This window comes from Streptomyces sp. NPDC059816 (assembly GCF_042732055.1).
Classification (GTDB): Bacteria; Actinomycetota; Actinomycetes; order Streptomycetales; family Streptomycetaceae; genus Streptomyces.
This window is the reverse complement of sequence record NZ_JBHWIQ010000005.1, coordinates 237336-295006: the sequence shown is the minus strand read 5'-3', so window position 1 is coordinate 295006 and position 57671 is coordinate 237336. Positions and strand designations below refer to the sequence as shown.

Genomic DNA, 57671 nt, shown 5'->3' with positions numbered 1-57671 from the left:
ACGAGGCGGAGCGTTTTCAGCGCACCCTCCTGGAGGAACGGGCGCGAATCGCCCGCGAGTTGCACGATGTGGTCGCCCACCACATGTCCGTGATCACCGTGCAGGCCGACTCCGCCGCCTACCGGTTGCCGGATCTTTCTCCGGAAACGGTGCGGGAATTCGAGTCGATCGCGGCGGGAGCACGCGAGTCCCTGGGCGAAATGCGACGGCTCCTGTCCGTCCTGCGTAGCGAGGACGCGGCGGGCGAACGAGTTCCCCAACCCGGCCTCGACCGGCTGCGGCAGCTGGCCGACGCGACCGTGCGCGCCGGCGTTCCGGTCGTGTTGTCGCTGCCTGAGATCACCCTCGTCAAGTTCCTGACCCGACTCTCCCCGGTCGTCGAGCTGTCCGCGTACCGCATCGTGCAGGAAGCGCTGGCCAACGTCGTGCGGCACGCGCCCGGGGCACGCACCGAAGTGCTCATTTCCACTGACGGTGACCATCTGACCGTCGTCGTCGTGAACCGACCCGCACCCCGGCGAGCCGTACCGCTGGAGCTCGGCTCGACAGGGCACGGGCTCAGGGGCATGGCGGAACGCGTCAGGTTGGTGGGCGGCACACTCGACGTCGGCCCCCTGCCCGACGGGGGCTTCCGCGTGGCCGCTCGTCTGCCCGTCGCCGAGCCCCGCGGCACCACCGCCTCACCGCCAGAGCCTTCGTCGACCTCCGCAGCCAACCCCGAGGAGCCCTGCCGCACATGGCCATCCGCGTGATCATCGTCGACGACCAGGCCATGGTCAGAGCGGGATTCGCCGCACTCCTGGCAGCGCAGAGCGACATCGACGTCGTGGGCGAGGCCCCGAACGGCAAGGACGGCGTGACCCTCAGCCGCACCACCCACCCGGACCTCGTCCTCATGGACGTCCGCATGCCCGAGATGGACGGCCTGACGGCCACCCGCACCCTTCTGGACCCGCCTCCCGGCGTGGTGCACCGGCCCAAAGTGCTCATGCTCACGACCTTCGACGCGGACGACTACATCTTCGAGGCCCTACGCGCCGGGGCTTCGGGCTTCCTCCTCAAGGACGCACCGCCGGCCGACCTCATCTCCGCCGTGCGGATCGTGGCAGGCGGCGACGCCCTGCTCGCTCCTTCGGTGACACGCAAGTTGATCGCCGAGTTCGCGGAGCGGAAGACCAGCTCCCGCAGGGAGCGCTCGCTCGCACTGAACGGTTTGACCCCGCGCGAGACCGAGGTGCTGGGCCTGATCGCGCGGGGGCTGTCCAACCAGGAGATCGCGGGACGTCTCGTCCTCGCCGAACAAACGGTCAAGACCCACATCGGTCGGGTGCTGGCCAAGCTGAATCTGCGGGACAGGGCACAGGCCGTGGTCTTCGCCTACGAGTCCGGTCTCGTCACGCCCGGAGAGTCGTAGTACGGCACGTCAGCGCGGTGCGACAGTGGGCCCAGCGGACCCAAGTGCTGCCGCGCCGCACCGGGGTACGGCGGCCTCATACCCCGGTATGAGCCAAGGCTTGGCACCGCAGTGTGATGTGTCGCCCGTTCTCACCTTCGTACCTTTCCCCTCGTCAGGCAGTCGGACGAAGGGACAACGGAGATGAGCGTGGAGTCACCTACACGTCGGAGGAGTTGGCTGGTCGCACAGGTGATGCCGATGCGACGAGGGAAGAAGCCCGGTGCGGGTCGACCGGCCCGCACCTCGCTCCGGATGCGGGCGCTGTATCAGGAGCGTGGGTGGCGGGTCCTGGTGGCGGCCCTGCTCGTCCTCACGGCCATGGCGGGCACAGTGGGGTGGACCCTGGAGAAGGGGCAGATGCCCCTGACGGGGCCGCCTCCGGGCATCACCGCGTGGCGGGCCGACCGAGTATCCGGCGTGGTGGGGAACCTCGACGGTGCGCCGGTCTCCCTGCGGTACGAGGCGAACGCCCGTGCTCTGCGGCTCGAGCACTCGGAACAGCGGGTGCGCTCCGTGAACCCGACTGTCCCACCAGCTGGCAGAGCGCGGGCGAGGGAACTCGCGGCCCGGTACTCCGCTCTGCTCACGCCGGGGCGGCAGATCCTGGCATTCGACCCGCGAGGACGCGGACAGCTGGCGGAGGTCCACGGAGACCTCGGCAGGGCCCGCCACGTCTCTGTGATCGTGCCGGGCTCCGACAACGGCCTGAGTACGTTCGACCGGAGCCGTGACGCGTACAGCACGCCCTCCGGGATGGCGCGGTCGCTGCACCGGGCTGCGGGCAACGGCATCGCGGTGATCGCCTGGGTCGGCTACACCACCCCGACGGGTCTCGGCCCGGACGCGGCCACCGCACGGCTCGCGGCAGCGGGAGCGCCCCGGCTGAACCGCTTCGTGACCGCACTCCCCACCGTGGACGGCGCCCCGAGACCCGTCGTCTTCTGCCACAGCAACGGCTCGGTGGTCTGTGGGCTGGCCGCTTCGGGACTGGCCGCCTCGGAGTTGGTGGTGTTGGGTTCGCCCGGGCTGTGGGCCGATAGCGTCGCCGACTTGCGGACCCGCGCTCGGGTCTGGGCCGCGAGGGACGACAGCGACTGGATCAGGAAGGTGCCGAACGTCGAATTCCTCGGGCTCGGACACGGCAGGGACCCGGTTGACCCCTCGTTCGGAGCACTACGCGTTCCCACCGGGCAGGTGGAAGGGCACACGGGCTACTTCGCTCCGAACACGGAGTCCCTGCGGGCGTTCGCCGAGATCGCCACGGGAAGCGGTACGGTCACCGGGCGTCCTCCGACGGACCGCGAGGCATCGTGATCAGAGCTCTGCTGGGACAGAAGACCTTCCGATGACCGAAGGCAAAGCGGGTGGATTCGACAGAGGAACGCCGACGGGGCCGTTCACAGCAGGGACATGGCCGCCGCCCCGGGGCGGGTCTGCTGCTCGACCGGGCCAAGCTCGGAGCAGCGCACCCCTCCAACGATCGAGACCGAGGCGCGGAACCGCTACGCGCGGTTCGCCGAGGTGAAGGACATATCGGCGTAGCGGTCGCCCGAGACCCGTGCGGCGATGGGCTCAAGGAGGGACAGTTCCTCGGCGGTGAGCGTGACGCGGGTCGCGGCGGTGTTCTCCTCGACCCGACGGCGGGAGCGGGTGCCGGGAATGGGGATCACGGGCAGGCCGTGGGCATCGGCCCGCTGGTGGACCCAGGCGAGGGCGATCTGCGCGGGTGTGACGTCACGGGCGTCGGCGACAGCGCGAATCGGCTCCAGGAGGCCGGCGTTGGCGGTGGCGTTGGCCCCGGTGAAGCGAGGTTGCAGACGGCGGAAGTCCTGGGCGCTGAGGTCGCTGTCGGCGTTCACGAAGGAACCCGTGAGGAATCCGCGGCCCAGGGGCGAGTAGGGCACGAGGGCGACACCGAGATCCGCGGCAGCGGGGACGACGCCCTGTTCGATGTCCCTGCTGAACAGGGACCACTCGGACTGTAGGGCGGCTATCGGGTGGACGGCGTGGGCCGCCCTCAGTTCCGAGCCGGTGACCTCGCTGAGCCCGAGGTGTTTGACCTTGCCGGCCTGGACGAGTTCGGCCATGGCCCCGACCGATTCCTCGATCGGGACGGCCGGGTCGCGGCGGTGCATGTAGTAGAGGTCGATGGAGTCGGTGCCGAGACGCTGGAGGCTCGCGTCGACGGCGGCACGGATGTAGGAAGGGTCGTTGTTGACGTGCCGCCCGGTCGGGTCGTCGGGGTTGATCGACAGGGCGAACTTCGTGGCGACGAGGATGTCGTCGCGGTGGGCCTTGAGGAAGGGGGCGAGGAAGCGTTCGTTGTCCCCGTCGCCGTAGACGTCGGCGGTGTCGTAGAGGGTGACGCCGAGTTCCAGGGCGCGTTCCAGGGTCGCCCGGGCTTCCTGAGCGTCGGTGGGCCCGTAGGCGAAGCTCATGCCCATGCAACCGAGTCCTTGGGCGCCGACCACGGGGCCGTGGGTGCCGAGGCGGGTGGTGGTCAGGGGAGTCATCGGGAGGAGGTCCCTTCGGAGACGGAGGAGGTGGGGGAAGCAGAAGAAGCAGAGGCGTAGTAGTCGATCTTGTGATTGAGGACGGCGAGGGTGCCGTGGAGTTCGGCGATGCGGGCCAGGACCTCACGGCGGGTTGCTTCCAGGAGCAGTCGACGCTCGGAGAAGGTCTCGTCCCCGCCGCGGACGAGTTCGGCGAAGCGGACCATGTCGGCGACCGGCATGCCGGTGAGGCGGAGCTTGCCGACCAGGTCGAGCCAGTCCAGATCCTGGTTGCGGTAGCGACGTTGGCCGGCGTGGGAGCGGTCGATGTGCGGCATCAGGCCGATCCGCTCGTACCAGCGCAGGGTGTGGGCGGAGAGGCCGGTGAAGGCGGCGACCTCGCTGATGGTGTAGAGGTCCTGCCCGGTGGGGCGGGGGTGCGGGGCGGGATCAGCGGTACAGGAACGTCCTGCATCCGTGGTCGGGGCGATCGAATCCGTCGGGCCGTTCGGGTCGGCCGTGTCCGTTCCCTCGGCGCCTGCGAGGCCGGCACCCACCGAACGGACGGGGCCCTTGCCGTCCAGGGGGCCGGAAGATCCGGAGGAGTCGTCCGAGCCGATCCACCCGGGAGTGGGGGCGAGAGAGGTCTGGGTCACCGTGTCCGTCACCGTCATGCCCTCAACGCTAGGACCTTGGAGTGCACTCCAAGCAAGCGCCAGACGGAACAGGAGGGCGTGCGGGGGCCGCGGAGGTCGGGAGAAGGGCAGGCGAGAGGGGCGGTCCACGGGGTGGATAGGCTCGAAGGATGCAGAGCCTTGGGTTGATGGAAGGGTGGCCGGTGCCGGCTGCCGCTGGAGCCGTGGTGCGGTCGAACGGCGAGTTGGCGGGGACCTTCGGTGCCACCGGTCACCGGTTCGCGCTGGCCTCGGTGACCAAGCCGTTGACAGCGTACGCGGTCCTCGTGGCGTACGAGGAAGGTGCGGTGGAGCTGGACGAGCCCGCGGGGCCGGCCGGCGCCACCGTGCGGCACCTGCTCGCCCACACCAGTGGGCTGGCGTTCGACGAGCACAAGGTGGTGGCGGAGCCCGGGGTACGTCGGCTCTACTCGAACGCCGGCTTCGAAGTGCTGGCCGATCACGTGGCGAAGGCGGCCGAGATGCCGTTCGGGGAGTACCTGCGGCAGGCGGTGCAGGAGCCGTTGGGGATGGTGGGCACCACGTTGGGGGGTGACGGCTCGGCAGCGAAGGACGGGGTGTCGACGGTCGACGACCTGGTGCGGTTCGCGGCGGAGGTGCAGGCGCCCAGGCTGCTCGATCCGCGAACGGTGGCGGAGGCGATGACCGTGCAGTACCCGGGGACCAAGGGGGTGCTGCCGGGGTACGGGCACCAGAACCCGAACGACTGGGGGCTCGGGTTCGAAGTCCGGGACGCCAAGTCACCGCATTGGACGGGTAGTTCGTCGTCACCGCGGACGTTCGGGCACTTCGGACAGGCGGGCACGTTCCTGTGGGTGGACCCGGATGCGCGATGGGCGGACGGCCGGGGCACCGGGGCGGCCTGCGTCGCGCTCACGGACCGGGCGTTCGGACCGTGGGCCGTGGAGGTGTGGCCCAAGCTGACCGATGCGGTACTCGCCGAGCTCTGATCGAGCCACAGCGGCCCCTTCCGGGTCAGGGGCGGTTCATCTCCCAGACGAGGACGTCAGCGGGGGTGGCCGCCCTGAGTTCCAGGCCCTCGGGCTCGGTGAGCCGGGCTGCGTCACCGGGCCCGAGAAGTTCGCCGGACTCCGGGGCTCCGGGACGGCCGGCGGATGCGGTCCCCTCGGCGACGGAAGACGACAGCCGGAGTTCACCGCGGACCACGTGGACGTACACGTACGCGGCGTCGGGAACCACCGCGCGCTCGGCCGGGGCGAGGCGGCGCACATGGAGCGTGGCGGCAGCCTCGGGAACCGCGTACGGGGTGGAGTCGGCGATGCCGCGGACGATTTCGTAGCGGGGTTCGCCGGCCGGGGCGAGGGGGGCGAGCCACATCTGGACGAAGACCAACGGGTCCGTACCGTCGTTGCGTTCGACGTGTCGCACACCGCTCGCGGAGCTGAGGTGCTGGACGTCGCCGGCGCGGACGAGGGAGGCGTGGCCCTGCGAGTCGCTGTGGGTCAGTTCGCCCTCGACGACCCAGGTGATGATCTCGGTGTGGCTGTGGGGGTGCTCGTCGAAGCCGGCACCGGGGGCGAGGCGTTCCTCGTTGCAGGCGATGACCGAACCGAAACGGAGGTTGTCCGGGTCGTAGTGGGGCCCGAAGGAGAACGCGTGCCGGGACTCGATGCCCGCCGCGGGGTCGCCTCCGGGGTAGCGCTCAGCGGCGCGGCGCACGTTGATCACACTCCACACGGTAGTCGCCCCCCTCGGGACGACGGTGCGGGGGTGGGGCCCTCCGTTCGGTCGGCGGGCTCGCGGCCCCTGAAGACCACTGCATGAACGGCCGGGGCGGCCCGACGCACGGACGGGTGCGGGCCGCGGACCGCCACGCACCCCGGGGCCGTGCGCGCCGCGCGCCCTGGGGCTGTGACCACGCGCCCCGGGGCCGTGCACGACGGGGCACCGGAAGGCTGGGCCGCGTCACGACGTGCACGCCACGGTCCGCACGGCCACACGGCCGCACGGCCACCTGTCAGGTGTGCCGTCGGGTCGGCCGGTCGATCGGCTGCTCGATCGGCTGCTCGGCCCCGGCGATACGTTCGGCCGTCCTGATAAGGCAGTCTTGTCCCCGTGTCCGAACCCGAAGTCGGTAAGACCGACCCCGCAGCCCCCGGCGCATCGCGCGATTCCGCCTCCGGTTCGCCGCGCGGGGCGAGCCGGAGTGGACCACGCACACCGGAGTCCGGAGCGTCCGGCCCCGCCCGCGGCGGAGCTGCACCCGGCAGCCCCGGCCACGGCGGACCTGCCCACACCGCCCCGGGCAACGGTGTCCAGGGGAACTTCGGACCCGCCGAGGATCCCGACTGGCCCGATGCCGCCGAGCACCCCGCCCGCCGCGGACCCACCGAGGACAGTTCCTCGGGTGGGCGCCCGCGGGGCCGCACCCGGGCCCACCCCCATGCGGGCACCCTCCGACGTCTGGAGCAGTCCTCCGGCAGCCTCGCCGCGCAGGCCATCGCACGGATGGACGAGACGCTGTCCTGGTACCGGGCGATGCCCCCGGAGAACCGTTCCTGGATCGGTCTGGTCGCCCAGGCCGGTATCGCGGCGTTCACGGAGTGGTTCCGTCACCCCGACGCTCCGCAGGCGATCTCGACGGACGTGTTCGGCACGGCCCCGCGCGAACTCACGCGGGCGATCACCCTGCGCCAGACCGTGGAGATGGTGCGGACGACGATCGAGGTGATGGAGTCCGCGATCGACGAGGTCGCGGCGCCGGGCGACGAGTCGGTGCTGCGCGAGGCGCTGCTCGTCTACGCGCGGGAGATCGCCTTCGCGACGGCTCAGGTCTACGCGCAGGCGGCGGAGGCCCGGGGCGCGTGGGACGCCCGGCTGGAGTCGCTGGTGGTGAACGCGGTGCTGTCGGGCGAGGCCGACGAGGGCGCGGTGAGCCGGGCCGCGGCGCTGGGCTGGAACGCCCCGGACCATGTGTGCGTGGTGCTGGGGACGGCGCCGGACGGGGACAGCGAGTTGACGGTGGAGGCCATCCGTCGGGCCGCGCGCCACGCGAAGCTCCAGGTGCTGACGGGGGTGCTCGGGGATCGGCTGGTGGTGATCGCGGGCGGTAGCGACAACCCGTTGCAGGTGGCGAAGTCGCTGATCGGACCGTTCGCGGCGGGTCCCGTGGTGGCGGGGCCGATCGTGCCGGACCTGCTGGCGGCCACCCGGTCCGCGCAGGCGGCAGCGGCGGGGCTGAAGGCGTGCGGGGCGTGGCAGGACGCGCCGCGTCCGGTGCTGGCCGACGACCTCCTTCCGGAGCGCGCCATCGCGTCGGACCCGTCAGCGCGTGATCAGCTGGTGGAGGAGATCTACAGACCGTTGGAGGAGGCCGGCTCGGCGTTGCTCGAAACGCTGAGTGTCTATCTGGAACAGGCGAGCAGCCTGGAGGGTGCGGCACGGATGCTGTTCGTGCACCCGAACACCGTGCGCTACCGGCTCCGACGTGTGACTGACGTCACCGGCTGGTCACCCTCTGACGTGCGGTCGGCGTTCACTCTGCGAATCGCCCTGATCCTCGGACGCCTCGCCGACAGGGATGTCCCGACTTAGCCGGTCTTGTTGGGGACCTACAATTCCCCCCGCGGTTCTTCGTCCCTGTCCCCACGGGCGGGTTCCACCCTCTACAAGAGAGAGTGTGAGTGTGCTCGTACTCGTCGCTCCCGGCCAAGGCGCGCAGACGCCCGGCTTTCTGACCCCCTGGCTCGACCTGCCCGGTGCCACCGATCGGGTGGCCGCCTGGTCGAAGGCCATCGATCTCGACCTGCTGCACTACGGTACGCAGGCCGACGCGGACGCGATCCGTGACACGGCGGTCGCGCAGCCGCTGCTGGTGGCTGCCGGAATCCTGTCGGCGGCGGCCCTCGCGGGCCCTGACGCCTTGGTGTCGCTCCCCAACGGTGACGGCTTCGACACGGGCTCCGGTACTCCGGCCCCGGCGGCCCTGCCGGGGGTGACGGCGGACGTCGTCGCCGGTCACAGCGTTGGCGAGATCACGGCCGCCGTGTTCGCGGGAGTGCTGGACCCGGTGGCCGCGCTGCGGCTGGTGCGGGTCCGCGGGCTGGCGATGGCTCAGGCCGCCGCGGTGACGGACACCGGGATGGCTGCGCTGCTCGGCGGTGACCCGGAGATCGTGGTGCCGCACCTGGAGCGGCTGGGGCTGACCCCGGCGAACGCGAACGGGGCCGGTCAGATCGTCGCGGCCGGCACGGCCGAGGAGCTCGCCGCGCTGGCTCAGGACAAGCCGGAGGGGGTGCGTCGCGTGGTGCCGCTGAAGGTGGCGGGCGCGTTCCACACCCGACACATGGCCCCGGCGGTGGACGTCCTCGGCGAGGCCGCCCTGGAGCTGGCGCCCGCGGACCCCGCGGTGGCGTACGTGTCCAACCGGGACGGCCGGGTGGTGGAGTCGGGCGCCGAGGTGCTGGACCGGCTGGTCGGTCAGGTCGCGAATCCGGTGCGCTGGGACCTGTGCATGGAGACGTTCAAGGAGCGCGGCGTGACCGCGCTGGTGGAGGTGTGCCCCGGTGGGACGCTGACGGGACTCGCGAAGCGGGCCCTGCCGGGTGTGCCGACGCTGGCACTGAAGACCCCCGACGATCTCGACGCCGCTCGTGCGCTGATCGCCGAGCACGCCGGGCAGACGGCCTGAGCCCGAGCCTGAGAAGGAGAGTCCGGAGAGCATGGCGAAGATCAAGACCGGTAGGGGCGCCGCGTACGCGCGCATCCTCGGGGTCGGCGGCTACCGTCCGACGCGGATCGTGCCGAACGAAGTGATCCTGGAGACGATCGACTCGTCCGACGAGTGGATCCGTTCGCGGTCCGGGATCGCCACCCGGCACTGGGCGAACGACCAGGAGACCGTGTCGGCGATGTCCCTGGAGGCTTCGGGGAAGGCGATCGCGAACGCGGGGATCACGCCTGGGCAGATCGGCGCGGTCGTGGTGTCGACGGTGTCGCACTTCAAGCAGACGCCGGCGGTGGCCACGGAGATCGCGGACCGGCTCGGTACGCACAAGGCCGCGGCGTTCGACATCTCGGCGGGTTGTGCGGGCTTCGGCTACGGGCTGACGCTGGCCCGCGGCATGGTCGTCGACGGCAGCGCCGAGTACGTCCTGGTGATCGGCGTGGAGCGGCTGAGCGATCTGACGGACCTGTCGGACCGGGCGACGGCGTTCCTGTTCGGTGACGGGGCGGGCGCGGTGGTCGTGGGTCCGTCGAAGGAACCGGCGATCGGCCCGACCGTGTGGGGCTCCGAGGGCGACAAGTCGGAGACCATCAAGCAGACGGTGCCGTGGACGGACTACCGTGACGGCACGGTCGAGAAGTTTCCCGCGATCACGCAGGAGGGCCAAGCGGTGTTCCGCTGGGCCGTGTTCGAGATGGCGAAGGTGGCCCAGCAGGCGCTGGACGCCGCCGGGATCACCGCGGACGACCTGGACGTCTTCATTCCGCACCAGGCCAACATGCGGATCATCGATTCGATGGTGAAGACCCTCAAACTGCCGGAGCACGTGACGGTCGCCCGCGATGTGGAGACCACCGGCAACACATCGGCAGCCTCGATTCCGCTCGCGATGGAGCGGCTCCTGGCGACCGGTGAGGCGAAGAGCGGTGACACCGCGCTCGTCATCGGATTCGGGGCGGGTCTCGTGTACGCCGCCACGGTCGTTACTCTCCCCTAGGCATCCGTGCCGGATCTTCGGGTCCGTCCGGAAGCTGACCCACCTCTGTTAGTGACAAGAAGGAGCGCCAACATGGCCGCCACTCAGGAAGAGATCGTCGCTGGTCTCGCCGAGATCGTGAACGAGATCGCCGGCATCCCCACCGAGGACGTCCAGCTGGACAAGTCCTTCACCGACGACCTCGACGTCGACTCGCTGTCCATGGTCGAGGTCGTCGTCGCCGCTGAGGAGCGGTTCGACGTGAAGATCCCGGACGAGGACGTCAAGAACCTCAAGACGGTCGGTGACGCGACCGAGTACATCCTGAAGCACCAGGGCTGATCGCAGGCCCGGTATGCCTGCCGCCACCCGGCGGTGGCGCCGCTGAATCCCTCGTAACCGTGGAGAAAGAATTCCTGTGAGCTCGACCAATCGCACCGTGGTCGTCACCGGTATCGGCGCAACCACACCGCTGGGTGGCGACGTGGCCTCGACCTGGGACGGCCTGGTGAACGGCCGTTCCGGTGTCCGGCTGCTCGAAGAGGAGTGGGCGACGGACCTGCCGGTCCGCATCGCCGCTCGGGTGGCCGTGGAGCCCGGTGAGGTGCTTCCCCGCCCCCAGGCCCGCAAGCTGGACCGTTCGGCGCAGTTCGCGCTGATCGCGGCCCAGGAGGCGTGGCGGGACGCCGGGTACACCGCGCGGGCCGGTGAGGACGCCTCGGTGGACCCGGACCGGCTGGGCACGGTGATCGCGTCGGGCATCGGTGGGGTGACGACCCTCCTCGACCAGTACGACGTACTGAAGGAGAAGGGCGTGCGCCGGGTGTCTCCGCACACGGTGCCGATGCTGATGCCGAACTCCCCCTCGGCGAACGTGGGCATCGAAATGGGCGCCCGGGCCGGGGTGCACACTCCGGTGTCGGCGTGCGCTTCGGGCGCGGAGGCCATCGGCTACGCCATCGAGATGATCCGTACGGGTCGTGCGGACGTCGTGGTGGCGGGCGGCACGGAGGCGGCGATCCATCCGCTGCCGATCGTGGCGTTCGGCAACATGATGGCGATGTCGAAGAACAACGACGACCCCGCGGGGGCCTCGCGCCCCTACGACGAGGCCCGCAACGGCTTCGTGATGGGCGAGGGCGCCGGCGTGATCGTCCTGGAGTCGGCGGAGCACGCGAAGGCCCGGGGTGCCCGGATCTACGCGGAGGCCATCGGTCAGGGCATCTCGGCGGACGCGCACCACATCACCCAGCCGGAGCCCTCGGGCAAGGGCATCGCGCAGGCGCTGCACAACCTGATGGACGCGACGGATCTGAAGCCGGCGGAGATCGTGCACGTGAACGCGCACGCGACGTCGACGCCGCAGGGTGACGTGGCGGAGGTGAAGGCGTTGCGCAAGGTGTACGGCGACGACGTCGACCACATGGCGATCTCGGCGACGAAGTCGATGACGGGCCATCTGCTGGGCGGCGCGGGCGGTGTGGAGACGGTGGCGTCGATCCTGGCGCTGTACCACCGGATCGCTCCGCCGACGATCAACCTCGACAACCTGGACCCCGAGGTGGACGCGGACGTGGTCCGTGGTGAGGCTCGGGCGCTGCCCGCGGGCACGATCGCCGCGCTGAACGACTCGTTCGGCTTCGGCGGACACAACGTGGTCCTCGCGTTCCGCTCGGTCCAGCAGTAGTCCAGCGGTTCGCCGGGGCGTCTGCGGGGGTTCCCGGAGGCGACCCGCCCGTGAACAGAGTGAGGGGCCCCACCGTTCGGTGGGGCCCCTCACGCCGTTCGGCGTCAGACGACCTGGTGGAGCCAGCGGACGGGGGCGCCCTCGCCGGCGTAGCGGAAGGGCTCCAGTTCGTCGTCCCACGGCTTGCCGAGGAGCTTGGCGATCTCGGCCTCCAGGCTGGTCCCGTCGCGCTGGGAGCGGGCGAGGGCGGCGCGCAGACGGTCCTCGGGGACGAGGATGTCGCCGTGGATGCCGGTGACCGCGTGGAAGATCCCGAGGTCGGGGGTGGAGCTGTACCGTTCGCCCTCGGCGGTGGCACAGGGCTCGGCGGTGACCTCGAAGCGGATCAGGTCCCAGCCGCGCAGGGCGGAGGCCAGCTGGGAGGCGGTGCCCACTTCGCCCTTCCAGGAGAACTCGGTGCGCCACGTCCCCGGTGCCGCGGGCTGCCTGATCCAGTCGAGGTTGACGCGCGTTCCGAGTACGCCCGCCACCGCCCATTCGACGTGCGGGCACAAAGCGCGCGGTGCGGAGTGCACGTACAGGACTCCACGTGTCGTCACCGGGACCTCCAGGGTGGGGCGAGGGGTCGCCGTGGTCGGGCGGTCCCGCTCCTGTGCCGAGCGATTCTTCCTCAGATTCGATGGAAAACCATGAAAAGCAGACAGATGTGACGTGGTGTAATTTACCGGATACCGCGTCGTGCGGCGCCACGGGGCGGGTCCGACCCGCCCCGTCACCGCCGGACGGCGGTGACGGGCACCACGGGGCCGAGGCTACCGTGCGGCGGGGCGCGGAGTGTGACGTACTGTCGGTCCCCATGGCCACGAGCCCCGCGCTTTCACCCACGGGGACGCCCGGCAGGAACGCCCCGCCCGCTCCCGGTCACGGGTCGTCACGGTGTTTCCGCCAGGCCCTGTTTCCGCCCGGACTCAACCTCCGGGCCCGCCAGGACGTCGTGGAAGGCGACAGAGGGGAGCCGGAATGCGCAGGCGCAGTCACCGTTCACAACCCGCCGGTCGGCGGTCGCGGTCCGTCGTGGCCACCACCGCGGCCGTACTGGTGGGGGCGGTGGGGATGAGCGGGTGTGACGCGATCGGCGGGAACGAACCCGGGCCGTCGAACGCCTCGCAACGGGGCGAACAGAAACGGCAGAAGCCGGCGTGGGACCGCAGTCCGCAGTCGTTGGCCGCGGTCGGCGACTCGATCACCCGTGCGTTCGACGCGTGCTCGGTGCTGTCGGACTGTCCGGAAGCCTCGTGGGCGACCGGTTCCGATGCGGACGTGCGCAGTCTCGCGGTACGGCTGCTGGGACCGGCGAAGGCGGCCGAGCGGAGCTGGAACTACGCGAAGACCGGCGCCCGGATGGTCGACCTGCCGGAGCAGATGCACCAGGCGGCGGCGCACCGTCCCGAACTGGTGACGGTGCTGGCGGGGGCGAACGACGCGTGCCGCTCGTCGGTGGGGTCGATGACTCCGGTGGCGGACTTCCGGGCGGACTTCGCGCAGGCGCTGCGCGGACTGCGGCGCCAGTCGCCCAAGTCGCAGGTGTTCGTGGCGAGCGTGCCGGACCTGAAGCGGTTGTGGTCCACCGGCCGGAGCAACCCCATGGGCAAGCAGGTGTGGAAGCTGGGGATCTGCCCGTCGATGTTGAAGGACTCGGACGCCGTCGACGCGAAGGCGGTGGCCCGGCGGGCGGCCGTCCAGCAGCGGGTGGTGGAGTACAACCGGGTGCTCAAGGAGGTCTGCGCGAAGGACCTGCGGTGCCGTTACGACGACGGGGCGGTGTTCTCGTACCGGTTCGGGGACGAGCAGTTGAGCGAGTGGGACTGGTTCCACCCCAGCAAGGACGGTCAGTCCGAGTTGGCGGAGCTCGCGTACCGGGCGGTGACGGCCCGCTAAGGCAGGGGGCACCGGTGGGGTGGGCGGATCGCCCCTGGCGCGGGCAACTCCTCTCCCGGGATACTGCGTCCACCCCACAGGCAACGGAGGTTCCCCCATGGATGCTTCGGCACCGATACGCACCCGCGTACTCACTCTGGCCACCGCACTGCTGCTCGGCGTCACCGCGGCTCCCGCCCTGGCCGCGGAAGGCACCACCAGCAGCGCTGCCGGGCCCGGTGCCGCGCCCGCGTCCGTTCCGACGGCGGAGGAGCAGCGGCTCGACCGGGCGGTGCCCCGGGAGGTGCTGCGGCGCTCCGGGTTCGATGCGGTGGCGCCCTCGTTCGCCCGGGCGTTGGACGGGGCGGACGGGTACCGGGAGGCGCGGCGGGTCGTTGCGCGGCACGGGGCGCGGTTGTGGGAGCGGGCCGTGGACCGGGTGCAGGGGCGGGGGCCGTCGGGCGGGGACCTGAGCCGGGACGACGACCGCCCGCTGTACTGGGCCCGGCTCGCGATGGTGCGGGAACTGCGCACCTGGGAGCCGGATTCCGGGCTGACCGCCGACCGGCGGGCACGGCTGCTGGACCTGTTGGAGACGGTGTCCCGGGGCCAGGACTCGATCCGGTTCGCCGACCGCTCCGGCTCCGAAGACCAGCACGGGGGCCGGCACGATGACCGGCGCGGGGAGGACGGGCGCGAGCGGCCGTTGCGCGTCCTGGTCACCGGGTTCGACCCGTTCACGCTCGACCGCGACGTGCGGATCAGCAATCCCTCGGGAGCCGCGGCGCTCGCCCTGGACGGCACGGTGATCCAGACGGAACGGGGTCCGGCCCGGGTGGAGGCGGCCGTGTTCCCGGTGCGCTGGCAGGACTTCGCGGACGGGGAGGTGGAGCGGGCCCTGCGCCCCCACCTCGGTCGGGTGGACCTCCTGACGACGGTCAGCCAGGGCCGCCCCGGCCGTTTCGACGTGGAGCGGACCAACGGGGCGTGGCGCGGCGGGTTCCCCGACAACGAGAACGTGCGGCACACCGGGAAGGTGCCGGTCACCGGTGCGGCGGGGCCGGAGTGGACGTCGAGCACCCTGCCGTACGCGGCGATCGTCGCGGCGCCGACCGGGCGGTTCCCGGTGCGGGACAACACCTCCGTGACGGAGGTTCCGGCGGGGGGCACGACCCCGGTGGACCGGGCGGACGGGCCGACGCCCGGGTCCAGCGCACGGGCCGGGGGCGGCGGCAACTACCTGTCCAACGAGATCGCCTACCGGGCCACCCTGCTACGGGACCGCTTCGGCCCGGCGGGGCTGCCGGTGGGGCACCTGCACACGCCGGTCCTGGAGTTCGGAGCGGGGAACACCGACCCGGCGACCGGAGCGGTCAGCGATCCGGAGTTCCTGCGCAACCGGGCGGACATCGTGCATCAGGTGCGGGCGGTGCTGGCCGTGGCGGTCGCCGCCCGCTGAGGCCCCGCGGTGCCCGTCCCGCACCGCGGGCGCACCGCACCGGGGCCGTGCGCACGGCCGGTGGACGTCCGGTCGTGCGCACGGAGCCCGTCAGACGCCGTAGGGGGCGGGCCCGCTCGGCTGGGGCGCCGGGGCGTGCTCCTCGACGGGCCGGGCTCCCGAGGAGTCCTCGCCCATGAGGTCGCGGGCCATCATCGTCGCGCCGGCCACCGCGCCGGGCATGAGGAACACGGCGACGAAGGGCACCAGGAAGGCGAGGGCGAGGGGGGTGCCGAAGCCCCAGACCATCGATCGGCGGGCGCGCAGCAGCCGCAGCCGGGTGCGCACGTCGACGCCGCGGCGCTGGAGGGCGACGGCGGTGAGCTCCTCGGTGAGGAAGAAGCCGGTGACCATGAAGCCGACCGCGGGGACGAGGGTCTGGCCGACGAACGGGATGAAGCCGAGGGCGAAGAGCAGCACGCCCCAGAGGGTGGCGCGGACGACGACGCGCAGGCTGTCCCGCGCGGAGATCCACAGGTCCTTCCAGAGCGGCAGCCCCGACTCGGGGGCGCTGCCGTCGGGCGAGAGGTCGCGGTCGACCCGTTCGGACAGCTCCTCGTAGAAGGGCTGTCCGACGAGCAGGGTCACGGCGGTGAAGGTGACGACGGCGAGCAGCAGCGCCAGGGCGAACAGCAGGACCGTCAGGAAGCCGCGGAACAGGCCGAGCCACGGGGAGGACCAGTCGTCGGCGAACGGGGTGGCCCACCCCACGAAGTCACTGCCCCACACGGCGAGGCCGATCAGCGCCCCCAGGTAGAGGACGAGGGTGACGAGTCCCGGGATCAGTCCGCGCCCGAACGCCTTGCCGTGGGCAGCGACCCAGCGCTGCCCGTTCATCAGATACTTGAAACCCGCCCCTAGATCACGCATGCCGGAACGATACCCGGGGCACGGCCGACCGCCCCTCCCCGTGACGTGCTGTGACGAGCACGTTGATTTGTCACGGACGGACGGTACGGCCGGCTCGGTGGCCCGCTAGTCGAGGGTGACGATCATCTTGCCGGTGCTGTCGCCGCGCAGGACGCCGAGGAACGCGTCGAAGGCGTGCTCGATGCCCTTGACCACGGTCTCGCGGTAGCGCAGTTCCCCGGAGCGCAACCAGCCGCCGACGTCCTGGACGAACTGCGGCTGGAGGTCGTAGTGGTCGCCGACCAGGAAGCCCTGGATGCGACCGCGGGTCTGGATCAGCCGGGGGAGGTTGCGGGGGCCGGGCGGGAGTTCGGTGTCGTTGTAGACCGAGATCATCCCGCAGACGGCGATGCGGCCGTCCCGGTTGAGGCTGCCGATCGCCGCTTCGAGGTGATCGCCGCCGACGTTGTCGAAGTAGACGTCGATGCCGTCGGGCGCCGCGGCCTCCAGCTGTTCGCGGACCGAGCCGCTGCGGTAGTTGAACGCGGCGTCGAAGCCGTACTCCTCGGTGAGGAGGCGGACCTTCTCGTCCGAGCCGGCGGAGCCGATGACCCGGGCGGCGCCCTTGAGCCGGGCGATCTGTCCGGCCTGGGAGCCGACGGCGCCGGCCGCGCCGGAGACGAACACGGTGTCGCCCTCCTTGAGCTCGGCGACCCGCAGCAGCCCGGCGTACGCGGCGAGGCCGGTCATGCCGAGGACACCGAGGTAGGCGCTGAGCGGCGCGAGGTCCGGGTCGACCTTGACGGCGGCCCGGGCGTTCACGACGGCGTACTCGCGCCAGCCGAGGAAGTGCAGGACGTGGTCCCCGACGGCGACGCCCTCGTCGTTCGAGGCGATGACCTCGCCGACCGCGGCGCCCTCCATCGGACGGTCCAGTTCGAAGGCGTCGATGTACGTGCGTCCGGCGTTCATCCGGCCGCGCATGTACGGGTCCACGGAGAGGTGGCGGTTGTGCACCAGCACCTGGCCGGGGCCCGGCTCGGGCGTCGCCTCCTCCCGCAGGGCGACGTCGGTCGGCTGCGGCCAGCCGTGGGGCCTGCGCACCAGGTGCCAGGCGCGGGACGTGGCGGGTACCGGGTGGGGCGCTGCGCCGGAGGTGGGGGACATGGGGTCGACTCTCCTCGCTGGGTGACCGGGCGGGCTGCGCGGACCGGTCCGGCTCCGACGTCACGCCGAGGCACCGAACCGGCACGTCACACCGTGAAAGATATCCGTTGGGGTGCCGGCCGCCCCGGCCCGACGGGCAAGTGGCCCAGGCTCTCGCCCCGCCGGCACGGAGGGTGGCCCGTGCCGGGGGGACACGGGCCACCTCTTCGTACGGAGCGGCGGATGCTCGCGTTCAGCGCCGCGGGAACCGGTCAGGTGAGGGACTCGACCGCGCGGGCCAGGCTCTGGGCACCGTGGCCCTCGGCGACCTGCCGGTCGAAGAGGGGCAGGAGCGGGGCGATCAGATCGGTGGACAGGCCCTGGGCCTCGGTCGCGGCGAGGATGTTGCGCAGGCCGGCGGCGTTCATCTCCAGGCTGGACGTCTGCGTGCCGTACTCGCCCGCGTCGATCTCCTTCGCGAACTGGGGCAGGGCGTCGGCGGCGGCCTTCAACCAGGTCACCAGGTGTTCCGTCAGCGCCGCGGCCGGGATGCCCTCGGAGCGGGTGAGGGCGACGGCCTGGAAGAAGCCGGCGAACATGCCGTACATCCCGCTGAGCAGGGCCACGTCGTGGACCGCGGCGAGGGCCGGGTCCGTGCCGACGTGGGTGCCGGGGCCGAGCAGGTCCAGCGCGGCCCGGTGCGGGCCGTACGCCTCCTCGGGTCCGCTGTAGAGGATGAACGCCTCGTCGGTGCCGATGGTCTGCGGCACGGCGTACACGGCGCCGCTCAGGTACCGGGCCCCCTGGGCGCCCGCCCAGGCGGCGAGTTCGCGGGCCGGGCCGGGGGTGCTGGTGGTCAGGTTCACCACGGTCCGGTCGGGGAGCGCGGCGGCGGCGGGGGCGAGCAGGTCGCGGGCGGTGTCGTGGTCGAGCACGGTGACGACGACCAGTTCGCTCGCCTCGACGGCCTCGGCGGGGCTCGCCGCGCGCACCGCGCCCCGGGCCACGAGGGCGTCGGCGCGGGACGGCGTGCGGTTCCAGACGGTGGTGGGGTGGCCCGCGGCGAGGAAGGCTTCGGCGACGGCGCGGCCGAGGTTGCCGAGGCCGAGGACGGTGACGGACTGGCGGGGGGTGGTGGTGGCGGTCATGGCTTCCTCCGTTGGTGTGGGTGGCGCGGTGTGCGCCGGCTGTGGGATTACCTTCGCCGGGGGCGCTGCCGGTTCGCTGCCGGTCCGCTGTCGGTTTCGCCCGGGGTCGGGGGCGCTGTCCTGCGCGGGTGCGTGGTGGTTGCTCGCGCCGTTCCCCGCGCCCCTCACGGGGCCCAATCCCGTGCGAGGGCGCTGGTCCCTGCGGAGGCTTCGGGAGTGGCCGCGGCCCCTTCAGTACGTACACCTGGCCGTGCGCGGGCCGGGCCGGGTGCGCGGGGCGACTCGCGCCGTTCCCCGCGCCCCTATCGGGGCCCGATCCGGTGCGGGTGCGCTGGTCCCTGCGGGTGTTTCGGGGTTGCTCGCGCCGTTCCTCGCGCCCCTATCGGGGCCCGAGCCTGTGCAGGGGTGTCGGCGGCGGGGAGGAGCGTCCCATCAGGGGCGCGGGCAACGGCGCGAGGCCCCAGCGCACCCGAGCCGGATCGGGCCCCGTCAGGGGCGCGGGGAACGGCGCGAATCGCACCGCGCACCCGAGCCGGCCCGCGCACGGGAGCTGGACGCACCCGTAGGGGGCGCGGGGAACGGCGCGGGCAACCCCGACGCACCCGGAGGGGACGGCGCACCGTCAGGTGAACGTGCCGAAGGGGGACCGTCGGGAGCCGACTGCGCCAAGCGGGCGGCGAGTTCGCGGACGTGGACGACGAGTTCGGGCGGCCCGTGCACGGTGAAGGGCACCCCGAGCAGCCCCACCCACAGGGCCAGTTCGTCCAGCGAGTGGGACCCACAGGTGAGCGAACTGGTCCACGCGTCGAGCGCGTGGACCGCGGCCGTCGTCGCGGGCATCCGCTCGACGACCTGCTCGGCGGGCGCGTGCACGGTGAGGTGGGCCCGGTACCGGTAGGGGGAGCTGGTGACGGCCCGCGATGTGTACGCGGCGAGGTCGTCGGCGGGCGCCTCCCGCGGGACGAAGCGCGGACCGTGCGGCGGGCGGAGCTCCATCCGGTCGAGCCGGAAGGTGCGCCAGTCGGCGCGTTCGGTGTCGTAGGCGACGAGGTACCAGCGGCGGCCGGTCGACACCAGCCGGTGGGGTTCCACCAGGCGTCTGCTCCCACTGCCGTCGTGCGCGCGGTACGCGAACCGCAGGTGCTCGTGGTCGCGGCAGGCCGCCGCGATCGCGGACAGCGTGTCGGGGTCGACCGCGGGGCCACCGGCCGGCATCGGGACCGTCATGGCGCGCAGCGCGTGGACGCGGTGCCGTAACCGTGGCGGCAGCACCCGTTCCAGCTTGGTCAGGGCCCGCAGCGCACTCTCCTCGATCCCGGTGACGCTGCTGCCCGCGGCGTTGCCCAGGCCCACCGCGACGGCCACCGCCTCCTCCTCGTCCAGCAGCAGCGGCGGCACGTTCGATCCGGCGCCGAGGCGGTACCCGGCCACCCCGGCGACGGCGTGCACGGTGTAGCCCAGCGCGCGGAGCCGTTCGACGTCCCGGCGCACGGTGCGGTCGCTGACGTCCAGCCGTTCGGCCAGTTCGGAGCCCGGCCACGAGCGGTGGGTCTGGAGCAGGGACAGCAGTTTCAACAGGCGGGCGGAGGTCGGAAGCATGGGGGCGATCCTGCCGGACGGCTAGGACCGATCCTGACCTAGGCGGCCCCTAACGTCAGGGACATGGACGACGACTTCACCCTCCGCCCCTTCCGCATCGAGATCCCCCAGGCCGCGCTGGACGACCTGCGTGAGCGTCTGGTCCGCACCCGTTGGCCGAGCGAGACCGAGGGCCAGGGCTGGGGGCGCGGCGTCCCGGTCGGGTACCTCAAGGAGTTGGCCGCGTACTGGGCCGACGGGTACGACTGGCGGGCGTGGGAGTCGCGGCTGAACGCCCACCCCCAGTTCACCACCGAGATCGACGGGCAGGACATCCACTTCCTGCACGTCCGCTCCGAGAACGCCGACGCCCTGCCGCTGATCCTCACCCACGGCTGGCCCGGCTCGGTCGTGGAGTTCCTGGAACTGATCGAGCCGCTGGCCCGGGACTTCCACCTGATCATCCCGTCGATCCCCGGCTTCGGCTTCTCCGGCCCGCCCCGCGGGGCCGGCTGGAACAGCCAGCGCATCGCCCGTGCCTGGGCGGAGCTCATGCGCCGGCTCGGTTACGAGCGGTACGGCGCCCAGGGCGGCGACTTCGGCGGCGGCATCTCCCGCGCCCTGGGGCTGATCGCGCCCCAGAACGTGGTCGCCGTGCACGTCAACGGCGGCACGACCTACCCCAGCGCGGCGGAGGACGACGTCACGCTGACCGAACGCGAGCGGGCCCGGGTGCGGCGCATGCACGAGTTCATGGCGGAGGCGGGCGGGTACCTCGCCATCCAGTCGACCCGGCCGCAGACCCTGGCCTACGGCCTGACCGACTCGCCCGTCGGTCAACTCTCCTGGATCGTCGACAAGATCCGCGATATGACGGACCTGGCGAAGGAACTCCCCCACGAGGCCGTCGACCGCGATCTGTTGCTGACCGACGTCACGCTCTACTGGCTGACCGGCACGGCGGGTTCCTCGGCCGCGCTCTACTACGAGGACGCCCAGGCGTGGAGCGAGCCGGAGGTGTCGTCCGTGCCGACGGCGGTGGCGCTGTTCACCGTCCAGGACATCGCGCTGCGCCGGGACGAGGAGAAGGCCAACAACCTGGTGCGCTGGTCGGACTTCGAGCGCGGCGGCCACTTCGCCGCGATGGAGGCACCCGATCTCCTGGTCGACGACGTCCGGGCGTTCTTCACGGACTACCGCTGACCGTCCTTCGGGCGACGACGGCAGTTTGACGCCAGGCCCTAAGCTGGCCTGATGCATTTTGGAGTGCTCGGTCCGCTGGTGGTGTGGACGGCGGACGGGGTGCCGGTGGCGGTGCCCGGCGCGAAGGCCCGTACGTTGCTGGCGCGGCTGTTGGTGGATCCGGGGCGCCCCGTCTCCACGGACCGGCTGGTGGACGACCTGTGGGGCCCCGACTCCCCGCCCGAGCATCCGCGCAACGCGCTCCAGGGCCAAGTGTCCCGACTGCGCGCGGCGTTGGAGCGGGTCGAAGCGGGTGGCCGGGAGCTGCTGGTGAGTGACGCCGCCGGGTACCGGCTGCGCATCGACCCGGTGGTGGTGGATGCGGTGCGGTTCGCCGAACTGGTGCGACGGGGCCGGTCCGCGGGCGGGGCCGACGAGCGGGTGGCGGCGTTGTCCCAGGCGTTGGGCCTGTGGCGGGGCGATGCGTTCGCCGGGTACGCCGACCTGGCCTTCGCCCGGGCCGCCGCCCACCGGCTGGAGGAGGACCGGCTCAGCGCGTTGGAGGACCGGCTCGCCGCCCGGGCGGAGTTGGGCGACCACCGGGGCATCATCGGGGAGGCGGAGGAGCTCGTCGCCGCGCACCCGCTGCGCGAACGCCTGCGGGCGATCCAGCTCCGTGCGCTGTACGGGGCGGGCCGACAGAGCGATGCGCTCGCCGGGTACGAGAGTCTGCGCCGCACGCTGGACGAGGAGTTGGGGCTGTCACCGGGTGCGGAGCTCACGGCCCTGCACGGGGCGATCCTGCGGCACGACCCGACGCTGACCGCTGCGCCGCCGGACGCCGGGCCGCCGGGCGGTGCGCCCGCCGCGGCGCCGGTCGCCGAGCAGCCGCACACGGAACGGTCGGACGCTGGAGGGTCGGACGCGGGGCGGTCGGGTACGGGGCCGTCGGCTACGGGGCCGTCGGGCGCGCGGGTGGGCACGGTGCGCGGGAACCTGCCCGCGCCGGTCGCGGCGTTGGTGGGGCGGGCCGGGGACGCCACCGAGGTGCGGCAGTGGCTCGCGCACTCGCGGCTGGTGACGCTGACCGGGCCGGGCGGGGTCGGCAAGACCCGGCTGGCCGTCGAGGTGGCGCGCGGAGTCGGTGACGCGTTCCCGGACGGGGTGTGGCTCGCCGAACTCCAGGGCGTCGCACCCCTCTGCGGCCCGGACGGGTCCGAGACGGTGACCGCCGTCGCCGAGGCCCTGTTGACGGTGCTGCGGATACCGGAGGCCACGGACGGCGGACCGCCCCGGCCGGCCCTCGACCGACTCGGCCACGCCCTGCGCGAGCGACGGCTCCTGCTCGTCCTCGACAACTGCGAACACGTGGTGGAGGCCGTCGCCGAAGTGGCCGCACGGCTGTTGTCCGGGGCGCCGGACCTGTCCGTGCTGGCCACCAGCCAGGAGCCGCTGGGGGCGGTGGGCGAGTCGGTGCGGCCGGTGGCGCCGCTGGCGGCGGAGGACGCGGAGGCACTGTTCCTGGCCCGCGCAGCCGTCCCGCCCGGTTTCGCCGGCGACCCGGAGAACGCCCGTGCCGTCAGTGCCTTGTGCGCACGCCTGGACGGTCTGCCGCTGGCCCTGGAGTTGGCGGCCTCCCGGGTGCGCAGCCTCGGTGTGCACGGACTGTTGGCGCGGCTGGACGACCGGTTCGCGTTGCTGTCCGGCGGGCCGCGCACGGCACCGGAGCGCCAGCGCACCCTGCGGGCGGTGATCGACTGGAGCTGGGACCTGCTCTCCCCGGACGAACGGACCGTCCTGCGCCGTCTGTCCGTGGCGGCCGGGGGCTGCACGGTGGAGGCCGCCGAGGAGGTCTGCGGGGGCGACGGGATCGCCACCGGGGACGTCCTGGACCTGTTGGCGCGGCTGGTGGACCGCTCGCTCGTCGTGCTGACGGACCACGCCGACGGTCCGGTGTACCGGCTGTTGGAGTCGGTGCGGGCGTACGGCGCCGAGCGGTTGGTGGCGGCGGGCGAGGCCGATGCGGTGCGGGAGCGGCACGGCCGCCACTACGCGCGGCTCGCCCGGCGGGCCGCTCCCCTGCTGCGCGGGCCCGAGCAACAGCGCTGGCTGGAACGGCTGGACGGGGCGGGCGCCGATCTGCGGCTGGCGGTGGAGCAGGCGGTGCGCGTCGGCGCCTGGGACCGGGCGTTGCGGACGGTGAACGCGCTGGTCTGGCCCGAGGTGTTGCGGGGCCGCCCGGCGAGGGCGCGCCGGGCGGTGGACGGGGTGCTGTCGGCGGTGCCCGAGGAGGCGCCGTACGCGCGGGAGCGGGCGCGGGCGGTGGTGTGGCGCACCGGGTTGGCGCTGATGGCGGCGACCCCGGGGGACGACGTCGACCCCGTGGGCGCCGGGGGGATCGGTGCGGCGCTGGCCCCGTACCGGCAGGGTGCGGTGGACGACCCCGCGGGGTACGCCAGCGCCTTGTGGTTCCTGGGTTCCGCGCAGATGGGGGCCGGGGACGTCGACACGGGCGAGGAGTTGGTGGACCGGGCGTTGGAGGGGTTCGCCGCCCTGGGCGACGACTGGGGGACGGCCGCGGCGCTGAGCGTGCGGACCCGGCATGCGATGGCGCGCGGGGACCTCGACGCGGTGCGGCGGGACGGGGAGCGCAGCGCCCTGCTGTTCCGGGCGGTCGGTGATCCGTGGGGCTTGCTCCAGACGGTGTTCCCGTTGGCCGCGCTGGCGTCGATCAACGGGGACTACGGGGCCGCGACCCGCCTGCACCGGGAGGGGTTGGAGATCGCCGAGCGGCTCGGGCTGTCGGGGGAGGCGGCCAAGCGGCACACCGGGTTGGGGCGGCTGGCGCTGCTGGCGGGTGACCACCAGGGGGCGCGGGTGCACCACGAGCGGGCGCTGCGGCTGGCCCGGGAGGGGGGCTTGCGGTCGGGGGAGGCGGACGCCCGGCTGGGGCTGGGCCTCGGGGCGCGGCGGGCGGGGGCCCTCGACGAGGCGGCGGAGCACTTCGGGGCGTTGCTGTCCTGGTTCCGGGAGGTGGACTACGGGCCGGGGGTGGCGCTGGTCCTGGCCGAGTTGGGGTTCGTGGCGCAGGCGCGCGGCGATGCGCGGGCCGCGGGGGCGCTGCACCGGGAGGGGCTGGGGGTGGCCCGGGGGTTGGGGGACGCGCGGGCGATCGCGCTCGCCCTGGAGGGCTTGGCCGGGGCGGGGTTGGTCGCCGGGGAGGGCGAGCGGGCCGCCGTGTTGCTGGGGGCGGCCGCCGCGGCGCGGGACTCCGTGGGGGCGCCGTTGCCGCCCGCCGAGCGGGGCGATGTGGACCGGATCGCGGCGGGCGCGCGGGCGGCGCTGGGTGGTGCGGTCTTCGACCTCGCCTTCGCCCGCGGGGCCGCCCTCCCGGCGGACGGGCCGTGGCCGCTGTCCGGGTGACGGCCGGGCCGCGGACCGTCAGGGGGCGTTGCCCAGGTCGCCGCGCAACCGCTGGGCCCGCAGGACGAGTTCGAGTTCGAACCGCCGGTCGGGGTCGTCCACGGCGTCCCCCCACAGTTCCCGGATCTGTCGGAGGCGGTACCGCACGGTCTGGGGGTGCACGCCCAGCCGGACCGCGACCTCGGGGGCCCCGCCCCGGGTCTCCAGCCAGGCGAGCAGGGTCTCCGCGAGCCGCCGCCCGTGGGTGCGTCCGCAGTCGGCGAGCGGGGCGAGCGCCCGCCGGGCGAGGTCGTCGATGAGTTCCTCGGGCTGGAGCAGGACGAGTGCCTGGGTGTGTTCGGTGCAGTGCAGCACCTCGCCGGCCGGCAGCAGTCCGCGTTCCATCAGGCGTACGGCGGCCTCGGCCCACCGCAGGGACTTGGCCGCGTCGGCCAGTGGCACCGGTGGTCCGATCGCCCCCGACCAGCCGGTCATGGCGCGGCGCAGCAGTTCGGGCCGGCCCGCCGCGTCCGGGTCGGGCACGACCATCCGGGGCCGTTCGGCCTCCATGTCGAGCAGGACGCCCTGTCCGACGGCGGGCGCCACCGCCTCCCTGGCGGGTCGCAGCAGCACTCCGGCGGCGACGTGCGTCGGGAGCGGCCAGCCGATCCGGGCGGCGCGTTCGGCGAGGGTCGCGGCGAACTCCGGTGGTCCGTAGGGGCCGTGGGCGCCCTCGGGGCCGGCCGTCGAGTGGGTGACGCGTTCGGCGAGGAGGAGTTCCATCAGTTTGCGTTGCAGCCGGAGCCGTTCCCCGGCCTGTCGGGCGGCGGCCTCGGCGTAGCCGCGTACGGACGCCTCGACCAGTCCGTCCAGGTACTCGTACCCCGCGTCGGCGAGTTCGTACATGGCGGGCGGGGGGATGTCGACGCGTTGGCCGATCTCGGTGAGGCGCCGCCAGGCCAGGCGTACCCCGAGTCGGTAGATGGCCTGGAGCGAGTCGAGGCTCCGTCCGCCGAGCCCCTCGCCGCGGCCGAAGTCCTGGAAGACCTCGGGATGCACGCGCGGGGCTCCCTCGGCGGTCTCCAGGTGCTGGATGAAGATCTCGATGGCCCGGCGGATGCCGACGAGTGACTTGGGCTCCCCGGAGTCGTCGAGGATGACGGGCAGGTGCGGGTAGTCGCGGCGGATCTTGCCCAGGATCTCCTCCGCGAGGACGGGCACCTCGGCCATGGCGAGCGCGGCGAACTGCCGGACCTGGCTGCGGGGCACGTCGTGCCAGGCGGAGAAGGGCCCGGCAGCGGGCGGCACCGGGCGGCCGGGCGCGGTGGGAGTGCCGGGCCGGCCGGGGCCGGTCGGGGAGCCGGGCGGGCTCGGGGAGCCCCGGCGGGTCGGGGGAGCTGGGGGAACGGCCACGTCAGCGCTCCTGCTGGGCCGTCTCGTAGGTCACGAGCGGGGTGTTGGGCTGCTCGGGGGTGGCGTCGAGCAGCGCCACGATGCCGAGGGCGGCGCCCCCGGCGAGTGCGGCGGCGGTCACGACGGTGAGCGTGGCGGCGAGCAGTCTGGGCATTGCTGGGTCCAGCCTCTCCGGTCGAAAGGTCGTCCCCACCCTGGAAGGTCCACACGATCCGCGTACGGGCCGCCGGGTGCGCACGGCTCGATGGCCGCGGCGTCCCGTGACGGCGTGTGCCGGCCCCGACCGGCTGGGCTCAGTGTCAACAATGCATTGACACCTAGTCAAGGGTGCGCCTACGGTTCCCGGCCCATGGCGCGCCCTCGTTTTTCCCGCCGCGCGCTCACTCTCCGTCACCGGGCGAGGGGGCCCTTCCGCTCGGCCCCGTCGCTCTCGAAGCACCCTTTTCACCACACTTCGCCCGTTTGATTCGGCGCGCGACCTCCGCGTTCCCGTCCTCGGGTCGAGCCCTCTCGATCCCTCCTCCGATCCCTTGGAGTGCCCGGATGCGACGTACCGCCTCCCCCGTTTCGCTCGTCCTGCTGGGCTCAGGCACCTTCCTGCTGGTGCTGGCCGCCCTCCTCGCCTGGTACGTGGAACCACGTGCGCAGCGCACCCCGATCGACACCGATGTGACCACCGTCTTCACCGGTCGGGGCAGCTACTTCGACACCCTGAAGGTGAAGACCGTCAAGGACGAGCCGATCACCGTGACCCGCCAGGTCCGCGGTGACGTCGCCGACAGCGAAGCCAGTGGACGGGCAATCTGGGACGTGTCCACGAGCGTGGACACCAAGGCTTCGCTGCCCGCCGCCGATCCGCGCGACGCGCTCCAGTGGACCCGGGAACGCTGGGTGACCGACCGCACGACCAACCGCCCCGTCCACTGCTGCGACGAGAGTCCCGTGTTCGAGGGCGAGGCGTACCTGAAGTTCCCGTTCGGGGTGGAGAAGCGCCCGTACCGCTGGTGGGACAGCACGCTCGGCGCGACGGTGGAACTGGCCTACCGGGGCACCAAGCGGGTCCAGGGGCACGAGGGCTACCGGTTCACGGCCCGGGTCGACGCGGTGAGGACGGGCACCCGACAGGTGCCGGGACGGCTGGTCGGCAAGCCGGAGACGTCCCAGGTGATGGCCGAGGAGTGGTACGCCAACCACGGCATCGAACTCGTCGCCGACCGGCGCACGGGCCGCATCCTGTTCGCGGCGATCGGTCCGCGCAAGACCCTGCGGGTGCCCGGCGGGGACACCGACGAGGTGGTGCTGCTGGACAGCGAGCGCATCGCGTTCACCGAGCGGACCCAGAAGAAGCAGGTCGAGCTGGCTACGGCGGACAACCGCAAGCTGGTCCTGGTGGGGCTGACGGGTCCGCTGGTGGCCGGGGTGTTGGGCTTGTCCCTGGGGGCGGCGGGAGTGCTGCTCCTGGTGCGGGGACGCCGACGGACCCCCGCCCCCGAATTGTCAGCTACATGACGAGATACGCCGGGTAACGGGTGGTGAATTTGTCATCCCGGTGAGTAGCCGCGGGGATCCGCCGGGCGAAAACTGTCCATCCCACCCAACACCATCCGCGCACCGCTCCACACATCCGAGCACGTCCCCGCCCCGAACGGGGGCTGCTCGACCGTTCCCGAACCGTCCCGTGACACCGGCGTGACCCGCCGCGGCACCCGTCGCGTCCCGTACGACGCCCACGACCCACGACACACAGCCCTCGCACCACCCGCACGCCCCGTCACCAGCGGCAAGCACCCACGACCCGGCCGCCCCCAGGGGCACCGGGCCGTCCCGCCCCGGAGGCGGCTCCCCGCGACACCGCCCGCCCCCGGGAACCCGCCGGGACCGCGCCGTTCCGTCCCCCCGACGCGGTCCCGGCTTCCGGACCACCCGCACCCCGCGCCCACTCCGCAGGCCCCGCGCCGTGCGCCCGCCCACGACCGCCGGTCCGCACCGGAACGTTCCCCGTACACCGACCGTCCCCACGGTTCCGCACCCCGAGACGAGTTGGAGCGCCCATGCCCCAGCACGTGCCCGCCCCGCCGCGCACGGCCGCCCCGCGGTCCGGCCAGCGGCCGGCGGCGCCGCCCGCACCACCCGCACCGCCCCGCCGCATCGTGTTCCTCACCCGCCGCGACCTCGGCAATCCGGCCGCCGGCGGGTCCGAGTTGCTCGTCGACCAGTTGGCCGCCGGCCTCACCCGACTCGGCCACCAGGTGACCCTGGTGTGCGGCGGGCCCGCCGCCCACCGCGACTACCGGGTCGTTTCGGCGGGCGGCGACCTCGGCCACTACCTGCGCGCCCGCAGGGCCGTGAGCCGTCGGGTCGGCGACTGCGACCTGCTGGTCGAGGTGTGCAACGGCATGCCGTACCTCGCCCCGCTCTGGCACCGGGGCCCGACCCTGTGCCTGGTCAACCACGTGCACACCGATCTGTGGGACATGCGCTTCGGCGGCGGTCCGCTGGCGCCCGCCGGGCGACTCGGACGCGGCTTGGAACACTGGGCGCTGCGCGAGGGCCAGCGCCGCAATCTGATGGTCGCCGTCTCCGACTCCACCGCGGGCGCCCTGGTGGACATCGGGGTGGCCCGGGAGCGCATCCGGGTCGTGCACAACGGGGTCGAGCCACCGGCACCCCAACTCCCGCGCTCCAGTACGCCGTTGTTCCTGGCCATGGGCCGACTCGTCGAGTACAAGCGGATCGATCTGCTGCTGAGGTTGTGGGAACGGGTCCGGCCGGTGACCGGCGGACGGCTCCTGATCGTCGGGGACGGCCCCGAACGCGAGCGGCTGGCACGGCTCGCCGGGCCCGGGGTCGAGTTCACCGGGCACGTCAGCGAGGCGGAGAAGCACCGACTGCTCTGCGCCGCCTGGCTGTTGCTGCACCCCTCGGCCGTCGAGGGGTGGGGCCTGGTGGTCACCGAGGCCGCCGTGCGCTCCACGCCGACCGTCGGCTTCGACGTGCCGGGGCTGCGGGACTCCGTCGAGGACGGGGTGACCGGCGTACTGGCCCGGGGCGAGAGCGCGTTGGCCGCGGCCTGGTGCGCGCTGGCGCTCAGCGAGCAGCGCCGCGGTGCGCTCGGCGCAGCGGCCCGCGACCGGGCCGCCGGCTACACCTGGGGGGCCACCGTACGGGCGTTTCGCGAGGTGGCGGTCGAGGCGGTGACCGGACGGCCCCCCGCCGACCCGGTGGCCCCGCCCGGGCGCGCGTCCGCACCCTCGTCCTGGGGCGTTCCGCTGCAACGGACCGCCCCCGCGGGCGACGCCGACTCCCCGCTGTCCGGGCAGAGGTGAGGGCCGGTGCGCGCACCAGGTGACGGGGTCCGCCGCCCCGGACCGGCCCCGTCGGTGGCCGTCGCAGGACCGCGCCGACCGTCGAAGGACCCCTCCGTGCGCCGGTCGGTCGCCCTCTTCCGCGCCTTCCTCCGCGAGCAGCAGGACCCCGAGGCGTGTTACACGCTGCTGGCACGGGACGCCGCCGACCAGGTCGAGGCGTACGGCGGACCGCTCGACGGGCGGACCGTGGTCGACGTCGGGGGCGGCGGCGGGTACTTCACCGCGGAGTTCCGGCGCCGCGGTGCACGCGCCGCGCTGTTCGAACCCGACCCGCGGGAACTCGGCGAGCACCCGCCGGCCGGAGCGGTCGTCGCCGACGGTTATCTGCTGCCCCTCGCGGACGGCACCGCCGACGTGTGCTTCTCCTCCAACGTCCTCGAACACGTCGACGACCCCCAGACCTTCCTGTCCGAGATGGTCCGGGTCACCCGCCCCGGCGGGCTGATCTACGTCTCGTTCACCAACTGGCTGTCCCCGTGGGGCGGTCACGAGTGGGCGCCCTGGCACTACCTGGGCGCCCACCGGGCCCGGGCGCGCCACGAACGGCGCACCGGCCGCCCGGCCAAGCACACGCTCGGCGTGAACCTCTTCGCCGTCCACATCGGTCCGACGCTGCGCCAGGTGAGGGCGCGGACCGACGTCACCGTGGTGTCCGCCCGGTCCCGCTACTGGCCGTTCCTGGCCTCCGCGGTGACCCGGGTCCCGGGCCTGCGCGAATTCGCCACCTGGAACCTCCTCCTCATCCTCAGGCGGTGCCCATGACCACGACGGCCCCAGCGGCCCAGGCTCCCCCTCCGGTCGCCGACCGCGGGCCCGGAGCGACCGACGGCCCCTTCGAGGCACCCCGCTCGCGCCGGTGGCTCGCGGGCTTCTGGGCGGCGGTGTTCGTCCTCTTCCTGGCCGCGGCACCGGGCCGGATGACCTTCGAGACGAAACTCGGCGTCGCGGTCGACCCCTGGCAGTTCATCGCGGACCTCGGCCAACTCTGGAACGACCGGGGCGGCTTCGGCACCCTCGCCGACCAGTACATCGGCTACGCGTTCCCGATGCTCCCCTACTACGGCCTCGCCGACCTGGTGCAGCTGCCGGTGTGGATCGCGGAACGCCTGTGGCTGTCGATCGTGGTGACGGCGGCGTTCTGGGGTGCGCTGCGGCTCGCCGAACGGCTGCGCGTCGGCAACCGCGCGACGCGGCTGCTCGGCGCCGCGGTCTACGCGCTGTGGCCGACCTACACCATCGTGGTGGGCTCCACCTCGGCCGCCGCGCTGCCCGGCGCCCTGCTCCCCTGGGTGCTGCTGCCGCTGCTCGACGAGCGCTACGCCGCCCGGGTCGCCGCCCTGCGCTCCGCGCTGCTCGTGGTGTGCATGGGCGGGGTCAACGCGGCCTCCACCCTGGCCTCGCTGCTGCCGGTCGCGCTGTACCTGCTGACCCGGCCGCGCGGGCCCCGGCAGCGGGCGCTGCTCCTGTGGTGGGTGCCCGGGGTGCTCCTCGCGACCCTGTGGTGGGTGCTGCCGCTGCTGCTGCTCGGCGTCTACGGCGAGAACTTCCTGCCGTACGTGGAGACCGCCGCGGTCACCACCGACACGATGGCCGCGACGGAGACGCTGCGCGGTGCGGGCAACTGGGTCGCGTACCTGAACTTCGGTGAACCGTGGCTGCCGGGCGGCTGGAGCGTCGCCGCCTCGGTGCCGGTGGTCCTCGCCTCTGCGGTGGCCGCCGCGCTGGGGCTGGCCGGCCTGGCCCGGCGCGACCTGCCGGAGCGCCGCTGGCTGACGCTGACCGTGCTGACGGTCGCGCTGCTGACGCTCGCCGGGTACGGCGGCAAGGCGGGCGCCCCGTTCGCCGGCGGGGTGCAGGACCTGTTGGACGGGGCGCTGGCCCCGTTCCGCAACGTCTACAAGTTCCAGACCGGGCTGGCGCTCGCCCTGGTGATCGGGCTGATCCACCTGGTGGCCGTCGCGGTGCGCGAGGACGGCGCCCGGCCGGTGCGGGGCCGCCGCTGGGCGCCCGCGCTCGCCGCGGTCGTCATCGTGCCGGGGCTGGCCCTGCCGTACGCGAACGGCTCGGTGCTCCAACCCGGTTCGTTCCAGAAGCTGCCCACGTACTGGGAGACCACGGCGAAGTGGCTGAAGGAGAACTCGCCCGACAGTCGGGCGCTGGTGGTGCCCGCCACCGCGCACGGCGTCTACACCTGGGGCTCCCCCATCGACCAGCCGCTGGACGTGCTCGCCGAGTCCCGGTGGGCGCAGCGCGACTACGTGCCGTTCGGCACGGCGGGCAACCGGCGGGCGATGGACGCCGTGGAACAGGCGCTGCTCACCGGCGGCGAGGTGCCGGGGCTCGGTGACTTCCTCAGCCGGGCGGGCCTGCACTACGTGGTGGTCCGCAACGACCTCGACCCGGACCAACTGGGCTACGTGCCCACGCCGATGGTCAAGCGCACCCTGGAACAGTCCGGCTTCGAACGGGTCACCGGATTCGGACCGGTGATGACCGGCGGCCGGATCGCCGACGACACCCCGCTGGACGTGGAGGGGCTGTTCCCGCGGCAGCGCGCCGTGGAGGTCTACCAGCCGGCGATCCACGTCCGGCGCCCCGGGCAGGCCACGATCTATCCGGCGGCGGACACCGCGGTCGTCTCGGGCGGCCCGGAGACGCTGTTGCCGCTGTCCGGAGAACCGTCGCTGCGCAACCGTCCCACGGTGCTGACCGGCGACCGTCACCCCGGGGTCGAGGAGCCCGCGTTCCAGGTGCTCGGGGACGGGATGCGGCGCGCCGACACCCGGTTCGGCCTGGTGAACACCAACACCTCGTACACGTACACGGAGCGGGAACGCAATCACGCGGGGAGCGTGCAGGACCCCGGGGACGCGCCGCACCAGATCCTCCCGAAGCAGGGCACCGAGCACCAGACGGTCGCCGAGCTGCGGGGCGCCCGGGAGGTGACGGCGTCCTCCAGCGGCAACTGGCTGTTCCACCTGCCGCAGTACGACCCCGTGCACGCCTTCGACGGGAACCCGGACACGGCGTGGACCGTGGGCACCCCCGGGGACGCGTCCGGCGAGTGGATACGGATCGCCTTCGACGCGCCCAAGGAGATGCCGTCCTCGTTGACGGTGACCCCGCTGCCGCAGAACGGGACGCGGGCCGCACCGATCCGGGTGCGGGTGGAGACCGAGCGGGGCAGCGAGACCAGTGCGCTCGACCCGAACGGTCGCCCGCAGGACGTCGCGTCCCCGCACGGGGAGACCGACTGGCTGCGCATCACCGTCCTGGAGTCCGAGGCCGGCCGGCCGGGGCTGACCGGCGCCGGGTTCGCGGAGATCGAGGTCCCCGACGTGCGGGTGACGCGGATGCTGCGGCTGCCCACCGACGCGCAGGACACCCCGGCGGCGGCCGAGAAGGTCGTACTGCACCGGTTGACCGACCCGGCCGGACTCTCGCCGGCCGGCGCGGAGTCGGGACTGCACCGGACCTTCACCACCTCCGGGAGCGGCGAGCACGGCGTGACGATGCGTGCGGTGCCGGTGCCGGGCGCGGCCCTGGACCGGCTGCGCTACCGGGCCGGCACCGGCAGCAACCCCGACCGGGTCGTCGCCACCGCCGATTCCACGGCCAAGCTGGGCGCCCAGGTGTCCCCGCGCAACCTCACCGACGGGGACGTCACGACCGCCTGGGTCGCCGGGGACGAGCCGGTGGTCCGGCTGCGCTGGGGCCAGAAGCAGTCGGTGGACCGGCTGGTCCTGACCGCGGCGGGCGGGCTGTCCGCCCGTCCCACCCAGGTCCAGATCAGCTCGCCGGACGGTGCGACCGTCGCGAACGTCGACGACAACGGCTGGGTCCGCTTCGATCCGATCACCACCGACCGGATGGACATCACCATCACCCGGACCGCGGACGTGACCCTGCACAACCCGGTCGCCAATGCCGACCTTCAACTCCCGGCGGGGCTAGCGGAGGTCACCCTCCCGACGCTGGGCGGCACCCCGTACCGCACCGCGCGGCAGCCCGGGGACACCACGTTCACCCTGAAGTGCGGTGAGGGCCCGGCGGTCGCGATCGACGGGATCATGCACGCGACCCGGGTCACCGGCACCGTGCGGGACCTGGAGGAACGACGGCCCGTCAAGGTGACGCTGTGCCAGCGGGGCAAGGCCGACCCGAAGCTGACCCTCGGCGCCGGTTCCCACACCGTGCAAGCGGGCGACGAGGGGCCGCTCGCCCTCACCTCGGTGACGCTGACCCGCGGCGAGGTCAGGCCCACCACCACCTCGCGGGACCTGACGATCGACGACTGGCTCGGCGACCGCCGCAAGGTGACCGTCGGCTCCGGCGCCGTCTCGTACCTGACGACGTACGAGAACATCAACGACGGCTGGAAGGCCACCCTGAACGGCAAGGAGCTGAGCCCGGTCCGGCTGGACGGCTGGCAGCAGGGCTTCGAGGTCCCGGCGGGCGAGGGCGGCGAGGTCACCCTGACCTACGAGCCCGCGCGGACCTACGAGATCGGGCTGGTCCTCAGCGGTGCGGCCCTGCTGGCGCTGATCGGACTGGTGCTGTGGCGGCGCAGGGAGGCCGATCCGCACGGCCCGTCGGGTGCCCCCGGCGAACCGGGCCTGCTGCTGGGCACGGTGGCGCTGACCCTGGTGGCGGCCGTGGTCGCCGGATGGCTCGCCCTGCTCGTCCCGCTGCTCGCGGTGGTCGCGCTGCGCCGCCACGCACTGCTGGTGCCGATCGCGTTCCTGTCGATGACGGCGGCGGGGCTGGTGGCCGCCACCGGCGCCGGTGCACCCCCCGTCGCCGGGGAGGGCGCGTACGGGTACCTCGCGCAAGTCCTGTCGCTGATCGCCCTGTTCGCCGCGCTGGTGACGACCGGCGGGCGCGGCAGACCGTCCATCGGGCTCCGGCGGCGCCACCGGGCGGTGCCCGGCACCCCGGCGGAGGCCGGCGGACCGTCCACGGCTCCCCCGGCGCCGCCCACCGGGGCGGAAACCACCGGTCCGCCCGCCGCTCCCCCGTCCCCGCCCGCCAGTACGGGAGGTGACGGCACATGACCGGCGGGGCCGGCCCGGTGGACCCGGCCCGGGTGCCCTTCCCGCACGTGGACGAGGTGTCCCGGCACTGCCTGCGGGACGCCGAGCCCGAGACCGTCCACATCGAGGTGCACCTGCCGGGCCGACCCGACCCGGAGCGGCTGCGGCGGGCCTTCGGCCAGGCGCTGCGCTGCCACCCCCGGGCCCTGGTCCGGGAGGCGCCCGGCCCCTGGTACCGACGGCACTACACCTGGCAGTTGACCGACGGGCCCGACGTCGACGTGGTGACCTTCCCGGAGCCGGAGCCCGATGCGCTGGCCCGGGCCCGCGCCCGCGCTCTGGCGTCGGCTCCCCCGCTGACGGCGTCGCCGCCGCTGCGGGTGGAGGTCGTCGCCGACCCGGACCGGCCCGGCACCACCGTGCTGTTCCTGACCGTCCACCACACGGCCCTGGACGGCCCGGCGGCCCTGCGCGTCCTCGCGACCGCCGCCGAACGGTACGGCGGCGTGCCCGTCGCCGTACCGCCGGCGCCCCCGACCCGGCCCGCCGCCGGGTCGGGGGCCGCCGTGCCGGGTCCCCCGCCGTGGGCGCGGCCCGCCCGGGTGGCGCCCGGCACCCCGACGCGTCCCGCCGGGCCGGGCGCCGGCAACGGGCTGCTGGTGCTGGACCTCCCGGTGCCGGACCGTCCGGCCGGGGCCCCGTACACGGTCAACGACCAACTGTTGGTGGCGACCGCGTCGACCGTCGCCCAGTGGAACCGGCTCCGGGGGCGTGTGCCGCGCCCGGTCCGGATCACCGTGCCGGTGGACGACCGCCCGCGCGGCCCCGAGATGCCCCTCGGCAACGGCACCCGGCTGGTCGAAGTGCCCTTCGCCGTCGCCGATCTGCACCCCGGCGACGGGGGCGCCGACGGCTGGCCCCCCGCGGCGACGGCCGCGCTGCTGCTGCGGACCGCGGAGCGCACCCGGGCGCTGAAGGCGGCGCACCGCCCCCCGTTGGGTCGGGGCGCCGCCCTGCTCACCGCGCCGGTCCTGCCGGTGACCTGGCGGGCCGCCCTCGCCCGGGGCGCGCAACGGGCCCTGGCCCCCTGGACCTCCACCACCCTGCTGAGCAACATCGGTCGGGTGCCGTACCCGCTGGACTTCGGGGACGCGGGCCGCTCCGAGGCCCTGTGGATCTCCGCCCCGGCCCGGCTGCCGCGCGGTCTGACGGTCACCACCGCCTCCACGGCCGGCCGGCTCCACGTCTGTCTGCGCTGGTCGACCGCGCTGCTCGGCGAGGCGGACGGCGCACGACTGCGCGAGCTGTTCGAACGGCAGCTGTGCGCGACGCGGTTGCCGGCCGAGCAGGGGAACACCACGGGAGGCCCCCGATGAGCGCACCACCGACCACGCCGATGACCACGCCCGCACCAGCCCCCGCAGCGCGCGGGCTGCGGGACTTCTACGAGGACCCGTCCGTGCCCGTGGCCTCCGGGGACGCCCGCAGCGTGCGGCAGGCCCGGATGCTGGCCGCCGCCCTCGGCCCGGCCGCCGACCGGCCGGCCGTGGTGCTGGACGTGGGCTGCGGCGACGGCAGCGCCGCCCGGGCCGCCGGCCCCCTACTGACCGGGCACCGGGTCATCGGCGTCGACTGGTCGCAGGACGCGCTGCGCCGCGCCCGACAGCACCTGACGGACGTGGTCCGCGGCGAACTCGCCGACGGCCGGCTTCCGTTGCGGTCGGGCTGCGCCGACGCCGTGCTGTTCAGCGAGGTCATCGAGCACCTGGTCGACCCGGACGCGGCCCTGGACGAGCTGCGTCGGGTGCTGCGGCCCGGCGGACACCTGATGCTGTCCACCCCGAACCTGGCCGCCTGGTACAACCGGGGGCTGCTGCTGGCCGGGGTGCAACCGGTGTTCTCCGAGGTCAGCCTGCGCGGCATCCACGGCCGCCCGGGTCGGGAGGTCGTCGGACACCTGCGGCTGTACACGGCCCGGGCGCTGCGGGAGTTCGTCGCGGCGTCCGGCTTCGAGGTCGTCCGGCTCGCCGGGGCGCCCTTCCACGGGGTACCGCGCCCGCTGCGCCCCCTCGACCGGCTGGCCTGCGCCGCCCCCTCCCTCTCCTCGATCCTGCTGCTGCACGCGCGGCGGGCGTAGCCGTGGGAGGGCCGACGGGGTGGGGGGTGGCCGCGGCACTGCTGGCGAACGTGCTCTACAGCACCGGGTTCGTCCTGGAGAAGCGGGCGCTGGCCCGGATGCCCGAGGTGAGCGTGCGGCGACCCGCCCGACTCCTGGGCCAGGTGGCGCGCAGCCCGCTGTGGCTCGGCGGCTCGCTGGCGCTGGCCGCCGGGTTCGGGGCGCAACTCGTGGTCTACCGCACGCTGCCGATCGCCGCCGCGCAGGGCGTCTTCGTCGCCGGTCTGGTGCTGCTCCTGCTGCTGTCCTCGCGGCTGCTCGGCGAGACGACCTCCGGTCGGGAGCGGTACGCGATCGGGGCGGTGCTGGTGGCGCTGCTGCTGGTGGTGCTGTCGCTGCCGCCCGGCGCCGACAGCAACGGTGCGGTGGGCGACGGGGCGCCGACCGCAACGGTGCTGTGGGTGTGCCTCCCGACGCTCGCCGCGGGCCTCGCCCTGTACGCGGGCGCCGAGCGGCGGACGCGCCACGGCCACCGACCGCGCTCGACGGGCGTCGGATACGGGGTGGCCGTCGGGCTGTTGTACGGGGTCAGCTCGCTCGCCATCAAGGGGCTGTCGGGCCAGTTGCCGCACTCGTTCGACCGCCCGGGCGCCACGCTCACCGAGGTGTTCGGCTCCCCCTACCCGTATCTGCTGCTGTGCACCGGGGTGTTCGGGCTGCTGATGTCGCAGGCCGCGTTGCAACGCTGCCGGGCCTCGCTGCTCGTTCCCGTCTGCACCACGGTGACCTGTGTGTACACGGCCGTACTGGGCACCCTCGCGTTCGGCGAGGCGCTGCCCGAGGACCCGGTCCGGCTGGTGCTGCGGATCGCCGGGACCCTGCTCGCCGTGTCGGTGCTGTTGGCCCTGCCGAAGCACGACCCCCCGCCCGCGTCCCCGGCACGTCCGCGGACCGGGACCGGAACCATCCAACCCGCCGGCGCCGCGGTGCCCGGCCGCGAAGGAGCCGACCGCCCGTGAACCCTGACGACCCGCTCCTCGACCTCCTGGTCTGCCCGCTGGACAAGGGGCCGCTGCACCTGGTGTCCCCGTCCATGGGCGAGCCGCCGACCGGGTGCGGGCTGTACAACCCGCGGCTGCGGCTGCTGTACCCGGTGCTCGACGGGGTGCCCCGGTTGCTGCCCTCCTCCGGGACGGCGGTGTCGCCGGCCGCGCACGAACGGCTGGTGGCCGCCGTGGACACCGGCTGAACGGACGTGCGCCCCGCCGCGGGGCACGGGACCGGTGGCGGTGCGGCACGATGGGGAACGTGCCCCGTCCCACACCGCCGCCCGCCGCACCGCTGGGTCCGCTGGACTTCCAACTCGTCCTGCTGCGCAGACTCGCCGACCACCAACCGGACCTGGTGGCGGACGCCCGGCGTGAGCTGGGCGTGTCGGTCGGGGAACTGCGGGAGGCCAACCGTCGCTGGCAGGCGCTGCTCCGCTCGCCCCGTGCGCGCGGGGCGGTCAGCCGCTACCGGTCGGTGCTCGGCGCGCCCGAGGCCCGGGTGCCCCGGCGGGTCGGGGAGCTGACCTGCGAGGCGCTGCTGTGGCCCGTCCCGCTCTGGCCGGACCTGCGGTTCGAGGTGCTCACCGGGCCGGGCGGCGCCGTCTGGAACGAGTGGCTGGTCCGGGCACCCGGGGCGGCGGTCCCCGCGCTGCGCACCGTGGACGATCTGGTGCCGTGGTCCTGCACGGTGGACGAGGTGGCCCGGGCGTTCGCCCCGGCCCGCCCCCTCCAGGGCTCCGCGCCCACCCGCTGGGGCCTCGCCTTCACCGCGCCGGACGCCGCGGGGAACCGGCGCCCGCACACGGCGGAGTTCACCTGGGGGCTGCTGGACCGGCTCGGCCCCGGCGGCCCGGGCACTGCCTGACGGGCGGTGCGGTGGACCCTCCCCCTGTGGGAGGGTCCACCATGACGGCGTGCGCAACCACCACCTCACCATCGGGCGCTTCGCCCGCCTGTGCAGACTGAGCGTCAAACAGCTGCGGCACTACGACGAGACGGGGCTGTTGGTCCCGGGCCGGGTGGACGCCGCCACCGGCTACCGCTACTACGCCCCCGAGCAGGCGCGGGACGCCCTGACCATCGCCCTGCTGCGGGAGATGGACCTGCCGCTGGCCGTGATCGCCGAGGCGCTGTCCGCCGACGCCGACGCCCGGGGCCGGGTCCTGCGGGTCGAACGGGACCGGCTGGCCGAGCGGATCGACCGCGACCGGGCGCGGTGGGAGCTGCTGGGACGACTGGCCGACGACGGCCTGCCCGGCTACGAGGTGCGGCTGGTCCAGGAGCCCCCGCGGCGACTGCTCGTGACCCGCGCGGTCGGCGCGCCGACCGAGGTGGGGACGTTGGCCGGGGCGTGCGCGGGCCGGGTCCTGACCGCGCTCGGTGCGGCGGGGGTCCGGTGGGAGCCACCGCTGTGGGGGCTGTACCCGCTCGACCTGGCGGAACGGACCCGGATCGCCGTGGGGGCACTAACCACGGAATCCGCGGACGTCGCCGGTCTCGAAGCCGTGGTCCTGCCGGGCGGACCCGCGGCCCAGACCGTACACATCGGGCCCTACGACCACCTCTCGCTGGCGTACCACGCCCTGTTCGCGGCCGTCCACGAACGGGGGCTGCGCCCGAGGCCGCCGGTGCGCGAGGTGTACCTCCTCGGACCGGGAGAGGCGCCCCGAGAGGAGCTGATGACCCGACTGATCGTCCCCGTCGACCCCGTCGAACGACAAGAACCACACGGAACCGACCGGCACGCACGGCACGGGAAGAACGGCGAGGAGCGCACGACATGACCACGGTGGAGAACATCGACGCCCGCGGGACGCAGCACTGCGAGACGACGGCACTCGGCGTGCTGTTGCGGCACGCGCGGCTCGATCTGTCCGAGCCCATGCTCTTCGGGCTCGGCGCGGGGCTGTCCTTCGTCTACTGGGACGGCAAGGCCCTGCCGTTCCCGTTCCTGGGGGGCCGGGTCAAACCGTTCGAGCTCACCAGGAACCTGGCCGCCCGACTGGGCCTGGACCTGGTGGTCGAGGAGACCACCTCCGCCCGCAAGGCGTGGCGGAACGTCACCGAACAGCTCGACGCGGGACGGCCGGTGGGCCTCCAGCTCGACAGCTACCACCTCGACTACTTCCGGCACCGGGTGCACTTCGGCGGCCATGTGGTGGCCGTGTACGGCTACGACGAGCACCGCGCCCAGCTGGTGGACACCGACCAGCAGGGCGGGGCCGTGTCCACCCCGCTGACCGGCCTGGCCCTGGCGCGCGCCGAACGCGGGCCGATGACCGCGCGGAACCGGTCCTTCACCCTGACCGTGCCGGACGGCGCGCCCGCGCCGGACGGTCGGATCGTCCCCGCGATCCGGGCCTGCGCCGAGGCCTTCCTGAACCCGCCCATCGCCAACCTGGGTCACCGGGGCATCGAGAAGGCCGCCCTCCAGGTGCCGAAGTGGTGGGCGCGCACCGACGATCCGCGGCGGGACCTGACGCAGGCCGCCCGGCTGATGGAGAAGGCCGGCACGGGCGGCGCCCTGTTCCGCAACCTGTACCGCGACTTCCTCGCCGAGTGCGCGCAGTCCGTCGACAGCGGCCGGGTGGACGGCGGTGGCCGAACTGATCGCCGCGGCGGGCGAGTCGGGCGACGAGACCCGGCTCGCGCGGGCCGGGGCCGTCCTGCGCGACCTCGCCCGGTTGGAGCGGGAGGCCATGGGGGCGCTGAGCCGGCTCTAACCCCGTACTGCGCGGGGGCCGGGTGAAGGAGTTGCCTCCTGGCCGTTCCGGGTCGGACGATGCCCTGGTGAACCACTTCTCGCAGTTCAGCACCGGTCCTGACCACGGCCATCAGCACCTCCCGGAGCCCGGGCCGGCCGAGCCCGGTCAGTGGCCGAAGCTGGAGGCCGCGCTCGCCGTGGTCAATCGCGACCTGACGGCGACCCTGCCGGATCAGGAGGCCCTGATCCTGATGGTCGACCCGCCCTGGCCGTCACCGTCCCCGTCACCGTCCCCGTCCCCGTCTCCGTCCCCGTCCCCGGGCGGAATCGACCGGGGGCAGGTCTACGTGGCGATGCCCGACGGCCGTTGGCACGGCAATGCGGTGAACCCGGGCGACCTGGAGGAGGGCGACCCGCCGGAGCCGGACGACGCGACGACGGTCCTGACTGCGGTCGCGGATGCTGCCCAGTCGACCATCATGGAGTTGCGGTGGCAGGTCTGGCCGATCTGCTCGGAACACAAGATCGGCATGCACCCCCGTCCCGCAGGCACCACGGACGACTGGTACCCGGGCGAAACGGACGCGGACGGCGGCCCGCCGGTGTGGTGGTGCCGTGGCGGCCGGGGCACCGACTGCCACGACGTCTCCCCGGTGGGCGAACTGGCCGCCACCCTGCCGGGACGGCAACGCCGCGCACTGCGGCGCAGCGAGCGGGGGCGGGGTGGCCGCCGGTAACCGCGGGGGCGCTCAGGCCACCGGGCCGGCCGCCGCGAGGAGCACCGCGGCCAGTTCGGTGAACGACTCGGGGTGGTGCTCCAGGAAGAGGTAGGGCTCGATGAGTTCGAGTTCCATCAACCGGGGCGCCCCGTCCTCCCCGTCGACCACGTCCACCCGGGCGTACAGCAATGCGTCGGCGAACGGCACCGCCGCCAGTGCCGCTTCGGCGAGGGCGCGTTCCTCCTGCGTGGCCCGCCAGCCGCGCACCTCGGGGTGCGGATCGCGCGCCGCGTCGTGGGCCGTGCCCGCGGTCAGCACGGCGCCCTTGCGGATGGCGTGCAGGAACCGTCCGCCGGCGAACACCAGCGCCCGTTCCCCCGTGGTCTCGATGCCCCGTAGGTAAGGCTGCACCATCGCGGTGAGCCCTTCCGCGTGCAGCAGGGCCAGGTGTTCCCGGGCCCGTTCCGCGTCGGCGGGGGTGCCCTCGTAGCGGGCCGCGAGCCGGGCGCCGGCACCCTGGGACGGCTTGATGACGTAGGGGGTGCCGTCAACCGGCGGTTCCCCGTCCGCGCCGGGCGGCAGATAGCGGGTCGGCACCGTGGGGACACCCGCCCGCGCCAGGTCACCGAGGTACCGCTTGTCGCTGTTCCAGCGCACGACCGGCTCCGGATTGGCGAGTCGGCTGAGGCGGGCGCAGCGTGCCGCCCAGTCCAGGAACTCCGGTACTCGTTGGGCGTAGTCCCAGGTGGAGCGGATCGCCGCGAGGTCGAAGGCGGCCCAGTCGACGTCCGGGTCGTCCCAGGCCACTGCGGTGGCCCGGGCTCCGGCGGCCGTCAGCGCGGACAGCAGGCCTGGCAGCTCGGGGTCGGCGGGCAGCCCGGGTCGGGGGTTGCAGGTGACCAGGGCGATCCGGCGGGCACGGGGCACGCGGCGACTCCTCGGGGCGGAACGGACACGGGAGCGCAGGCTAACCCGGTGCACACCCCACGCACCACGCGTCCCCTCCGGGCACGGCCCTCGACGACCGCCCGGGTCAGTGCTCGCCCACGCACCACGGGATTGACCTTCCCCCTCGGGCAGCCCCCAGGATCGGCAGCACCGAGGGAACGCACCGGAACGAGGGAGCACGCCCATGAACCGTCCCGACGGGGACAGCGCCGCACCCGAGGCGGCGCACCAACCCACCCTGACGATCGGCGAGTTCGCACGTCGGACCCGGCTGTCGGCGAAGGCGTTGCGCCTCTACGACGGGTTGGGGCTGCTGTGCCCGGCGCGGGTGGCACCCGGATCCCGGTACCGGATGTACGCACCGGCCCAGGTGGAGCGGGCCCGGCTGGTGGCGTGGTTGCGCCGGTTGGGCATGCCGCTGGCCCGCATCCGGGAGGTCGCACCGCTCGATCCGCCGGACGCGGCGCGGGCGGTACGGGAGTTCTGGGCCGAGGTGGAGGCACGGACCGCGGCCCGTCGCGATCTGGCGGCGTTCCTGGTGGACCAATTGACACGGACCGAAGGGGAGACCATGAGCGCGAGCACCTTGGAACTGCGGTACGCGGCCGTCACCGATCGGGGCCTGGTGCGCCCGGCGAACCAGGACGCGGCCCACGCGGGGGCCCGGGTCCTGGCCGTCGCGGACGGCTACGGGCCGGGCGGCGCGCCGGCGAGCGCCGCCGCCGTCGGGGCGCTGCGGCACCTCGACGCCCGGGCCCTGGCGCCCGGGGACGTCCTCAACGCCTCGGCGGACGCGGTGGCGGAGGCCACCCGCGCGGTACGGGCGGTGGCGGGCTCCACCGACGCGCCGGAGGCCACCGGCACCACCCTCACCGCGCTGTTGTGGACCGGTTCGCGGCTCGCCCTCGTGCACATCGGGGCGACAGCCGGGCCCATGTCCTGCGCGACGGCGAGCTGTTCCTGATCACCGAGGACCACACGGCCGTGGCGGAGCTGGTCGAGCAAGGCCGACTCACCCCGGCGGAGGCGGAGAGCCACCCCCAGCGGTCGCTGCTGCTGCGGGCGCTGCCCGGCGCACCGGACGCCCCGGCGGTGCCGGACCTGCGCACGCACGACACCCGTCCCGGGGACCGCTACCTGGTGTGCTCGGACGGCCTGACCGCACTGCTCGCACCGGAGCGGGTCCGGGAACTGCTGGCGGCGGCGGCCGACCCGCAGCAGGCGGTGCACGCCCTGGTGGCCGCGGCGCACGAGGAGGGGGCGCCCGACAACATCGGTTGCGCCGTGGCCGATGTGGTGGTCGGGGCCGCGCACCCGGGCTGAGGGGGCAAGCTGGGGCGGGAGTCATCACCCGCGGGGCGTCCGCCCCGGCCATCCGGACGAGGAGTACGACTGTGACCGACCTGTTCCCGCCCCTGGCGGACCCCGGCCGTGCGGCGCGACCCGCGCTGACCTTCGGCGAGCGCCGTCTGACGTACGGGGAACTCGCCGGGGCGGCGCGGCGGCTCGGGGGGCGGATCGCCGGCGCCGGGCGGGTGGCGGTCTGGGCGACACCCACGGCGGAGACCGCGGTGGGCGTGGTGGGTGCGCTGCTCGCCGGGGTGCCCGCGGTGCCGTTGAACCCCCGTTCCGGGGAGAGCGAACTGGCGCACATCGTGGCGGACAGCGCCCCGCGCCGGGTGCTGGTGGCCCCGGGCACCGAACTCCCGGGAGCGCTGCGCGGCGTGGAACGGGTGGAGGTGGACGTGGAGTCGTGGGGGGAGCCGGCGGCACCGGCCCCGTCCGCCGCGGGTGGTCACCCGGACCCGGAGGCACCGGCCCTGGTCGTCTACACCTCGGGGACGACGGGCGCGCCGAAGGGTGCGGTGGTCCCGCGGCGGGCGCTCGCCACGACGCTGGACGCGTTGGCCGAGGCATGGGCGTGGACCCAGGACGACGTCCTGGTGCACGGGCTGCCGCTGTTCCACGTGCACGGGCTGGTGCTGGGCGTGCTGGGGCCGCTGCGGCTCGGCGGGGAGCTGCGTCACCTGGGTCGGTTCACCCCCGAGGGGGTGGCCCGGGAGCTGGGCGCCGGGGCGAACGTGCTGTTCGGGGTGCCGACGATGTACCACCGGCTGGCCGAGGCGCTGCCGGAAGATCCGGAGTTGGTCCGGGCGCTGGCCGGGGCGCGGCTGCTGGTGTCGGGGTCGGCGGCGCTGCCGGTGCGGGACCACGAGCGGATCGCGGCGGCCACCGGGCGCCGGGTGGTGGAGCGGTACGGGATGACCGAGACGCTGATGAACACCGCGGTGCGGGTGGACGGCGAGCCGCGGGCCGGGACGGTGGGACCGCCGCTCGGGGGCGTCGAACTGCGGCTCGTGGACGAGTCGGGCGCACCGCTGGTGGAGCACGGCCCCGAGTGCGTCGGGGAGGTCCAGGTGCGCGGGGCGAACCTGTTCAGCGGGTATCTGAACCGGCCGGACGCGACGGCCGCCGCGTTCGCCGACGGCGGGTGGTTCCGTACGGGGGACATGGCGGTCCTGGAGCCCGACGGTTATGTGCGGATCGTGGGCCGCAAGGCGACCGACCTGATCAAGAGCGGCGGCTACAAGATCGGGGCCGGGGAGATCGAGAACGCGTTGCTGGAGCACCCGGGGGTGCGGGAGGCGGCGGTGACGGGTGAGCCGGACGCGGACCTCGGGGAGCGGATCGTCGCCTGGGTGGTGGCCGCCGATCCCGAAGCACCGCCCACGGGGGACGAGTTGGCGGACCACGTGGCGTCTCTCCTCGCCCCGCACAAGCGTCCCCGCACGGTGCGGTACCTGGCGGTGCTGCCGCGCAACGACCTGGGGAAGGTCATGAAGCGGTCCCTGCCGCAGGGTGGTTGAGGGCGCCCCGTCCCGAACGGGCGACCCGAACACTGACGCAGGTGTTCCCGCGAACAGGTGATCGTCGCTCAGGAGATTGCCGTGGGTGCCAACGACCGACCATGCTTACGGAGCGCGCACGACGGGATGCATACCGTCACTTCACGAGCGAGTCCCACGACACGTACTGAGCAAGGAGAACCATGAACTTCCTCACCGACGTCCTCGCCGGCCTCATCCACTTCATCGGCTGGCTGGTCTGACGTTCCGGCGACGTGAAGGCGGCGCCGTCCCTCCCGGTCCCACGGGGAGGCGGCGCCGCCGTGCGTTCGTCCGGTTCCGCTGACAGCGGCCCGCAGGTCATGAAGAATGCGGACCACAGCACCGGAACAGCACGGACAGGGCGACGCGCGCACCACGGGGGATGTGTGGACGAGCTGGTGGAGTTCAGGACCGACGACGGCACGACGGTGGTGGTCTCGGCGCCGCGGGAGACGGCCGGGTCCCGTCCGGTGTCGCGGGGCGGCAGCGGCCCCACGCAGGCGGCCCGCACCTTCGAGGCTTCCCTGGACGGGGCGCGGGCGGCGGCCGAGTCGGCGCTACGGGTGTTCCGGGACGGCACGCTGCGACCGGACTCCGTCGAGATCGAGTTCGGGGTGCGGCTCACCGCCGAGACCGGTGCCGTGATCGTGAAGGGCGCCGCGGAAGGCCATCTACTGGTGCGGCTGACCTGGTCGCCCGAGCACCGTCCGGCGAGCACCGCGGACACCCCCGGTGCCGTGCCGGAGCCGACGCCCGCCGCATGACGGTGAACGCACCGCGCCCGCACCGCCCTTCGGCCACCGAAGACCTCCCCCTGAAGAGCCCGGCGGGTACCGGTTCCGGTGCCGCCTGGCACGCCCGGGTGGACTGCGGCCGGGAGGTCGGCGCCGGGTTCCTGGTCTCCCCCCGTGAGGTGCTGACCTGCGCCCATGTCGTACGGGACGGCCAACACTCCCCGGTGGAGGTGACGTTCCCGCACGCCACCGGCCTGGGACCGGTCACCGCACGGATCGTCACGGACGGCGGTTGGGCCGGCGGCGATCTGGACCCGGGCGATCTGGCGGTCCTGGAACTGGCACACGAAGTCCCCCTGAAGCCCGTCGAGTTCGCCGCGCCGGACGAGGGCTACGGGGAGCCGCCGCCCCGGCTGCTCCTCCACGGCTTCCCCGACCGGTACGACGAGGGCACCGTCGCCGAGTACCGCATCACCGCCGCCGGTCGACTACGCGACGAATGGGTGCAGTTGGAGGCGTGGACGGGCCACGGCCAGCCGGTCGCCCCCGGGTTCAGCGGGGCGGCCGTCGTCCTCGCCGCGACGGGCCGGGCGGTCGGCATGGTCACCTCGGCGACCGGGGAGCGCGGCGCCCGGATGCTGCCCGCCGCGGTACTCGCCCGCTACGTCCCGCAGCTCGCCGAGTTGGTGCCCGCACCCGGCTTCGGACCGGCGGCCACATCGGCCCTGCGGGGACTGCTGGCGGACGTGGTGCGCACCGGAGCGCCGTGCGTACCGGACCAGCTCTACGCCGAGGCGGTCGATCCGGTGACCGGGCCGCCGTTGCCGCCCGGCGGATTCCGTTCCCTGTGGGACGTGCTGTGGTACCTGCTGTTCGAGGTGGCGGACCCGGCAGCCCCCGGCCGCTTCGCCCGCCGCCTCGCCGACCTCGTGGACGACCAGGACCTGCGGTTCGCCCTGCACCAGTGGGCCGGCGCAGCACCCCGGGGCACCGCCCCCGCCGCCCCCGTCGACCCCTCAGCGCCCGACTGGTCGCCGATCGTGGTGGAACTCGAACGCAGCGGCGCCGGCGGCGGGCAGTACCTCGCCGAGGTGTCGGCCTACCGGGACGGACACCGTCGACTGGTGGGCTCCCGGACCCTCTCCAAACGCGAACTGTCCCGCTACGTCGCCGAGCGCGTCGACGCGGCGTTCCGCGAACTCCCGCACGGTGCACCGGTGTTGATCGCGTTCGTGCTGCCGCGCCGGTCCCTCAACGAACCCGTCGCCCAGTGGCCGCGCGGCGCGGACGACCCGAGTCCGCTGGGCTGTCTGTACCCGCTGGTCGTGATGGACCGGGACCGGCGCCGACAGGGCTCCCTCCAGCACGCGTTGCGACGCAAGTGGCACCAGCTCGACGGACGGGCCGGCACCGAACTGGTGCGGGTGGAGTGCGGCAGCACCGAAGACCAGGGCCGGCTCACCGTCCGACTGTTCGACGACGGGCACGTGATGGCGTTCACCGCCCCGCCCAAGTCCCCCCGGATGCGCCAGCTGTTCACGGCCGGGCTGAACGGTTCGGTGCCGGTGATGTTGTGGCCGCGCACCGGGTGCGACGGCCGGCACGGCGCCGACGGGCCGTGCACGGGCGGCACGTTCCTCGACGAGCTGCGGGCGTACCTGGCCGGGCTCCCCCCGAGCGAGATCCCGCTCCGGGTACACGCCCTGCGCAAGGACGTCTACCTCTCCGGCGACCTCGCCGGGCACTGGGCACGGGACCTGACCCTGCTGTGGGAGGACCCGCGCTGCTTCCCCGAGCCCTCCGGCCACGCCGCCTCCCCCGTCCGCTGACCCGCGCCCGCCCTTTCCTACCCGCCGAGGAGCCCGGTTCATGTCCCAGTGGCCCGTCTACACCGGTGCGTCAGCGCCGCACGACCACGTCGACGCGTTGCCCGACCCACCGCCGTGGCGCGCATTCGACGGCGGGCCCCCGTTGGAGCCACCGGCCGAGACCGACGCCGGCCGCGGGGCCGTCTCCCCGGACCGGGTCCACCGGGCCCGCACCTACCAGGCCACCGAGGAGAGCGTGGACCTCGTCAACGCCGCGCTGTACCTGCGGCGGCCGTTGCTGGTCACCGGCCCGCCCGGCAGCGGCAAGTCCTCGCTCGCCTACGCCGTCGCCCGCGAGCTGCGGCTCGGCCCGGTGCTGCGCTGGAACATCACCAGTCGGTCCACCCTCCAGGACGGCCTCTACCAGTACGACCCGCTGGCCCGGCTGTACGCGGTCCGGGCGGCGGCGGTGCGCGCGACGCACGCAGTGGAGGGAGTCGACGGGGCGGACCCCGTACCCGCCGGCGATGACGGCGACGGCGGCGATGACGGGGTGGAGGACCATCTGCGGCTGGGCCCGCTCGGCACCGCCCTGCTCCCCTACCGACGCCCCCGGGCGCTGCTCATCGACGAGATCGACAAGAGCGACCTCGACCTGCCCAACGACCTGCTCAACGTGTTGGAGGAGGGCCAGTACCGGATTCCGGAGCTGGTCCGGGCGGCCCGGCACACCCCGCGCGCCGAGCTGATGATCGACGGCGGCCGGGACCGGGTGAGCGTGGAGGACGGCACGGTCCGCTGCCGGTCGTTCCCGTTCGTGGTGCTGACCAGCAACGGCGAGCGGGAGTTCCCGCCCGCCTTCCTCCGCCGCTGCGTCTCGCTGCGGCTGCGCCGACCGGACGGCGACCGGCTCGAACGGATCGTCAGCGCGCACCTCGGCGCCCCCGACGACTACGCCCGCGGTCTCATCGCCACCTTCCTGGACCGGTCGGACGCCGGCGAACTCGCCACGGACCACCTGCTGAACGCCATCTACCTGACCGGCGCCGCGGGGCTGACGGGTCCCTCGCGCGATGCGCTCGCCGCGCGGCTGATGCCGTACCTGGAGGGGGGCCCGGAGGCCGGGGACGGTGATGGGTTCTGACCGCGCCGGGCCCGCGCGGGCTCCTGCCGCCGTAGCCGTCGGCGGCCCGGTGGCCCGGCTCGCCGCCGTCCTGACCGCGGCCGGGAGCGGCACCGCGCCCACCGCCACCGAGCTGGCCGAACTGCTGTGGCTCGCCCACCACGCCCGTGCCCAAGGGACCCCGCCCGCGCCGGCCCCCGTGACGCCCGCCCGCCCCCGTACGCCCCTGCACCTACCGGAACCGGACCGGCCCCCCGCCCCCGCGGACGACCCGCCGGAGCCCGCCGACCGGACCCCGGACCCGGCGCCCCCGCTGCCCGACCCGCGACCCGCCTCCGACGCCCCTGCCGCCCCGGTCACCCGGACGCCCCTGCGGGCCGCCGCCCCGCCGATGCTGCCCCGCCCGCTGGCGCTCCAGCGGGCCCTGAGGCCGCTGGGCCGACGGGTGGACGCGCCACGGGGCCACGTCCTGGACGAGGGCGCGACCGCGGACCGGACCGCGCGGCTGGCCCGGCTCGCCGACACCCCGTGGTGGTGGCTGCCGGTGCTGCGGCCCACCCGGGAGCGCTGGCTGAGGCTGCACCTGCTGCACGACGCGGGCCCCACCATGCCCGTGTGGCGGCCCCTGGTCCGCGAACTGCGCACCGCGCTGGCCCGCTCGGGGGTGTTCCGGACGGTGGAGGCGTACCGGTTGGGCGCCGACGGCCGGGTCAGCGGGCCGGGCGGCGCACCGGTACCGGTCCCCGTGGACGGTCGCACCGTGACGCTGCTGGTCAGCGACTGCACGGGCCCCCAGTGGTGGGCCGGGGCGGCGGGCGCCCGCTGGTACGGCACCTTGTGGCGCTGGACGCGACGGATGCCCGTCGCGGTGCTCCAACCGCTGCCGGAACGGCTGTGGCGGTCCACCGCGCTGTCCCCGGCGGCGGGCCTGCTGTCGGCGCCGGGGCCCGCCGCACCGAACGCCGCACTCACGTTCACCCCGTACGAGAGCACCGACGCTGCGGACCCGACGGCACCGCCGACGACCCTGTTGCCGGTGCTGGAGGCCGCTCCCCGCTGGCTCGCCCACTGGTCGGCCCTGATCGCCGACCCGGGCGGCGGCCGGATGCCCGGCGCCGCCGCCCGGGTGACGTACCGCGCCCGGCCGGACGCCCCCGGCGCACCCGCCCGGGACGACACGGCCGCGCTGCCGCCGGACGAACTGGTCGCCCGGTTCCGCGCCACGGCGTCGCCGGAGGCGTTCCGGCTCGCCGGCCACCTGACCCTGGGCACCCCGCGGCTGCCGGTGATGCGGCTCGTGCACGCCGCGCTGGAGCACGACCCGCGCCCCCAGCACCTCGCCGAGGTCATCCTGAGCGGCATGCTCACCGGGGGCGGGCCGCCCGAGGAGTACGCGTTCCGGCCCGGGGTGCGGGAGGTCCTGCTCCGGTCGCTGCCCCGCTCCTCCCGGGTGCGGACCCGGGCCCTGCTGGCACGGGTGGGCGCACTGATCGACGAGCGGGCCGGCACCACGACGGGGGCGTTCGGCGCGGAGGCCCTGGTGTCCGGCGGAGCCGGTGCGGAGCCCGGGACCGCCCCCCGCGAGGACCCCATCGCGACGGTGGACCTGGCGACCCTGCGGTACGCGACCCGGCCGCCCGCCGAAGCCGAGCCGGCACCCGGCCTGTTCCGCGGGGGCGAGGTCCTCGACGACCGCTACCGGCTGACCCGTCCCCTCCAGCCGGGCGCCTCGCTGTGGCTGGCGCGCGACCGCCGGGACGGGCAGGACGTGGTGGTCCAGCCCCAACCTCCGGGAGTCACGGACACGAACCTCACGCACACCGCCCGCCGGCTCCGCGAGATCGACCACCCGTGCATCGTCCGAGTCCTCGACTCCGGGACCCACGGCAGCACCGGATACCTCGTCATGGAGCACCTGGACGGCATCCCGCTGGGCGCACTGGCCGCACCCAGCGGGTTCCTGCTGCCGTCCCGGCTGACCGCCTCCCTGGCCCGGGGGCTCGCCGCCGCGCTGAGCGAGTTGGGCGAGCGGGGCGTGGTCCACGGGGCGGTCGGCATGTACAGCGTCATGGTGATGCCGGACGGCACGCCCAAGCTGACCTCGTTCGCGCTGGGCACCGGACCGGGCACCGATCGGCGGGGCGACGACCTGCGCCGGTTCGCGGCCCTGCTCGCCCTCCTGATGTCGCCCGACGGCGGCTCGGAGCCCCGGGCCGACTTCCTCACCCGGCTGCCGACCACCGTGCGCACCACCATGGCCGGGGCCATCACGGCCCTGCGCGAGGGGCAGGACGCGGAACGTCACGCGGTCCTCGTCTGGCTCGCCGACCTCGGCACGTACAGCCTCACCCCTCCGTCGGAACAATCCCTCCAGTACACGCTGTTGGCGGCCGTCTCGGTGCGGCGCACGGCCACCCGGTCGTGGCTCGACCGGACCGACTCCCCCGGTGAGACCCTCGCCCTCGACGTGCCCGAGCAGATCGCCATGCTGGGCATGCTGCTGCTCCGACACGGCCGCCGGGTCAGCCACGAGCAACTCGTCCAGGGGATGTGGCGGTCCGGGACCCGGCCCCCGAACCCGCGGGCCGTCCTCGCCGGGCACGCCGCCGAACTACGGCGGCTCCTCGGGCCTGGCCGGCTCGCCACGCTGCCCGACGGGTACGCACTGCACACCAGCGCCGATACGGCGGACGTGCACGACTTCGAACGGCTCGCGGCCGAGGCCGACCGGCTGTGGGCCGGCGGCGATGCCATCCGGGCCAACCGGGCGGCACGCACCGCGCTGGACCTGTGGCACGGGACCCCGCTGGTGGGGGTGCGGGGTCCGGCGGCCGACCAGGCCCGGACCCGGCTGACGGCGCTGTGGCTGCGGCTCATAGAGGTCCGGACCGAATCCGACCTGGCCCTGGACCGGGCCGAGGTCGCCGTACGCGACCTCGACCGGGTGATCGCGGCGAACCCGGACCACCCGGTCGTCCTCCGGCTGCGGCTGACCGCCCTCGACCACGCGGGCCGGACCGACGAGGCCCGCGAGACGTACCGGGCCCTGCTCGACACGGGGGAACGGCCCGACCCGGCATTCGAGCGCTACTACGGGGAGCGGGACCGGGCGCAGGGCCGCGAGCGGGACTGGGAGCAGGAGCGGCCACCGCATTAGCAGCAACCGCGCCGCCACCCCGCACCCGGCGCGCCCCCGACGGCGACGACCACCCGTCCGGCGGCCCCCCGCCCGGCCCATCCCGTCGTGCGGCGGCCCCCGCCGCGCCCGCACGATCGAGGGGATGACCGCCGCGCGGCCCCGCCGGACGGTCCGTGCACTCGGGAGGAACGCCGATGAACACCCAAGCCAGTCTGGACCAGTTGCGCCGGTGCCACATCGCGGTGGACCTGGGCGCCGCCCGGACCCGGGTGTTCGTGAAGGGCGTGGGGCTGGCGGTCGACCAGCCGAGCGTGGCCGCCGTCAACACCCGCACCGGCTCGCTGATCGCGGTCGGGGAGTTCGCGGAGCGGATGACGGGCCGCACCCCGGGCTACATCCGGGTGGTGCGGCCGGTGTCGGGCGGTTCCGTCGTCGACATCGAGATGGCGCAGCGGATGCTGCGGCACCTGATCGGCGAGAAGCTGCGCCGGGCGCTGCGCCGCAAACCGTGGCTACGGGCCGCCGCCTGCACCCCGCACGAGGCCGATCCGCTGGCCCGCCGCGCCGCGGTGGAGACCCTGGTCGGGCTCGGGGCGCGCCGGGTCGAGCTGGTGGACACGCTGATCGCCGCCGCGGTGGGCTGCGGGCTGCCGGTGGAACGGGCCGAGGCGACGATGATCCTGGTGTGCGGGGCGGCCACCACCCAGGTCTCGGTGCTGTCCCTCGGGTCGATCGTGACTGCGGAACGCATGTCGGTCGGCGGGGACGCCATCGACCACGCGATCGTGCAGCACCTGCGGCACCGTCACGAGCTGATGCTGCCCTCCCAGTCGGTGCGCCCGCTGCAACTCGCCCTGTCCGGCAACGGCCTCAGCCCGGACGGTCCGACCTCCACCGAGATCCACGGCCGGGACGTGGCCACCGGACTGGCCCGCTCGGTGCGGGTGGACACGGCGGCGGTGCGGGAAGCCATCCATACCCCGTTGACCGCGGTGCTCGACGGGATCGGCAAGGTGCTGCGGGACTGCCCGCCCGATCTGGTCGCCGATCTGGCGGACCGGGGGATCATGCTGGTCGGCGGCAGTGCGCTGCTCCCCGGCCTCGACCAGATGCTGCGGGACGCCACGGGCATGCCGGTGACGATCGCCGACCGGCCCGACGTGTGCGCGATCCTCGGTCTCGGGGCGATGCTGGAGGGCCGCGTCCAGCCGATGGTGCTCGATCCGTTGGCCGGCTGAGTTACCGGCGGGCCCCGGCGGTTGGCATCCTGGAGCGGTGAGCGAAGACGACCGTACGGCGGCGGACGCACCGCGTCTGCCGCCGCTCCTCGATGCGGTGCTGGAGGTCGGCACCGACCTGGACCTGCGGGCCACCCTCCAGCACCTGGTGACGCGCGCCGCCGAACTGACCGGTGCCCGCTACGGCGCGCTGGGCGTGCTGGACCCGGCCGGCGGCCCCGGGCGGCCCCGGGTCACCGAGTTGTACACCACGGGGCTGCCCGAGGGGACGCGGGACCGCGTGGGGCGGCTGCCCGACGGGCACACCGGGCTGATCGGCACGTTGATCGACGACCCCCGGCCGCTGCACATCGCCGATCTGACCGCGGACCCGCGGGCGCACGGGCTGCCGCCGGGCCATCCGCCGATGCGGTCGTTCCTCGGTGCGCCCGTGCCCGTCGGGGACGCGGTGTTCGGGAACCTGTACCTGACGGAGAAGGCGGGCGGCGCGTTCACCGACGAGGACGCGTACCTGCTGAGGGTGTTGGCGGCGCAGGCGGGCATCGCGATCGGCAACGCCCGGCTGTACGAGTCGGCGCGGCAGCGGGAGCGCTGGATCGAGGGCGCAGCGGCGGTGACGACGGCGCTCCTCGCGGGCGGCACGGCCCACGCCCTGGAGACGGTCGCGGAGCGGGCCCGGGTACTCGCGGACGCGGCGGCCGGGGTGATCCTGCAACAGGCCCCCGGGGGCGGGCTTGAGGCCGTGGCCGTTTCCGGGCCGGCGGGGTTCGTGGGACGCACCGACGTGGGGGGCCTGTTGGGTGCCGTGGTCCCGCCGGACAGCCCGGTCCTGGGGCGGCTGCTCGCCGGGGAGCCGGTGTACGTGGCCGACGCGGCGAGTGATCCGCGGACCTCGTCCCCGTCGGCCGCGCGTTTCGGGCCGGTGATGATGCTGCCGCTCACCTCCCGGGGGCGGCTCATCGGCACCCTCGCCCTGCCGCGGCACCGGGGCGCCCGCCCGTACACCCCGGTGGAGCGGTCGATGGCGTCCCGGTTCGCCGCGCACGCGGCCCTGGCCCTCGTCCTCGCGGACGCGCAAGCGCGCCGGGAGCGGCTCGCCGTGTACGAGGACCGGGACCGGATCGCCCGCGATCTGCACGATCTGGTCGTGCAGCGGCTGTTCGCCACGGGGCTGATGGTGGAGTCCACGCGGCGCAGGGCCGAGCGCACCGACGGGTCCGCGCCGGCAGCCGGGGAGGTGCGGGAGGAGTTGGCGCGGGCGGTGGACGAACTCGACGTGACCGTCCAGGAGGTGCGCACCGCGATCATCGCCCTCCAGCAGCCCCCGACCGATGCACCCACCACCCTGCGGGGCCGGGTGCTGCGGGAGACGGCGGGCGCTGCGGCGGTCGCCGGGTTCCCTCCGTCGGTGCGGTTCGTGGGCGCCGTCGACGCGCGGGTCGGCGATCCGGTGGCGGGACACCTCGTGGCGGCGTTGCGTCGCGCGCTGGGTGCCGCGGCCCGCCGGGCGGGGGTGAGTCGGATAGCCGTCACGGTTGACGCGGCGGCGTGTCTGGCGGACGGGAGGCCGGGGGTGCGGTTGACGGTCCAGGACGACGCCCCCGCGGCCGAGAACGGCACCGGAACCGGTGGTACCGCTCTGACCTGGCACTCCCCGCTCTGATCCGGCGGGCAGGGAGCGGCGGGGGACGCACAGTGAATGAGGGAGTAATGAGGGGTCTCTCATTGCCCTCGACAAGAGGTGGGCTGTCCGGTTTTCTGTCCGTGTCGGCGTGGCCGAAGACGGCGCACACGCCCTGACGGGGAAGCAGGAACCTGACTCCATGGCACGACAGGCACGGGCGATCCAGACGCGCGAGTCCATTCTGCTGGCGGCGGCGGCCGTCTTCGACGAACGCGGGTACAGCTCAGCGACGATCACCGAGATCCTCCAGCGGGCCGGGGTCACCAAGGGCGCGCTGTACTTCCACTTCGCGTCGAAGGAGGAACTGGCCCTCGGGGTGGTCGCGGCCCAACTCGACCTCGGTGAACTGCCACCGCAGCGCACCAAACTCCAGGAACTGGTGGACCACGGGCTGCTGTTCGCCCATCGGCTGCTGCACGATCCGCTGACCCGGGCCAGCATGGGGCTCGCGATGGACCAGCGGCGGGACGCCGTGGAGCCCGCGCCACCCCGGGGGACCCCGTACCAGGCGTGGATCGACCGGATCGACCAGGTGCTGAAGGACGCCGAGGCACGGGGTGAGTTGCTGCCCCATGTGGTGCCCGGTGACACGGCCGAGCTGATGGCCGGGGCCTTCACCGGCATCCAGGGCATGTCGCACGTGCTGTGCGAACGGGCGGACCTGACCCGGCGGGTCATCGTGCTGCTCCAGCACATCCTGCCGAGCATCGCCGTGCCCGCCGTGCTGCCGACGCTCGACCTGGCTCCGGACCGGGCGGAGCGGCTGCTCTCCGCGCGCCACGACATCCGCCCGGAGATCGAGGAGTCGGGGGGCGCCCCGGGGGTTCCCGCCCCCCGCCGCACGGTGGCCGTGGCGGCCCGCTGAACCGCTCCGCACGGCGGGCTCAGCGTCGTACGACGATGGCCTGCCGGTCGGTCAGGTCGAAGGCCAGGCGGGCCTCCTCCACCTTGGCCAGGTTCTCCTCGGACCAGGTCGTGAGCGTGGCGAACACCGGGGCGAGTCCGCGCCCCAGGTCGGTGATCTCGTACTCGACCCGGGGCGGTACCTCCGCGTGGTAGGTCCGCGTCACCAGCCCGTCGCGCTCCAGCTGCCGTAGCCGCTGGGTCAGCACCTTCGGCGTGATGCCGGTGACGGTGCGCTGCAACTCCACGAAGCGCTGGCGGCCGAGCTGGTGGAGTGCCCACAGGATCGGGGTCGTCCAGCGGCTGAAGAGGATGTCGACGACCGGGGAGATCGCACAGGGTCCCCCGGTGACGGTCTCGTTCTCGATTTCGATTTCGATCGTCATGCTGTCCTCCTGGTGAGTCGCTTTCCTCTAGGTACCCACTATCCCCGCACTGTTAGTTTCATGTCGTCCCAACGGGCAGGTCAAACAACGGACTTCAGGAGCTGATCATGATCGTCATCACAGGTGCCACGGGAAACGTCGGACGCCCCCTCGTCGCCGCGCTCGCCGAGGCGGGCGAGCGGGTCACCGCCGTCTCTCGACGGCCCGTGCCCGATGCGGGTCCGGCGGGGGTCCGCACCGTCGCTGCGGACCTCGGCGACGCGGCGAGCCTGCGGCCGGCGCTGGAGGGCGCCGACGCCCTGTTCCTGATGGTGCCGCCGGACGTCCTCGGTGGCGGGGGCGGTCCCGACGAGGTCGTGAAGACGGCCGTGAGCAGCGGCGTCCGCAAGGTCGTCGTCCTGTCCTCGCAGATCAACGGGACGCGACCGCAGGCGGGTTCGCACCAGGCGCTGCGGGTGTGGGAGGAGGCCGTGCAGGGTTCGGGGCTCGACTGGACGGTGCTGCGGCCCGGGAGCTTCGCCTCCAACGCCCTGGGGTGGGCGGACTCGGTACGTGCCGAGCGCACGATCTACGCCCCGTTCGGCGAGGTGGCCCTGCCGGTGGTGGACCCGGCCGACCTCGCGGAGGTCGCGGCGGTGGTGCTGCGCGAGGAGGGGCACGCGGGCCGCGTCCACGAGTTGACGGGCCCGGTGGCGGTGAGCCCCCGGGAGCAGGCCGCGGCGCTCGGTGCGGTGCTGGGGGTCCCTCTCTCCTTCGTGGAGCTGACGCGGGCGCAGGCGCGGGCGCGGATGGTGCGGTTCCTGCCGGAGGCGGTGGTGGACGGGACCCTCGACATCCTCGGGGCTCCGCTGCACGTGGAGCAGCGGGTGAGCCCTGCGGTGGAGGCCCTTTTGGGGCGGGCGCCGAGGTCCTTCCGCTCGTGGGCGGACCGCACGGTGGCGGCCTTTCGCTGAGCGCGGTGCCCTGCGCGCCTTTGGGTACGTCTCCCTGGGCGTGCGCGGTCCCCTGCGGGTGCGTGGTGCTTGCTCGCGCCGTTCCCCGCGCCCCTATTCGGTGCGCCCCGGCGGGCGTGCGTTGTCCAGCTGAGCTGCGTCTCGGGTTCGCGCAGTTCCCCGCGCCCCTTTTCGGGGCGCCCTGGTGCGGGTGCGCGGTGGTTGCCCGCGCCGTTCCCCGCGCCCCTTCGGGGCGCCCCATGCCGCACACGCCGAGCAGGGCGCACTCGATCAGGGGCGCGGGGAACTGCGCGAACCCGGGGCGCGGCCCGGCCGGACAACGCACTCCAGCCAGGGCGCACCCAAAGGGGCGCGGGGAACTGCGCAAAACCCCAGCGCACCCCGCTGGACGACGCAGCCCAGCACGGGCGCACCCCAGGGGCGCGGGGAACTGCGCGACCCTGGGGCGCACCCAAAGGGGCGGGCTGCTCAGTCGACCTCGGCTACCGCCTCGGCGAACTGCGCCGCGTAGAGGCGGGCGTACGCACCCCCCGTGAGCAGGAGCTCCTCGTGCGTGCCCTGCTCGACGATGGCCCCGTCCTCCATCACCAAGATGGTGTCCGCGTCCCGGATCGTGGAGAGCCGGTGCGCGATGACGAAGGACGTGCGGTCCCGGGCGAGGCGGGCCATCGCCTTCTGGATCAGGACCTCCGTACGCGTGTCCACGGAACTCGTCGCCTCGTCGAGGACGAGGATCACCGGCTCGGACAGGA

Annotated in this window: 46 protein-coding genes and 2 pseudogenes (2 of these 48 cut by a window edge); 35 read left to right on the top strand and 13 right to left on the bottom strand. The window is 74.0% G+C overall.

Features of this window, described 5'->3' with window-relative positions; all coding sequences use genetic code 11:
* From ACFV88_RS09750 to ACFV88_RS09740, 3 genes are all read left to right on the top strand, one after another.
* On the top strand, nt 1–752 hold the 3' portion of the coding sequence (locus ACFV88_RS09750) for a sensor histidine kinase (RefSeq protein WP_385487907.1). Its footprint begins 664 nt before the window's first position; 752 of the gene's 1416 nt are visible here — the last part of the coding sequence; its start codon lies beyond the left edge, outside the window; it ends in the stop codon at nt 750–752.
* A complete protein-coding gene (locus ACFV88_RS09745; RefSeq protein ID WP_385487905.1) occupies nt 737–1414 on the top strand; it encodes a response regulator in 678 nt (225 codons plus the stop codon). Before ACFV88_RS09750 ends, ACFV88_RS09745 begins: the two co-directional genes overlap by 16 nt.
* 294 nt (nt 1415–1708) lie before the next feature.
* The gene (locus tag ACFV88_RS09740; protein ID WP_385488023.1) at nt 1709–2770 is read left to right on the top strand and encodes an alpha/beta hydrolase; all 1062 of its coding nucleotides are present in this window, start codon (nt 1709–1711) and stop codon (nt 2768–2770) included.
* 188 nt (nt 2771–2958) lie between these two features.
* On the opposite strand, the gene ACFV88_RS09735 is transcribed toward ACFV88_RS09740, so the two are convergent.
* A complete protein-coding gene (locus tag ACFV88_RS09735; protein WP_385487903.1) occupies nt 2959–3969 on the bottom strand; it encodes an aldo/keto reductase in 1011 nt (336 codons plus the stop codon).
* Nucleotides 3966–4439: a MerR family transcriptional regulator gene (locus tag ACFV88_RS09730; protein WP_385488020.1), complete on the bottom strand. Its 474-nt coding sequence runs from the start codon at nt 4437–4439 to the stop codon at nt 3966–3968. Before ACFV88_RS09730 ends, ACFV88_RS09735 begins: the two co-directional genes overlap by 4 nt.
* 314 nt (nt 4440–4753) lie before the next feature.
* Here ACFV88_RS09730 and ACFV88_RS09725 point away from each other — a divergent pair, with 314 nt between their 5' ends.
* The gene (locus ACFV88_RS09725; RefSeq protein ID WP_385487901.1) at nt 4754–5593 is read left to right on the top strand and encodes a serine hydrolase domain-containing protein; all 840 of its coding nucleotides are present in this window, start codon (nt 4754–4756) and stop codon (nt 5591–5593) included.
* A gap of 25 nt (nt 5594–5618) precedes the next feature.
* On the opposite strand, the gene ACFV88_RS09720 is transcribed toward ACFV88_RS09725, so the two are convergent.
* Entirely contained in the window at nt 5619–6329 is a 711-nt protein-coding gene (locus tag ACFV88_RS09720; protein ID WP_385488017.1) for a pirin family protein, read from the bottom strand.
* Nucleotides 6330–7067: 738 nt separating this feature from the next.
* Here ACFV88_RS09720 and fasR point away from each other — a divergent pair.
* From fasR to fabF, 5 genes are all read left to right on the top strand, one after another.
* Complete coding sequence (gene fasR / locus ACFV88_RS09715) at nt 7068–8198, top strand: fatty acid biosynthesis transcriptional regulator FasR (RefSeq protein WP_385488014.1); 1131 nt, start codon at nt 7068–7070, stop codon at nt 8196–8198.
* Between the two features lie 91 nt (nt 8199–8289).
* On the top strand, nt 8290–9294 hold the full coding sequence (locus ACFV88_RS09710; protein WP_385488011.1) for an ACP S-malonyltransferase: 1005 nt from the start codon (nt 8290–8292) through the stop codon (nt 9292–9294).
* 31 nt (nt 9295–9325) lie between these two features.
* Nucleotides 9326–10327 (top strand): ketoacyl-ACP synthase III, encoded by a 1002-nt coding sequence (locus ACFV88_RS09705; RefSeq protein WP_385487899.1) that lies wholly within the window; start codon nt 9326–9328, stop codon nt 10325–10327.
* A gap of 72 nt (nt 10328–10399) precedes the next feature.
* Nucleotides 10400–10648 (top strand): acyl carrier protein, encoded by a 249-nt coding sequence (locus ACFV88_RS09700; RefSeq protein ID WP_210875806.1) that lies wholly within the window; start codon nt 10400–10402, stop codon nt 10646–10648.
* Nucleotides 10649–10724: 76 nt separating this feature from the next.
* Nucleotides 10725–11993, top strand: coding sequence for a beta-ketoacyl-ACP synthase II (gene fabF, locus ACFV88_RS09695; RefSeq protein ID WP_385487897.1), 1269 nt, complete (start codon nt 10725–10727; stop codon nt 11991–11993).
* 104 nt (nt 11994–12097) lie between these two features.
* Here the strand turns inward: fabF and ACFV88_RS09690 are convergent, their stop codons facing one another.
* Nucleotides 12098–12592 carry a DUF3145 domain-containing protein gene (locus tag ACFV88_RS09690; RefSeq protein ID WP_385487895.1) on the bottom strand — a complete coding sequence of 165 codons (495 nt, stop codon included), beginning with the start codon at nt 12590–12592 and terminating at the stop codon, nt 12098–12100.
* A gap of 421 nt (nt 12593–13013) precedes the next feature.
* On the opposite strand from ACFV88_RS09690, the gene ACFV88_RS09685 reads away from it, so the two are divergent.
* Complete coding sequence (locus tag ACFV88_RS09685) at nt 13014–13931, top strand: SGNH/GDSL hydrolase family protein (RefSeq protein WP_385487893.1); 918 nt, start codon at nt 13014–13016, stop codon at nt 13929–13931.
* A 97-nt stretch (nt 13932–14028) separates the two neighbouring features.
* On the top strand, nt 14029–15369 hold the full coding sequence (locus ACFV88_RS09680) for a pyroglutamyl peptidase (RefSeq protein ID WP_385487891.1): 1341 nt from the start codon (nt 14029–14031) through the stop codon (nt 15367–15369).
* A gap of 90 nt (nt 15370–15459) precedes the next feature.
* Here the strand turns inward: ACFV88_RS09680 and ACFV88_RS09675 are convergent, their stop codons facing one another.
* From ACFV88_RS09675 to ACFV88_RS09660, 4 genes are all read right to left on the bottom strand, one after another.
* Nucleotides 15460–16278, bottom strand: coding sequence for an EI24 domain-containing protein (locus ACFV88_RS09675; protein ID WP_385487889.1), 819 nt, complete (start codon nt 16276–16278; stop codon nt 15460–15462).
* Between the two features lie 105 nt (nt 16279–16383).
* Nucleotides 16384–17424: an NADP-dependent oxidoreductase gene (locus ACFV88_RS09670; RefSeq protein WP_385487887.1), complete on the bottom strand. Its 1041-nt coding sequence runs from the start codon at nt 17422–17424 to the stop codon at nt 16384–16386.
* A 251-nt stretch (nt 17425–17675) separates the two neighbouring features.
* Nucleotides 17676–18551 carry an NAD(P)-dependent oxidoreductase gene (locus ACFV88_RS09665; RefSeq protein WP_385487885.1) on the bottom strand — a complete coding sequence of 292 codons (876 nt, stop codon included), beginning with the start codon at nt 18549–18551 and terminating at the stop codon, nt 17676–17678.
* Nucleotides 18552–19040: 489 nt separating this feature from the next.
* Nucleotides 19041–20150 carry a helix-turn-helix transcriptional regulator gene (locus ACFV88_RS09660; protein ID WP_385487883.1) on the bottom strand — a complete coding sequence of 370 codons (1110 nt, stop codon included), beginning with the start codon at nt 20148–20150 and terminating at the stop codon, nt 19041–19043.
* Nucleotides 20151–20213: 63 nt separating this feature from the next.
* On the opposite strand from ACFV88_RS09660, the gene ACFV88_RS09655 reads away from it, so the two are divergent.
* Nucleotides 20214–21332: an epoxide hydrolase family protein gene (locus tag ACFV88_RS09655; protein ID WP_385487881.1), complete on the top strand. Its 1119-nt coding sequence runs from the start codon at nt 20214–20216 to the stop codon at nt 21330–21332.
* A 51-nt stretch (nt 21333–21383) separates the two neighbouring features.
* Nucleotides 21384–24734 carry a BTAD domain-containing putative transcriptional regulator gene (locus tag ACFV88_RS09650; protein ID WP_385487879.1) on the top strand — a complete coding sequence of 1117 codons (3351 nt, stop codon included), beginning with the start codon at nt 21384–21386 and terminating at the stop codon, nt 24732–24734.
* 18 nt (nt 24735–24752) lie between these two features.
* Here the strand turns inward: ACFV88_RS09650 and ACFV88_RS09645 are convergent, their stop codons facing one another.
* Together ACFV88_RS09645 and ACFV88_RS09640 are read right to left on the bottom strand one after the other, a co-directional pair.
* Nucleotides 24753–26021: a helix-turn-helix domain-containing protein gene (locus tag ACFV88_RS09645; protein WP_385488008.1), complete on the bottom strand. Its 1269-nt coding sequence runs from the start codon at nt 26019–26021 to the stop codon at nt 24753–24755.
* A gap of 106 nt (nt 26022–26127) precedes the next feature.
* Nucleotides 26128–26280, bottom strand: a complete 153-nt coding sequence (locus ACFV88_RS09640) for a hypothetical protein (protein WP_385487877.1) — start codon at nt 26278–26280, stop codon at nt 26128–26130.
* Between the two features lie 389 nt (nt 26281–26669).
* On the opposite strand from ACFV88_RS09640, the gene ACFV88_RS09635 reads away from it, so the two are divergent.
* The 12 genes and pseudogenes from ACFV88_RS09635 to ACFV88_RS09580 all read left to right on the top strand — a co-directional run bounded on the left by ACFV88_RS09635 (nt 26670) and on the right by ACFV88_RS09580 (nt 41133).
* On the top strand, nt 26670–27635 hold the full coding sequence (locus ACFV88_RS09635) for a DUF3068 domain-containing protein (protein WP_385487875.1): 966 nt from the start codon (nt 26670–26672) through the stop codon (nt 27633–27635).
* Nucleotides 27636–28177: 542 nt separating this feature from the next.
* Nucleotides 28178–29452: a glycosyltransferase family 4 protein gene (locus tag ACFV88_RS09630; RefSeq protein ID WP_385487873.1), complete on the top strand. Its 1275-nt coding sequence runs from the start codon at nt 28178–28180 to the stop codon at nt 29450–29452.
* A gap of 6 nt (nt 29453–29458) precedes the next feature.
* Nucleotides 29459–30256 (top strand): class I SAM-dependent methyltransferase, encoded by a 798-nt coding sequence (locus ACFV88_RS09625; protein ID WP_385487871.1) that lies wholly within the window; start codon nt 29459–29461, stop codon nt 30254–30256.
* On the top strand, nt 30253–34548 hold the full coding sequence (locus ACFV88_RS09620; RefSeq protein ID WP_385487869.1) for an alpha-(1->3)-arabinofuranosyltransferase family protein: 4296 nt from the start codon (nt 30253–30255) through the stop codon (nt 34546–34548). Before ACFV88_RS09625 ends, ACFV88_RS09620 begins: the two co-directional genes overlap by 4 nt.
* Complete coding sequence (locus ACFV88_RS09615; RefSeq protein WP_385487867.1) at nt 34545–35903, top strand: condensation protein; 1359 nt, start codon at nt 34545–34547, stop codon at nt 35901–35903. Before ACFV88_RS09620 ends, ACFV88_RS09615 begins: the two co-directional genes overlap by 4 nt.
* Entirely contained in the window at nt 35900–36664 is a 765-nt protein-coding gene (locus tag ACFV88_RS09610; protein ID WP_385487865.1) for a class I SAM-dependent methyltransferase, read from the top strand. Before ACFV88_RS09615 ends, ACFV88_RS09610 begins: the two co-directional genes overlap by 4 nt.
* A gap of 26 nt (nt 36665–36690) precedes the next feature.
* Nucleotides 36691–37662: a hypothetical protein gene (locus tag ACFV88_RS09605; RefSeq protein ID WP_385487863.1), complete on the top strand. Its 972-nt coding sequence runs from the start codon at nt 36691–36693 to the stop codon at nt 37660–37662.
* Nucleotides 37659–37892, top strand: coding sequence for a Trm112 family protein (locus tag ACFV88_RS09600; RefSeq protein ID WP_385487861.1), 234 nt, complete (start codon nt 37659–37661; stop codon nt 37890–37892). Before ACFV88_RS09605 ends, ACFV88_RS09600 begins: the two co-directional genes overlap by 4 nt.
* Nucleotides 37893–37942: 50 nt before the next feature.
* Nucleotides 37943–38557: a hypothetical protein gene (locus tag ACFV88_RS09595; RefSeq protein ID WP_385487859.1), complete on the top strand. Its 615-nt coding sequence runs from the start codon at nt 37943–37945 to the stop codon at nt 38555–38557.
* A 49-nt stretch (nt 38558–38606) separates the two neighbouring features.
* On the top strand, nt 38607–39476 hold the full coding sequence (locus tag ACFV88_RS09590) for a MerR family transcriptional regulator (RefSeq protein WP_385487857.1): 870 nt from the start codon (nt 38607–38609) through the stop codon (nt 39474–39476).
* Nucleotides 39473–40415, top strand: a pseudogene (locus ACFV88_RS09585) (BtrH N-terminal domain-containing protein). Before ACFV88_RS09590 ends, ACFV88_RS09585 begins: the two are co-directional and overlap by 4 nt.
* A 67-nt stretch (nt 40416–40482) precedes the next feature.
* A complete protein-coding gene (locus tag ACFV88_RS09580; protein WP_385487855.1) occupies nt 40483–41133 on the top strand; it encodes a hypothetical protein in 651 nt (216 codons plus the stop codon).
* 12 nt (nt 41134–41145) lie between these two features.
* On the opposite strand, the gene ACFV88_RS09575 is transcribed toward ACFV88_RS09580, so the two are convergent.
* Complete coding sequence (locus ACFV88_RS09575) at nt 41146–42042, bottom strand: RimK family alpha-L-glutamate ligase (RefSeq protein WP_385487853.1); 897 nt, start codon at nt 42040–42042, stop codon at nt 41146–41148.
* A gap of 205 nt (nt 42043–42247) precedes the next feature.
* Between ACFV88_RS09575 and ACFV88_RS09570 the strand changes: the two are divergent.
* From ACFV88_RS09570 to ACFV88_RS09530, 9 genes and pseudogenes are all read left to right on the top strand, one after another.
* A pseudogene (locus tag ACFV88_RS09570) lies at nt 42248–43386 on the top strand (MerR family transcriptional regulator).
* Nucleotides 43387–43457: 71 nt separating this feature from the next.
* The gene (locus ACFV88_RS09565) at nt 43458–44930 is read left to right on the top strand and encodes an acyl-CoA synthetase (RefSeq protein WP_385487851.1); all 1473 of its coding nucleotides are present in this window, start codon (nt 43458–43460) and stop codon (nt 44928–44930) included.
* 407 nt (nt 44931–45337) lie between these two features.
* The gene (locus ACFV88_RS09560; RefSeq protein WP_385487849.1) at nt 45338–45715 is read left to right on the top strand and encodes a CU044_2847 family protein; all 378 of its coding nucleotides are present in this window, start codon (nt 45338–45340) and stop codon (nt 45713–45715) included.
* A complete protein-coding gene (locus ACFV88_RS09555) occupies nt 45712–47514 on the top strand; it encodes a trypsin-like peptidase domain-containing protein (RefSeq protein WP_385487847.1) in 1803 nt (600 codons plus the stop codon). Before ACFV88_RS09560 ends, ACFV88_RS09555 begins: the two co-directional genes overlap by 4 nt.
* A 40-nt stretch (nt 47515–47554) precedes the next feature.
* The gene (locus tag ACFV88_RS09550; protein ID WP_385487845.1) at nt 47555–48637 is read left to right on the top strand and encodes an AAA family ATPase; all 1083 of its coding nucleotides are present in this window, start codon (nt 47555–47557) and stop codon (nt 48635–48637) included.
* A complete protein-coding gene (locus tag ACFV88_RS09545) occupies nt 48627–51773 on the top strand; it encodes an SAV_2336 N-terminal domain-related protein (protein WP_385487843.1) in 3147 nt (1048 codons plus the stop codon). Before ACFV88_RS09550 ends, ACFV88_RS09545 begins: the two co-directional genes overlap by 11 nt.
* 176 nt (nt 51774–51949) lie before the next feature.
* Nucleotides 51950–52993 carry a rod shape-determining protein gene (locus ACFV88_RS09540; RefSeq protein WP_385487841.1) on the top strand — a complete coding sequence of 348 codons (1044 nt, stop codon included), beginning with the start codon at nt 51950–51952 and terminating at the stop codon, nt 52991–52993.
* A 37-nt stretch (nt 52994–53030) separates the two neighbouring features.
* Nucleotides 53031–54656 carry a GAF domain-containing protein gene (locus ACFV88_RS09535; RefSeq protein ID WP_385487839.1) on the top strand — a complete coding sequence of 542 codons (1626 nt, stop codon included), beginning with the start codon at nt 53031–53033 and terminating at the stop codon, nt 54654–54656.
* A 160-nt stretch (nt 54657–54816) separates the two neighbouring features.
* Nucleotides 54817–55542 carry a ScbR family autoregulator-binding transcription factor gene (locus tag ACFV88_RS09530; protein ID WP_385487837.1) on the top strand — a complete coding sequence of 242 codons (726 nt, stop codon included), beginning with the start codon at nt 54817–54819 and terminating at the stop codon, nt 55540–55542.
* A gap of 19 nt (nt 55543–55561) precedes the next feature.
* Here the strand turns inward: ACFV88_RS09530 and ACFV88_RS09525 are convergent, their stop codons facing one another.
* Nucleotides 55562–55966: a winged helix-turn-helix transcriptional regulator gene (locus ACFV88_RS09525; RefSeq protein ID WP_385487835.1), complete on the bottom strand. Its 405-nt coding sequence runs from the start codon at nt 55964–55966 to the stop codon at nt 55562–55564.
* A 107-nt stretch (nt 55967–56073) separates the two neighbouring features.
* Between ACFV88_RS09525 and ACFV88_RS09520 the strand changes: the two genes are divergently transcribed.
* A complete protein-coding gene (locus ACFV88_RS09520) occupies nt 56074–56919 on the top strand; it encodes an NAD(P)H-binding protein (protein ID WP_385487833.1) in 846 nt (281 codons plus the stop codon).
* 468 nt (nt 56920–57387) lie between these two features.
* On the opposite strand, the gene ACFV88_RS09515 is transcribed toward ACFV88_RS09520, so the two are convergent.
* Nucleotides 57388–57671, bottom strand: partial view of an ABC transporter ATP-binding protein gene (locus ACFV88_RS09515; RefSeq protein WP_385487831.1) — the final stretch only. The gene runs 1645 nt beyond the window's last position; 284 of the gene's 1929 nt are visible here — the last part of the coding sequence; its start codon lies off the right edge, out of view — the gene reads right to left on this strand; the stop codon is at nt 57388–57390.

Coding starts and splice junctions, on each gene's coding strand:
- ACFV88_RS09630 (WP_385487873.1), top strand. CDS start 28,178: ATGCCCCAGCACGTGCCCGCCCCGCCGCGCACGGCCGCCCCGCGGTCC.
- ACFV88_RS09610 (WP_385487865.1), top strand. CDS start 35,900: ATGAGCGCACCACCGACCACGCCGATGACCACGCCCGCACCAGCCCCC.
- ACFV88_RS09620 (WP_385487869.1), top strand. CDS start 30,253: ATGACCACGACGGCCCCAGCGGCCCAGGCTCCCCCTCCGGTCGCCGAC.
- ACFV88_RS09545 (WP_385487843.1), top strand. CDS start 48,627: ATGGGTTCTGACCGCGCCGGGCCCGCGCGGGCTCCTGCCGCCGTAGCC.
- ACFV88_RS09670 (WP_385487887.1), bottom strand. CDS start 17,424: ATGTCCCCCACCTCCGGCGCAGCGCCCCACCCGGTACCCGCCACGTCC.
- ACFV88_RS09735 (WP_385487903.1), bottom strand. CDS start 3,969: ATGACTCCCCTGACCACCACCCGCCTCGGCACCCACGGCCCCGTGGTC.
- ACFV88_RS09660 (WP_385487883.1), bottom strand. CDS start 20,150: ATGCTTCCGACCTCCGCCCGCCTGTTGAAACTGCTGTCCCTGCTCCAG.
- ACFV88_RS09700 (WP_210875806.1), top strand. CDS start 10,400: ATGGCCGCCACTCAGGAAGAGATCGTCGCTGGTCTCGCCGAGATCGTG.
- ACFV88_RS09680 (WP_385487891.1), top strand. CDS start 14,029: ATGGATGCTTCGGCACCGATACGCACCCGCGTACTCACTCTGGCCACC.
- ACFV88_RS09555 (WP_385487847.1), top strand. CDS start 45,712: ATGACGGTGAACGCACCGCGCCCGCACCGCCCTTCGGCCACCGAAGAC.
- ACFV88_RS09685 (WP_385487893.1), top strand. CDS start 13,014: ATGCGCAGGCGCAGTCACCGTTCACAACCCGCCGGTCGGCGGTCGCGG.
- ACFV88_RS09650 (WP_385487879.1), top strand. CDS start 21,384: ATGCATTTTGGAGTGCTCGGTCCGCTGGTGGTGTGGACGGCGGACGGG.
- ACFV88_RS09595 (WP_385487859.1), top strand. CDS start 37,943: ATGGGGAACGTGCCCCGTCCCACACCGCCGCCCGCCGCACCGCTGGGT.
- ACFV88_RS09520 (WP_385487833.1), top strand. CDS start 56,074: ATGATCGTCATCACAGGTGCCACGGGAAACGTCGGACGCCCCCTCGTC.
- ACFV88_RS09525 (WP_385487835.1), bottom strand. CDS start 55,966: ATGACGATCGAAATCGAAATCGAGAACGAGACCGTCACCGGGGGACCC.
- ACFV88_RS09540 (WP_385487841.1), top strand. CDS start 51,950: ATGAACACCCAAGCCAGTCTGGACCAGTTGCGCCGGTGCCACATCGCG.
- ACFV88_RS09615 (WP_385487867.1), top strand. CDS start 34,545: ATGACCGGCGGGGCCGGCCCGGTGGACCCGGCCCGGGTGCCCTTCCCG.
- ACFV88_RS09550 (WP_385487845.1), top strand. CDS start 47,555: ATGTCCCAGTGGCCCGTCTACACCGGTGCGTCAGCGCCGCACGACCAC.
- ACFV88_RS09655 (WP_385487881.1), top strand. CDS start 20,214: ATGGACGACGACTTCACCCTCCGCCCCTTCCGCATCGAGATCCCCCAG.
- ACFV88_RS09745 (WP_385487905.1), top strand. CDS start 737: ATGGCCATCCGCGTGATCATCGTCGACGACCAGGCCATGGTCAGAGCG.
- ACFV88_RS09705 (WP_385487899.1), top strand. CDS start 9,326: ATGGCGAAGATCAAGACCGGTAGGGGCGCCGCGTACGCGCGCATCCTC.
- ACFV88_RS09640 (WP_385487877.1), bottom strand. CDS start 26,280: ATGCCCAGACTGCTCGCCGCCACGCTCACCGTCGTGACCGCCGCCGCA.
- ACFV88_RS09530 (WP_385487837.1), top strand. CDS start 54,817: ATGGCACGACAGGCACGGGCGATCCAGACGCGCGAGTCCATTCTGCTG.
- ACFV88_RS09665 (WP_385487885.1), bottom strand. CDS start 18,551: ATGACCGCCACCACCACCCCCCGCCAGTCCGTCACCGTCCTCGGCCTC.
- ACFV88_RS09725 (WP_385487901.1), top strand. CDS start 4,754: ATGCAGAGCCTTGGGTTGATGGAAGGGTGGCCGGTGCCGGCTGCCGCT.
- ACFV88_RS09635 (WP_385487875.1), top strand. CDS start 26,670: ATGCGACGTACCGCCTCCCCCGTTTCGCTCGTCCTGCTGGGCTCAGGC.
- ACFV88_RS09740 (WP_385488023.1), top strand. CDS start 1,709: ATGCGGGCGCTGTATCAGGAGCGTGGGTGGCGGGTCCTGGTGGCGGCC.
- ACFV88_RS09675 (WP_385487889.1), bottom strand. CDS start 16,278: ATGCGTGATCTAGGGGCGGGTTTCAAGTATCTGATGAACGGGCAGCGC.